The organism is Serratia sp. A07 (assembly GCF_058725505.1).
On sequence record NZ_JBZXDO010000001.1, the window covers coordinates 339,949 to 384,076 of the forward strand.

36 protein-coding genes and 1 pseudogene (1 of these 37 cut by a window edge) are annotated in these 44,128 nt (G+C 60.8%); 12 read left to right on the forward strand and 25 right to left on the reverse strand.

The features are described from left to right. Both AC4PR2_RS01710 and AC4PR2_RS01715 read left to right on the forward strand, forming a co-directional pair. Positions 1–448, forward strand: the 3' portion of a protein-coding gene (locus tag AC4PR2_RS01710; protein WP_060439647.1) for a glutathione S-transferase family protein. 170 nt of this gene lie to the left of the window's left edge; the window shows 448 of its 618 coding nt (coding positions 171–618); its start codon lies beyond the left edge, outside the window; the stop codon is at positions 446–448. A gap of 4 nt (positions 449–452) precedes the next feature. Then, positions 453–1,367 (forward strand): pyridoxamine 5'-phosphate oxidase family protein, encoded by a 915-nt coding sequence (locus AC4PR2_RS01715; protein WP_060439645.1) that lies wholly within the window; start codon positions 453–455, stop codon positions 1,365–1,367. A 38-nt stretch (positions 1,368–1,405) separates the two neighbouring features. Here the strand turns inward: AC4PR2_RS01715 and AC4PR2_RS01720 are convergent, their stop codons facing one another. After that, the gene (locus AC4PR2_RS01720; protein ID WP_049201387.1) at positions 1,406–1,621 is read right to left on the reverse strand and encodes a glycogen synthesis protein; all 216 of its coding nucleotides are present in this window, start codon (positions 1,619–1,621) and stop codon (positions 1,406–1,408) included. Positions 1,622–1,832: 211 nt separating this feature from the next. On the opposite strand from AC4PR2_RS01720, the gene gabD reads away from it, so the two are divergent. From gabD to AC4PR2_RS01735, 3 genes are all read left to right on the forward strand, one after another. Beyond that, on the forward strand, positions 1,833–3,308 hold the full coding sequence (gene gabD / locus AC4PR2_RS01725) for an NADP-dependent succinate-semialdehyde dehydrogenase (RefSeq protein ID WP_492174845.1): 1,476 nt from the start codon (positions 1,833–1,835) through the stop codon (positions 3,306–3,308). A gap of 101 nt (positions 3,309–3,409) precedes the next feature. Continuing rightward, positions 3,410–3,823, forward strand: coding sequence for a GyrI-like domain-containing protein (locus AC4PR2_RS01730; protein WP_060422399.1), 414 nt, complete (start codon positions 3,410–3,412; stop codon positions 3,821–3,823). A gap of 22 nt (positions 3,824–3,845) precedes the next feature. Next, the gene (locus tag AC4PR2_RS01735) at positions 3,846–4,214 is read left to right on the forward strand and encodes a glyoxalase superfamily protein (protein WP_165384357.1); all 369 of its coding nucleotides are present in this window, start codon (positions 3,846–3,848) and stop codon (positions 4,212–4,214) included. Between the two features lie 6 nt (positions 4,215–4,220). Here AC4PR2_RS01735 and AC4PR2_RS01740 read toward each other — a convergent pair whose 3' ends face one another. Next, positions 4,221–4,616: a (R)-mandelonitrile lyase gene (locus AC4PR2_RS01740; protein ID WP_346420309.1), complete on the reverse strand. Its 396-nt coding sequence runs from the start codon at positions 4,614–4,616 to the stop codon at positions 4,221–4,223. Between the two features lie 173 nt (positions 4,617–4,789). On the opposite strand from AC4PR2_RS01740, the gene AC4PR2_RS01745 reads away from it, so the two are divergent. Continuing rightward, on the forward strand, positions 4,790–5,683 hold the full coding sequence (locus AC4PR2_RS01745) for a LysR family transcriptional regulator (RefSeq protein WP_041038040.1): 894 nt from the start codon (positions 4,790–4,792) through the stop codon (positions 5,681–5,683). On the opposite strand, the gene AC4PR2_RS01750 is transcribed toward AC4PR2_RS01745, so the two are convergent. From AC4PR2_RS01750 to AC4PR2_RS01760, 3 genes and pseudogenes are all read right to left on the reverse strand, one after another. Then, complete coding sequence (locus AC4PR2_RS01750) at positions 5,680–6,669, reverse strand: aldo/keto reductase (protein WP_346420308.1); 990 nt, start codon at positions 6,667–6,669, stop codon at positions 5,680–5,682. The two genes, AC4PR2_RS01745 and AC4PR2_RS01750, sit on opposite strands and share 4 nt — an antisense overlap. Positions 6,670–6,799: 130 nt before the next feature. Continuing rightward, a complete protein-coding gene (locus AC4PR2_RS01755; RefSeq protein ID WP_492174858.1) occupies positions 6,800–8,032 on the reverse strand; it encodes a thioesterase domain-containing protein in 1,233 nt (410 codons plus the stop codon). Between the two features lie 132 nt (positions 8,033–8,164). Continuing rightward, positions 8,165–16,816: pseudogene (locus tag AC4PR2_RS01760) on the reverse strand (non-ribosomal peptide synthetase); the annotation flags it as partial. Positions 16,817–17,343: 527 nt separating this feature from the next. Between AC4PR2_RS01760 and pqqU the strand changes: the two are divergent. The 4 genes from pqqU to AC4PR2_RS01780 all read left to right on the forward strand — a co-directional run bounded on the left by pqqU (position 17,344) and on the right by AC4PR2_RS01780 (position 22,599). After that, positions 17,344–19,488 carry a TonB-dependent receptor PqqU gene (gene pqqU / locus AC4PR2_RS01765; protein ID WP_492174846.1) on the forward strand — a complete coding sequence of 715 codons (2,145 nt, stop codon included), beginning with the start codon at positions 17,344–17,346 and terminating at the stop codon, positions 19,486–19,488. A 147-nt stretch (positions 19,489–19,635) separates the two neighbouring features. Then, positions 19,636–22,008, forward strand: a complete 2,373-nt coding sequence (locus tag AC4PR2_RS01770; RefSeq protein WP_492174847.1) for a glucose/quinate/shikimate family membrane-bound PQQ-dependent dehydrogenase — start codon at positions 19,636–19,638, stop codon at positions 22,006–22,008. 229 nt (positions 22,009–22,237) lie between these two features. Continuing rightward, complete coding sequence (locus AC4PR2_RS01775; RefSeq protein ID WP_038872209.1) at positions 22,238–22,423, forward strand: hypothetical protein; 186 nt, start codon at positions 22,238–22,240, stop codon at positions 22,421–22,423. After that, positions 22,420–22,599: a hypothetical protein gene (locus AC4PR2_RS01780; protein WP_164268045.1), complete on the forward strand. Its 180-nt coding sequence runs from the start codon at positions 22,420–22,422 to the stop codon at positions 22,597–22,599. The genes AC4PR2_RS01775 and AC4PR2_RS01780 overlap by 4 nt, the downstream gene beginning before the upstream one ends. A 44-nt stretch (positions 22,600–22,643) precedes the next feature. On the opposite strand, the gene AC4PR2_RS01785 is transcribed toward AC4PR2_RS01780, so the two are convergent. The 10 genes from AC4PR2_RS01785 to AC4PR2_RS01830 form a co-directional block, all read right to left on the reverse strand. Then, a complete protein-coding gene (locus AC4PR2_RS01785; protein WP_084827590.1) occupies positions 22,644–23,249 on the reverse strand; it encodes a helix-turn-helix transcriptional regulator in 606 nt (201 codons plus the stop codon). Positions 23,250–23,370: 121 nt separating this feature from the next. Next, positions 23,371–24,213 (reverse strand): MrpH family fimbial adhesin, encoded by an 843-nt coding sequence (locus AC4PR2_RS01790; protein ID WP_492174848.1) that lies wholly within the window; start codon positions 24,211–24,213, stop codon positions 23,371–23,373. A 39-nt stretch (positions 24,214–24,252) separates the two neighbouring features. After that, positions 24,253–24,807: a fimbrial protein gene (locus AC4PR2_RS01795; RefSeq protein WP_492174849.1), complete on the reverse strand. Its 555-nt coding sequence runs from the start codon at positions 24,805–24,807 to the stop codon at positions 24,253–24,255. 14 nt (positions 24,808–24,821) lie between these two features. Then, the gene (locus tag AC4PR2_RS01800; protein ID WP_443014412.1) at positions 24,822–25,313 is read right to left on the reverse strand and encodes a fimbrial protein; all 492 of its coding nucleotides are present in this window, start codon (positions 25,311–25,313) and stop codon (positions 24,822–24,824) included. Positions 25,314–25,328: 15 nt separating this feature from the next. Next, the gene (locus tag AC4PR2_RS01805) at positions 25,329–25,808 is read right to left on the reverse strand and encodes a fimbrial protein (RefSeq protein WP_337046622.1); all 480 of its coding nucleotides are present in this window, start codon (positions 25,806–25,808) and stop codon (positions 25,329–25,331) included. Between the two features lie 9 nt (positions 25,809–25,817). After that, positions 25,818–26,426, reverse strand: a complete 609-nt coding sequence (locus AC4PR2_RS01810) for a fimbrial protein (protein ID WP_060420492.1) — start codon at positions 26,424–26,426, stop codon at positions 25,818–25,820. Positions 26,427–26,456: 30 nt separating this feature from the next. Then, entirely contained in the window at positions 26,457–27,215 is a 759-nt protein-coding gene (locus AC4PR2_RS01815) for a fimbria/pilus periplasmic chaperone (protein WP_141959637.1), read from the reverse strand. A gap of 33 nt (positions 27,216–27,248) precedes the next feature. Continuing rightward, positions 27,249–29,789: an outer membrane usher protein gene (locus AC4PR2_RS01820; RefSeq protein WP_492174850.1), complete on the reverse strand. Its 2,541-nt coding sequence runs from the start codon at positions 29,787–29,789 to the stop codon at positions 27,249–27,251. 56 nt (positions 29,790–29,845) lie between these two features. After that, positions 29,846–30,349 carry a fimbrial protein gene (locus AC4PR2_RS01825; RefSeq protein WP_100396941.1) on the reverse strand — a complete coding sequence of 168 codons (504 nt, stop codon included), beginning with the start codon at positions 30,347–30,349 and terminating at the stop codon, positions 29,846–29,848. A 128-nt stretch (positions 30,350–30,477) separates the two neighbouring features. Next, entirely contained in the window at positions 30,478–31,002 is a 525-nt protein-coding gene (locus AC4PR2_RS01830) for a fimbrial protein (RefSeq protein ID WP_060420481.1), read from the reverse strand. Between the two features lie 773 nt (positions 31,003–31,775). On the opposite strand from AC4PR2_RS01830, the gene AC4PR2_RS01835 reads away from it, so the two are divergent. After that, positions 31,776–32,039 carry a FaeA/PapI family transcriptional regulator gene (locus AC4PR2_RS01835; RefSeq protein WP_060420478.1) on the forward strand — a complete coding sequence of 88 codons (264 nt, stop codon included), beginning with the start codon at positions 31,776–31,778 and terminating at the stop codon, positions 32,037–32,039. A gap of 56 nt (positions 32,040–32,095) precedes the next feature. Here the strand turns inward: AC4PR2_RS01835 and AC4PR2_RS01840 are convergent, their stop codons facing one another. The 10 genes from AC4PR2_RS01840 to AC4PR2_RS01885 all read right to left on the reverse strand — a co-directional run bounded on the left by AC4PR2_RS01840 (position 32,096) and on the right by AC4PR2_RS01885 (position 43,297). Further along, positions 32,096–33,529: an EmmdR/YeeO family multidrug/toxin efflux MATE transporter gene (locus tag AC4PR2_RS01840; protein WP_492174851.1), complete on the reverse strand. Its 1,434-nt coding sequence runs from the start codon at positions 33,527–33,529 to the stop codon at positions 32,096–32,098. Positions 33,530–33,643: 114 nt separating this feature from the next. Beyond that, positions 33,644–34,042: a type II secretion system pilot lipoprotein GspS gene (gspS, locus tag AC4PR2_RS01845; RefSeq protein WP_060420474.1), complete on the reverse strand. Its 399-nt coding sequence runs from the start codon at positions 34,040–34,042 to the stop codon at positions 33,644–33,646. Positions 34,043–34,128: 86 nt separating this feature from the next. Beyond that, the gene (locus tag AC4PR2_RS01850; protein ID WP_016927170.1) at positions 34,129–34,329 is read right to left on the reverse strand and encodes a hypothetical protein; all 201 of its coding nucleotides are present in this window, start codon (positions 34,327–34,329) and stop codon (positions 34,129–34,131) included. Between the two features lie 95 nt (positions 34,330–34,424). After that, positions 34,425–36,542 (reverse strand): ABC transporter transmembrane domain-containing protein, encoded by a 2,118-nt coding sequence (locus AC4PR2_RS01855; protein WP_197802945.1) that lies wholly within the window; start codon positions 36,540–36,542, stop codon positions 34,425–34,427. Continuing rightward, positions 36,529–37,824: an HlyD family secretion protein gene (locus tag AC4PR2_RS01860; RefSeq protein WP_492174859.1), complete on the reverse strand. Its 1,296-nt coding sequence runs from the start codon at positions 37,822–37,824 to the stop codon at positions 36,529–36,531. The genes AC4PR2_RS01855 and AC4PR2_RS01860 overlap by 14 nt, the downstream gene beginning before the upstream one ends. A 73-nt stretch (positions 37,825–37,897) precedes the next feature. Next, positions 37,898–38,257, reverse strand: coding sequence for a hypothetical protein (locus tag AC4PR2_RS01865; RefSeq protein WP_492174852.1), 360 nt, complete (start codon positions 38,255–38,257; stop codon positions 37,898–37,900). Positions 38,258–38,393: 136 nt separating this feature from the next. Beyond that, positions 38,394–39,335 carry a fimbrial protein gene (locus tag AC4PR2_RS01870; protein ID WP_060420468.1) on the reverse strand — a complete coding sequence of 314 codons (942 nt, stop codon included), beginning with the start codon at positions 39,333–39,335 and terminating at the stop codon, positions 38,394–38,396. Between the two features lie 43 nt (positions 39,336–39,378). Further along, positions 39,379–41,961, reverse strand: coding sequence for a fimbria/pilus outer membrane usher protein (locus AC4PR2_RS01875; protein ID WP_197802947.1), 2,583 nt, complete (start codon positions 41,959–41,961; stop codon positions 39,379–39,381). A 56-nt stretch (positions 41,962–42,017) separates the two neighbouring features. Continuing rightward, the gene (locus tag AC4PR2_RS01880) at positions 42,018–42,701 is read right to left on the reverse strand and encodes a fimbrial biogenesis chaperone (protein ID WP_084827581.1); all 684 of its coding nucleotides are present in this window, start codon (positions 42,699–42,701) and stop codon (positions 42,018–42,020) included. 56 nt (positions 42,702–42,757) lie between these two features. Continuing rightward, complete coding sequence (locus AC4PR2_RS01885; RefSeq protein ID WP_038872246.1) at positions 42,758–43,297, reverse strand: fimbrial protein; 540 nt, start codon at positions 43,295–43,297, stop codon at positions 42,758–42,760. Between the two features lie 132 nt (positions 43,298–43,429). Between AC4PR2_RS01885 and istA the strand changes: the two genes are divergently transcribed. Next, positions 43,430–44,128 (forward strand): IS21 family transposase (istA, locus tag AC4PR2_RS01890; protein ID WP_492174860.1); only part of this gene is annotated, 699 nt, incomplete at its 3' end.

The following is a 44,128-nucleotide window of genomic DNA, read 5'->3' on the forward strand; positions in this document are numbered from 1 at the left end:
GGACGGCGATCTGACGCTGGCCGACAGCAACGCCATTCTGGTTTATCTGGCGAAACGCTATGCGCCGGACAGCCACTGGCTGCCGGAACAGCCGGCGGCGGCGGCGCGGGTGCAGGCCTGGCTTTCCAAAGCCGCCGGCGAAGTCCGCTACGGCCCGGCCTCCTGCCGATTGATCGCCCAGTTCGCGGTGCCGGAGGATTACCAGGCGGCGCGGGCAATCAGCGATCGCTTTCTGCCGCAGATGGAACAGCACCTGAGCGAGCGCGGCTATCTGGCTAGTGAACAGGCGACCATCGCCGATTTGGCCTGCTACAGCTATGTGGCGGTCGCGGCCGAAGGCGGCATTTCGCTGGCGCCTTACCCCGCCATACGGCGTTGGGTGGCGAGCATCGCGGCGCTTCCTGGCTTCTTCGCCATGCCGGCCCTGCCGGCACCGGCGGCGAGCTGACGCCATGATCCCGCAACGGTTCCACCCCGATGAGCTGCGCGCGCAGACGCTGGCCGGTTTCGATCGCGTAGGCGGAGGCATCTACCCCGCGATGCCAGATCAGCACCGTGCGTTTTTTGCCGCACTGCCCTACCTGTTCGTCGCCACGCTGGACGACCAGGGCTGGCCCATCGCCACCCTGTTCAGCGGCCCGCCCGGATTTTTACGCACGCCGGACGACACGCACCTGCGCATCAGCGCGCCACGCCGCAGCGACGATCCCGCCCAGGCGCTGTTGCTGCCCGGCAAACCGGTCGGCGCGCTCGGGCTCGACTTCAGCAACCGGCGGCGCAACCGCGCCAACGGCACCGTCGGCCGCACCGACAAAAATCGGGTGGAGATCGTCGTTCACCAAAGCTTCGGCAACTGCCCGCAGTACATTCAGCGCCGCGAACTCTACCCGGTGGAGAGCCGGCCACAGCCGGTTGAGCATTTAGCGTCGCTCGATGCCGCGGCGCAGGCGCTGATCCGCACCGCAGACACCAGCTTCGTCGCCAGCGGTGCGCACCTGGAACTGACGCAGGGCGGCGTCGATATTTCCCATCGCGGCGGGCGCCCCGGCTTTATCCATCTGGAAGGCGACACGCTGTGGATGCCGGACTTTCGCGGCAACCGCTATATGAATACGTTGGGCAACCTGCTGGCCGAACCGCGGGCGGCGCTGCTGTTCATCGATTTCGATCGCGGCGACGTGCTGCACCTGCAAGGAAAAACGCAGATCCTCTGGCAGGCGCAAGGGGATCCCGGCGTTGAAGGGGCGGAACGCTATTGGCGGTTTGACGTTCACCGCGCCTGGCGTTTTGCGGCGGCGCTGCCGTGGCGGGGACGCGATCTGGAGTATTCACCGGCGACGCTGGCGACCGGAGTGTGGCATCGCTGAAATGAAAAGCCCCGCTGCGGCGGGGCTGAATCGGGAAATTACAGGCTGTGTTCGGCCGCCGCTGCGGCCTGATAAAGCTGACGAAAATAACTCAACCGCGCAAAGAACAGGCGGCTTTGCTGTTCCGACATATTGCCGGCCACCTGCCCGGCGTCAATCTGCCGCCCTTGCCATTCCATCAGGGCGATACTCGACGCCAAAAAATCCATTTCGCTGCCGTAGGCCGCGAGATGTCTGTCCACTGATTTCATCATTCGCACACTCCTTTTAATCACATCGAAAAGGGTCATATGCCTGCTCTTTCAGTATCGACCCGACGGCGGATATTTTTTGTACAGAAGGTGCGCATAAAGAAAACGCTCATCTTGTCGCCACGCTGGCAAACGGCGACGGCAAAGTTTGCTAGGGTAAAGGGTAGCCGTATGGGATAGACCATTCTGTTGAACTCAGCAAAGGAAGAGACCAATGAGCACCAGCATCAGCGCTACCCTCAAGGACCCCACGCTGTTCCGCGAGGCCAATTACATCGACGGGCAATGGTTGCCGGCCAAAGCAGGCCACGCGATCGCCATCCATAACCCCGCCTACGGCGAGCTGGTTGGCCATGTGCCGGCCTTCGGCGCCGAGGAAACCGCACGCGCCATCGCCGCCGCCAAAAAAGCGCTGCCCGCCTGGCGTGCGCTGACTGCCAAAGAGCGCGCCGGCAAACTGCGGCGGCTGTTTGAGCTGATGATGGAAAATCAGGAGGATCTGGCGCGCATCATGACGGCGGAACAGGGCAAACCGCTGGCCGAAAGCCGCGGTGAGATCGCCTATGCCGCCTCCTTTATCGAATGGTTCGCCGAGGAAGGCAAGCGGGTCTACGGCGACACCATTCCGCAGCCCCAGACGGGCCGCCGCATCATCGTGCAGAAAGAGCCGATCGGCGTGTTCGCCGCCATCACTCCGTGGAACTTCCCGGCGGCGATGATCACCCGCAAAGCCGGCCCCGGCTGGGCGGCGGGCTGTACCGGGGTGATCCGTCCCGCCAGCCAGACCCCGTTCTCGGCGCTGGCGATCGCCGTGCTGGCGGAGCGCGCCGGGCTGCCCGCCGGGGTGTGCAACGTGATCACCGGCCCCAGTAAAGGCATCGGCGGCGAGCTCACCGCCAACCCGGACGTGCGTAAACTCTCCTTCACCGGCAGCACCGAAGTCGGCGCGCAGCTGCTGGCCCAGTGTGCGCCCACCATCAAGAAAACCAGTATGGAGCTGGGCGGCAACGCGCCGTTTATCGTGTTCGACGACGCCGATCTGGACGCCGCCGTGGCCGGCGCGGTCGCCTCGAAATACCGCAACGCCGGCCAGACCTGCGTCTGCACCAACCGTTTTCTGGTGCAGGACGGCGTGTACGACGCCTTCGCCGCCAAACTGAAAGCCGCCGTCGCCAAGCTGAAAGTCGGCAACGGCCTGGATGACGGCGTCACCATCGGCCCCTTGATTAACCCGGACGCGGTGGAGAAAGTGCGCGAGCATATCGCCGACGCCGTCGAGCACGGTGCCTCGGTGCTGCTGGGCGGCAAGCCTGACGCGCTGGGCGGCAATTTCTTCACCCCGACCATCCTGACCGACGTACCGCGCACGGCGAAAATCTTCCGCGAGGAGACGTTCGGCCCGGTGGCGCCCCTGATCCGCTTCAACCAGGAAGCGGAAGCCATCGAACTGGCCAACGACACGCCGTTCGGCCTGGCCGCTTACTTCTACAGCCGCGACATCGGCCGGGTGATGCGCGTGGCCGAAGCGCTGGAGTACGGCATCGTCGGCATCAACGAAGGGCTGATTTCCACCGAGGTGGCGCCGTTCGGCGGCATGAAGCACTCCGGTTTGGGCCGCGAAGGCTCAAAATACGGCATCGAGGACTATCTCGAGATCAAATACCTGTGCCTTGGCGGTTTGGGCGCTTGATGCGATCGGCCTCCGCGTCTGCGGGGGCCCTGTCTGGCGGATCCGGAAAGCCTTTGCTACCTTTAGGCCTCTCGTTCGAACGGTTAAAAGGAATTTCCAGTATGCAACCTCTCGTGGTACAGCTGCCCGGCTTTTACGTCGCCGGCCAAACGGTCAGAACCACCAATCAGGACGAAACCCGGCCCGAGACGGCAAAAATCCCGGCGCTGTGGTCAGACTTTTTCGCCACCTCGCCCGCCACGCCGGTCTATGGGGTCTACTCCAACTACGCCTCCGACGCCGGCGGGCCGTTTGACGTCACCGCCGGCAGCGCGGCAGAGAGCGGTTTGCACATCCAACCCGGCCGCTATCTGGTGTTCCAGGCCCGTGGCGCCATGCCGGAGGCGGTTATCGCAGGCTGGCAAGCCATCTGGGCCTACTTCGAGCAACACCCGGAAATCGAACGCCGCTTCCTGACCGACTTCGAAGCCTATACCGGCCCCGAGGCGGTCGATATCCATATCGGCTGCCGCTAACGTAACAGTGAGATCGACGATGATCACCTTCTCCCCCGCCATTCCGATCCTGCGCATTTTTGCGGTCGACAAGGCCAAAGAGTTTTATCTGGACTTTCTCGGCTTCACGCTGGAGTGGGAGCACCGTTTCAGCGAAGATCTGCCGCTGTACATGCAGGTGACCCGCGCCGGATTGACGCTGCACCTGAGCGAACACTATGGCGACAGCACGCCCGGCGCCGCTATTTTCATCCCGGTGCACGATATCGACGCGCTGCACCGGGAGCTCACGGCCAAAAACTACCGCTATGCTCGGCCGGGGTTGGAGGTTGTCGACTGGGGCAAAGAGCTGAACCTGACCGATCCGTTCGGCAACCGCCTGCGGTTTTGCGAGCAGAGCCACGAGGCCTGAGCGGCCTTATTGCCGGTACTCCGCCTCGCTGACCGCCTCCAGCCAGGTCACCGGGCTGCCGTCCACCGCTTCGGCGATGGCGATATGGCTCATGGCGGTATCCGGCGTCGAGCCGTGCCAGTGTTTGACGCCTGCCGGGATCCAGACGATATCGCCGGGGTGCATTTCCTGCGTGGTCTCGCCCCACATTTGGATCCACCCGCGCCCCTGGGTGACGATCAGCGTCTGGCCGAGCGGATGGGTATGCCAGGCCGTGCGGGCGCCGGGTTCAAAGGTGACGGTCGCGCCGCCCACCCTGGCCGGCGCGTCACCGGCGAACGGCGCGTCGATGCGTACCTGCCCGGTAAAATATTCTGCCGAACCGCGCTGTGATGGGATCGAACCGCTGCGTTGTATTTTCATCTTTCGTGTCCTCCGCGCCGGCTCTCACCGCCGGCGCTGATCGTCATGAGTCAGTGATGCCAAGATAGCGCCATGCTTTTCCGGCGACTAGCGGGTAAAATGCGCAAGGAGCTATGAGCTCAATTCATAAATCTACGCGCGACAGTGCGCTCACCTTCCTCTTCGGTGCCGGTATGTTGAAAGAAAACTTTAACGATCTGATCGCTTTCCTGATGGTGGCCAGGGAGCGCAGCTTCACCAAAGCGGCGGCGCAGCTTGGGGTTTCCCAATCGGCGCTCAGCCACGCCATTCGTGGGCTGGAAGAGCGCCTGGCGCTGCGCTTGCTCACGCGCACCACCCGCAGCGTCGCCCCCACCGAAGCCGGTGAGCGGCTGCTCAACAGCATTGGCCCGCGCTTGGCGGAGATTGAAAGCGAGCTGAACGCGCTGGGTGAAATGCGCGATCGGCCCGCCGGCAACATCCGCATCACCGCCGGCGAACACGCGGTGGATGCGGTGCTGTGGCCGGTGCTGCGCACTTTTCTCGTCGATTACCCGGATATCAACGTGGAAATCACCGTCGACAACAGCCTGACCGACATCGTCGCCGGGCGTTTCGACGCCGGCATCCGGCTGGGAGAACAGGTGGCGAAGGACATGGTCGCGGTGCGCATCGGGCCGGACATGCGCATGGTGCCCGTCGCCTCCCCTGACTATTTCGCCCGTTACGGCCTCCCTGCCACGCCGCAAGCGCTGCAAAACCATCGCTGCATCAATATGCGGCTCCCCACCCTCGGCGGGCTGTATGCCTGGGAATTTGCCCGCGATGGCCGGGAGATCAAAGTGCGGGTGGAGGGGCAACTGACCTTCAACAGCCTGCGCCAGCGGATCGACGCCGCGCAGCTCGGCCTCGGCATCGCCTTCGTGCCGGAAGATACCGTCGCCGAGCCGCTGGCCGACGGCCGGCTGCAGATGGCGCTGGACGACTGGTGCCCGCCGTTTCCCGGCTATTACCTCTATTATCCGAGCCGCAGGCAGCACACCACCGCCTTTGCGCTGCTGATTGAGGCGCTGCGGCGCGGGGCTTAACGCCCGACGTTTTTCTGCAGATGCGCCGGGTAGCGATCGCCGATCACGTCGATCGCGCAGAGCGCGCGCTCAATCTCGCCCAGTTCGTCCGCCGCCAACGCGACCGCCGCCGCCGCGAGGTTTTCTTCCAGCCGGTGACGCTTGGTGGTTCCCGGGATCGGCACGATCCACGGCTGCTGCGCCAGCAGCCAGGCCAGAGCGATCTGCGCCGGCGTCACGCCCTTGCGCTGCGCTATCTGCCCCAGCACATCCACCAGCGCCTGGTTGGCCCGGCGCGCCTCGGCGCTGAAGCGCGGCACCACGTTGCGAAAATCGCCGCTGTCGAAAGTGGTGTTCTCGGTAATGGCGCCGGTGAGAAAGCCCTTGCCGAGCGGGCTGAACGGCACCAGACCGATGCCCAGCTCTGCCAGCGTCGGCAAGATTTCACGCTCCGGCTCGCGCCACCACAGCGAATATTCGCTTTGCAGCGCCGTGACCGGCTGCACCGCGTGAGCTCGCCGAATGGTTTGCGCACCGGCTTCCGACAGGCCGAAATACTTTACTTTCCCTTCGCGAATCAGTTGCTGCACCGTACCGGCCACCTCCTCGATAGGCACCTCGGGATCGACGCGGTGCTGATACAACAAATCGATCGTCTCTATCCGCAAGCGCTTCAGCGAACCCTCCACCGCCCGGCGAATATGCTCCGGACGGCTGTTCAACACCTGTTGCCCCGCCGGCTGCGGCAGATCGAAACCGAATTTGGTGGCGATGACGACCCGATCGCGCACCGGCGCCAGCGCTTCGCCCAGCAGCTCCTCGTTCGTGAACGGACCATAAATCTCGGCGGTATCGAAGAGCGTCACCCCCTCGTCAACCGCGGCGTGGATCAGTTCGATCGCCTGCCGTTTGTCGGTAGCCGGGCCATAGCCAAAACTCAGCCCCATGCAGCCCAACCCCAACGCCGATACTTCCAGCCCTTCGCGCCCCAACTTGCGTGTTTGCATCTTCACTCTCCCGCTGATTGATACCGGCCCCGCCTGGCGCGAAGCCGCTCCGGTGTGATGACTGTAAAACGCAACCGCCGCCATGACTATGGGGCGAAATACGCTTGGGCTTATGAGCCAGGCTCATGAATCAGAGACTCTCGTTAAGCGCTTGCCCGATCTCCGCCTCACACAGCAGGATGTTGTGGTGATGACAAGCCAGCGGGATAACCTGCAGCCGCTCGCAGGCGGCGCCAAGCCCATTATCTTCCACCGCCAGCAGCGGCGCCGTGACCGCTTCCGGCAACTGCGGGTTACCCTCCATCGCCTTGAACAACGTCACCTTCGTGGTTTGCAGCCTGCGGCTCAGACTCCCCTCAGACAGCCGTCGCTCCGCCTGCCCTGCGGCCATGGCGCGTGTCGCCGCCTCGCCCTCGATGCCCAACGCCGGCAACAGCTGCTCCAAAGGCAACTCCGCCGTGGCCTGCCGGTAGAAGCTGTCCAGCAGATACAGTTGCACGTTACGGCAGCCGCGCGCCTCCAGCCGGGCGGCAATCTCCAGCGCGATGATGCCCCCCAGCGACCAACCGAGAATGCGCACCGGCCCGGCGCCTTGCAGCAGGCCGGCGGCGATCATGTCGTTCAGATACCGTTCGGCCAGATCGCCGAGCGAGTCGATGGCCGGTTGATGGTAAAGGTTATGGTTGTCGACGCCGTAACAGTTGAATCGCCCCTGCAACGGCTGAGCGAAAGCGTGAAACGCTTCCGCCCCCACCAGCGCCGGGTGGATCATCCATACGACGGGCGCGCCCTCTGCCCAACGGTTAAGCGGCAAGACCAGGCGGCGTTCGTTGGCGGCCAGCAGGTTTTTCAGGGTGCGGCTTTGCAACAGCTGCACCACCGGCACCGGCGCGGCCATCAGTTCGCCCATGCCGACACACAGGGAAATGGCCTTGATCGAGGTGCCGCCCAGCAGGAAGAAATCGTCCGTCATGCCGACCTGCCCGCACTGCAGCGCCGCCTGCCACAGCGCGCACAGCTGCTGTTCCAGCTCGTTCGCGGGAGCGACATAGGCCTGCGGTTCGCTCGCCGCCGGCGCAGGCAACGCCTTGCGATCCAGTTTGCCGCTGGAGTTATATGGCAGAGCGTCCAGCCGCATCAGCGCCGCAGGCAGCATGTACAACGGCAATTGCCCGCTCATAAAGGCCAGCAGCGCCGATTCATCCAGCGGCGCCTCGCTGACGTAATACAGCGCCAGGCGCTGCCGATGCGCCTCCGACAGCACGACCGCGCAGCAGGATTTGATCGCGCCGAACGCCAGCGCACATTGCTCGACCTCTCCAAGCTCAACGCGGTAGCCGTTGATTTTCACCTGAAAATCCATACGGCCGAGGAACTCCAGGTTGCCGTCCGGCAAATAGCGGCCGGCGTCGCCGGTGCGATAAAGCCGCTCCCCCAGTTCCGGATGGTAGATGAACTTCTCTTCGGTCAGCGACGGATTGCGGTAATAGCCGCGCGCCACGCCGGCCCCACCGATGTATTGCTCTCCCGGCAAGCAAGGCGGCAGTACGCGCTGATGGCGATCCAGCACGTAAAAGCGCTGATGCGCCATCGCCTGGCCGTAAGGCACGCTGGGCGCCAGGATCGGCGTTTCCGGGATGTCGTACAGGATCGACCAAATGGAGCTCTCGGTCGCGCCCCCGGCGCTGACGATCCGGCACCCTGGCCGCCATTGGCGAATACGCGCCGGCAGTTGGCGGGAGATCACCTCGCCCACCAGCACCACATTGCGCAGCTGCGGCCACTACGCCTGCGACGCGGCGGACTCCAACTGCTCCACCAGCAGCGTCATCACTGAAGGCGCGGAATTCCAGAAGGTTACGCCCTGGGTCATCAACAGCCGATGCCAGGCCTCAGGCTGGTAGCGTTCGGTTTCGGACGGCATCACTATGGCGCCCCCCACCGACAGCAGGCCGAAAATATCGAACACCGAAATGTCGAAACTCAACGCGCTGAGCGCCAACCCGCGATCGTCCGCGCCGAGTTCCAGCTGGTGCAACGTATCGATGATGCTGTTCACCGCGCCGCGATGTTCTATCGCCACCCCTTTCGGCGCGCCGGTAGAGCCGGAGGTGAAGATCACATAGGCCAGCGCGGAAGGTGCCGGCAAAACAGCCTCGCCCGGCGGAGCCGGCGGCAACTCCATGACGGCTCCCTGCGGATCGATCGTCAACAGCCTGGCCTCGCCGCTGGCCCCCCACTCCCGGCTGCTCAAAATCACCCGGGTCTGCGACTGCGCGACGATATCGAGGCGGCGGCGTTCCGGCCAGGCGCCGTCCAGCGGCAAATAGGCCTTGCCGGCCATCAGAATCGCCAGCACCGCAATGATCTGCGCCCGCCCTTTGTCCACCATCACTGCGATGGTCTCGGCGCGCATGTCCGCGTGCTCACGCAGCTGCAACGACAGCGTCAGCGCCCGCCGATACAGCTCACCGTAGCTCAGCTCGCCCCATTCATCGACGATTGCCACCCGCTGCGGATCGCGCTCAGCCTGGCGGATGAAGTCATGATGGATGGCGCGTTCGAAATCGTAGGCCGGCGGACAGGATTGATGGAAGGCGCGCTGCCGCGCCATTTCACTCTCCGAGATCAGCGCCAACTGGCTGACGCGCTGCTCCCCGTGATTGACGATCTGCGTGAGGATCGTCAGATAATACTCCCCCAGCAGCGCCAGCGTAGCCGGTGCAAACAAGGCGGTGGCATAGTTGAAGATCGCCCGCCCGCCCTGCGGCGCCGACTGGATGCTCAGCGTCAAATCGAATTTGGCCGCCAGGTAGTGCGCCAGCAGATCCTGCGGCGCCAGCCAGGCCGGCGCGGCCCCCGCCTCCTCCAGCGCGAACAGCGCCTGGAACAGCGGATGGCGCGACAGATCGCGCGGCACCTGCAGCAGTTCGATCAGCTGATCCAACGGCAAATTCTGATACCGCTGCGCCTGCAGCACGCCGTCAAAGACGCGATGCACATAATCGTTCAGCGACGCCGCATCGTCTATTTGCGAGCGCAGCGGCAGCGTGTTGACGAAGAATCCGATCGCTGAGCGGGTCTCTGCCGCCGGTCGGTTGGCAACCGGCGTACCGACCAGAATGTCTTGCTGGCCGCTGAAGTAACCGAGCAGCAAATTAAAGGCCGCAAGATACAGCGCAAACGGCGTGACGCCCTGCTGCCGGGCGAACTGCGCCGCCTGCACCACCAGCGCCTCCGGCAGCGCGATGACGTGGTTGGCGCCACGATGATCGAAGCGAGCCGGCCGCACGAAATCGAGCGGCATTTCCAGCGCCTGCCACCCCGCCAGGGCTTGGCGCCAATAGGCTTTCGCCTCATCCGCCTGAACGGAATCCAGCCAGCGCCGCTGCCAGACGGCATAGTCGCCATAGTGCAACGGCAACGCCGCCAGCCCGGCCTCTCGCCCTTGCCGCTGCGCCTGATACAGCACGTCCAGCTCCTGCAGCAGCACCGGCTGCGACCAGCCGTCAAACGCCAGGTGATGCACCAGAATCAGGCTGTAATTCACCCACCCGCCATCCGGCTGCGCCACCCGGTAAACGGCCGCCCTGATCGGCAATTCCGCCCCCAGCGCGAACGGCCGGTCGATATCCTGCCGCAGCCTGTCCGGCCAGTGCGCCGCCTCCAACGTCACGCGCTCCAGCGAAAGCGTCAGTTCACAGGCTCGGGATACGGCGCTTTGGGATGGCATCTGGACAATCAGGCTGTGTAAAACCTGATGCCGGGCGACGACCGCCTGTAAACTGCGCTCGTAAGCCGCCAGACACACCTCGTCGCCGAGACGGAACAGCATCGGCACATGGTAAAGATTGCCGCCGCCGTTCAGATTCTCGATAAACCACAGCTGCAGCTGTGAAGAAGAGAGCGGATACTCGCGTTGCCGCAGCGGCGGGATCGACACCGGCGCGGCGCCCTGCTCCTGTTGCTGCAACGCGCGACACAGCGAACGGATCGTCGGGAACCGCCCCAACTCGCTCAGCGTTACCTCACGCGCCAGCCGCCGGCCGATCTGATAACAGGCCTGAATAGCCAGAAGAGAGTTGCCCCCCAGCGAGAAGAAGTTGTCCTCCACGCCGATATCCTGCCGCTGCAGCAAATCGCGCCACACCGCCAGACAGGCGTTCTCCCATTCGCCCTGCGCCGCGACGAACTCACGCACCGCCCTTTCCGGCTGCGGCAAGGCCTGTCGGGCTATCTTGCCGTTTTCGGTCAGCGGCAGCTGCGCCAGCTGCATCAGCGCCTGCGGCACCATGTACGGAGGCAGTTGGCTGCTCAAGTGCTGAGCCAGCGCCTGGGGGGCGATCGTCTCATCGGCAACGTAGTACGCGGCCAGGCAGGGCTGCGGTTGCGTGACGAGCACGCAGCAACAGGCGGTCACGCCCGGATAGGTGAGCACCGCATGTTCTATCTCCCCCAGCTCGATGCGATAGCCGTTCAGCTTGATCTGCTGATCGAGGCGCCCCATGAACTCCACGTTGCCATCCTCCAGCCATCGGCCCGCGTCGCCGGTGCGGTACACCCGCTCCTGCAGCTCGTCATGCCAGAAAAAACTCTCGGCGGTGCGTTGCGGATCGCCGTAATACCCGCGCGCCAGGCCCTCACCCGCCAGATAGATTTCCCCTCGCACCCCCGGCGCGGCGGGCCGTCGCCCGGCGTCCAGGATATAGCAACGCTGGTGCGGCAACGGTTTGCCGTAAGGAATGCTGACCGACCGAATGTTCTGACCGCGCGGGACCTCGTACAGCATGGTGAAGATCGCCGCCTCCGTCGCGCCGCCGGCGCTGCAAAAACGGCCGTGCGGCGCCCAGGCCAGGCAGCGTTCCGGCAGCGAGGTGGCGATCCAATCGCCCCCCACCATCACCGCCCGCAGCGCCGGTGCCGGCCCTGCCGTTAACCCCGCGCCGTTCACGTAATCCAGCAACAGCTCCATCAGCGCCGGTGCGCTCAGCCATTGCGTCACCCGATGGGCCATCATCAATTGATACCAGGCCTGCGGATTGCTCCTGTCCCGCTCGGCCGGCATCACGACCGCACCGCCGGCGCTCAGCGGGCTGAAAATGTCGAAGATCGCCAGATCGAAGCTCAACGCGCTGAGGGCCAGGCTGCGATCCCGCTCGTTGAGGCCGAAATACCGCCGCACGCCCTCCAGCATGTTCACCGCGCTGCGATGTTCGATCGCCACGCCCTTCGGTGTGCCGGTCGATCCTGAGGTGAAAATGATATAGGCCAGGCTGTCAGGCCCGGCATCCAGCGCCGGCAGGCGCTGTTCCGGCAGCGGCAGCTGCGCCGCCAGCCCTGCGGCATTCAGTTCGATCAGGTTGATCTCGGCGCAGGCCCAGGGCGCATCGCTGAGCAGCGTATTGATGCCGGCCTGCGCCATCACTTTCAGCCGCCGCTGCGGTGGCCATGCCGCCTCCATCGGCAAGAACGCCTTACCGCACATCAGCGCCGCCAGCAGGGCTACCGGCTGCCGGCGCCCTTTGTCGGCGATGACGGCGATGGCGTCGCCGGTCACCCGTCCTTGCACGCGCAGCTGAGTGGCCAGCGTCAACGCCGCCTCGTGCAGCTCACCGTAAGTCATCTCCCCCTGCTCGTCGACAACCGCCACCGCCTGCGGACTGCGCCGCGCATGCTGCACGAAATCCTGTTGCAGGCTGCGTTCAAACGCATAGCCGAAGGGGGATCCGGCCGGTAGCGCCTGGCTTTGCGGTTGCAAGCGGATGTTTTCCAGCGGCCAGTCGTCGTGGTGAGCCATCTGCTGCAATACGGCGAGATAGTAACCGGCCAGCCGATCCATCGACGCCTTGCTGAACAACGCCGAAGCGAAGTTGAAGCGCGCACGCATCTGCTCGCCCTGCGGCGTCAGCGTGAGCGTCAGGTCGAACTTGGCGGTGCGCTCATAAGCGCTCAGATCGACCACCGACAGCCAGTCCGGGCGCGCCTGCGCGCCGCCCTCGCTCTCCAGCGCGAACATGACCTGGAACAGCGGATGGCGAGAAAAATCGCGCGGCAGCGCCAGATCGTCCACCAGCGCTTCCAGCGACAGCGTCTGATGCTGCTGCGCCTGCAGCGTCGTGGCCGCCACCTGCCGCACAAACTCGGCGACGCGATGACGCGGATCGAGCCGCCGGCGTAAAGGCAGCGTATTGACGAAGAACCCAATCAGATTCTCCAGTTCGGGGCGGTTGCGGTTCGCCAGCGGCGTACCGACCATGACATCGTTCTGGCCGCTGTAGCGGGACAACAGCAGCATGAACCCCGCCAGCATCACCGCATGCAGCGTCACCCCCTCTCTGCGTGCCAGCGCATCCAGCGCCTTCACCAGCGCCGCCGGCAACGGTACTTCGCTGTTGTCACCGCGCTCGTCGAAGACCGCCGGCCGCAAAAAGTCCAACGGCAGATCGAGTTGCTGGCAACCTGCCAGCGCTTGCCGCCAAAAGGCCAATTCGTCCGCCCGGCGCTGCACATTTTCCGGCGCTTGTTGCCAGCACGCATAGTCGAGGTATTGCAACGCCGGCTCTGTCGCCTCACGCCACGTCCCGCGATAGCGCGCGTCCAATTCCTGCAGCAGCACCTCAAGCGACCAGCCGTCAAAGACGATGTGATGGAACACCAACAGGCAAACGGTCGTTTCCCGCTCCGCCGCATCGCGGTAACGGTAGCGCGTGGCGCGCAGCGGCAGCTCGCGCGTCAAATCCATCGGCTGGCTGCAGGCTTGCGCCAGCGCAGCGTCAAATTCATCGGCACTCAGCGTCAGCAAAGGTACCGGCAGCACGGTGTCGCTGACCCACTGACTGGCTTCGCCCCGGTCATTCTGGCGGATCAGGCTGCGCAAGATCTGGTGGCGCTCGACGATCGCCTGCAGACACGCCGCAAAGCGTTCGTCATCGACATCCGGCGGCAGCCGCAGCAGCACCGGCGACAGATAATGCGTGGCATTCACCGACAGTTGCTGAACAAACCACAGCCGCGACTGCTGAAGCGACAGCGGCGCCTCCCGCAGCCCGCCGGAGAGGATCGGCAGCTCATCCGGCGGCGCCTGCCGTTGGGCGGCGATGTGCTCGCTCAATGCGGCCACCGTCGGATGCTGATTCAACGTCAGTACCGAGATCTTTGCCCCCGGCAGTTTATTCACTTCGTGGCACAGCCTGATGGCCATAATGGAGTTGCCGCCGAGGCGGAAGAAGTTGTCGTCCACGCCAACATCGCCCCCCAGCAGCCGGTTGAACAGCGCCGACAGACGGGTCTCCAGCGGCGTGCCCGGCCGGCGAAACGCCGTTTGCGGCTCGACCGGCAGCGGTTCCGGCAATGCCCGGTAATCGATCTTGCGGCTCACCGTCAGCGGCAGCGCCGCCAGCGCCCGCATCGCCGAAGGCAACATGTAGTGCGGCAGCTGCGCCGCCAGGCGTTGCAAGATGTCGCCGGCCTCCGGCTCCGCGCCAGCTTGCGGCACATACCAAGCCGCCAGCTGGTCCGTAGTGCCGGGACGCAGACTCACCACCGCCTCGGCCACCTCAGGCAGCGCACGCAGCTGCATTTCTATTTCGCCCAATTCGATGCGATAGCCGTTGATCTTGATTTGCTGATCGTGCCGCCCGAGATACTCCAGACCGCCGTCGGCCAAGCGCCGCACTCTGTCACCGGTGCGATACAGGCGCCGGTACGGTTCCCGCAGTTCAAATGGGTTGGCGACGAACGTGGACGCCGTCAGCGCCGGCAGGTTCAGGTATCCCCGCGCCAACCCCACGCCGGCCAGGCACAGCTCGCCTTCTACGCCCAACGGTAACAAATTATCTTTCTCGTCAATCACATAACAACGCATATTGGCGATAGCGTGGCCGATATTGCGCGCGCCGTTGCGGCGATAGATGTTCAGGCTAGCGCTGACCGAGGCTTCGGTCGGGCCATACATGTTGGCGACCTGCATGCCGCTGGCCAGGTAATGGTCGAGCGCTTCCTGCGCGGTCGCCTCACCGCCGGTCGCGAGATAGCGCACCGAAGCCGGTAGTTCAGGGAAGGTGCCAAGCAGCGCCGGCGGCAGGAAGCAGGCCTCGATGCCCCAGGCCGCCATCTGTTCGCACAACTGCGCCGGATCCCGTCGCTGCGCTTCGCTCGCGATGAACAGCCGGTAGCCGTTGTCCAGGGCCACGAACACTTCGAAGACGTGCGCGTCAAATGCCAGCGACGCGAACTGCAGGCAGTTGAGCGCATCCGGCTCATTGCGCAGCAAACGCTGCGTGTGGCCCCGCACCATATTGGCCGCGCCCCGGTGTTCGCACAGCGTGCCTTTTGGCCGCCCGGAAGTGCCGGAGGTGTAAATCACGTAGGCCAACTGCCGGGCGTCCACACTCGGCAAGGCTGCGGCATCCACGTCGGCGAGCGGTTCATCCGCCGACAGGCAAAAACCGCCCGGCGCCAATCGCTGCGCCGCAGCCTGCAACGCGTTTTCGGTCAAGACGATCGGGCTGTTGACCTCTTGCAGGATATAATCCAGCCGCTGCGCCGGCGCGGCGGGATCCAGCGGCACATAGGCACCGCCTGCCTTCATGATGGCCAGCATCGCCACCACCGCCTCCGCGCTGCGCTGCAGATACAGCGGGATCAGCGTCTCCGGCGGCATGGCCACGCCGCACAGCCGTTGATACTCCGCCCGCAGCCGCCGCGCCAGACGATCGCTGCGCTGCGCCAGCTGGCGGTAGCTGAGCGATCCTTTGGCATCGGTCACGGCGACGCGATCCGGGTGACGGTGCGCCTGTCTGGCCACGCCCTCGAGCAGCGTCGCTTCCGCATCGGCCGTTACCGGCCCGCTCTCCCAGCCGTCGCGGCAGCGTAAAACCTGCTGCGCCGTCAGCTGCGGCCAAGCGGCAATCGGCGCGTCCGGTTCGGTTAACGCGCGCTGCAACAGCCAGAGATACTGCTCCGCCATCTCCGTCATTTGGGTCGCGTCGAACAGATCGGGGCGGTAGCGCAGGCGAAACTCAAAGGCCTGCTCGGTAGGCTGGTACTCCAGCAGCAGTTCCGAACCGGCCAGATCGACGTTGAAGCGATGATTGACGCCGATGCGACAACCGTCGAGCGCCAGCGGCGCATCTTTCAGGTAAGCCTGGGTAAAGTTGACGTTCAGCTGACGCACCGGGCTGAGGCTCAGCATGTCATAAACCGGCAACTGGCTGTGCCGCAGCTTGCCTGCCGCCTTGAGCGCTTTGCTGTAGGCCAGCGTCGCGCGGTACAGCTGATTGAACGTGGCCCCCGGGGCGAGGGTCAAGGGGAACACGGCGGTATTGACCTGTGCGCCGAAGCACAGCGCCTCGCCGCCCTCCGGCGCGACGGGATAACCGATATGCACCGTTTCCTGCGCGGATTGCCGGGCGATCAGCAACGCCCACAGCGTTTTGAATATCAGGAAAGGATTGGCATACCTGACGCCGGATTTCAGCGCCTGCCACTCGGCGAACGGTAACCTAAAGCGCACTTCACCGGCGCCAGGCGCTTCGGGGGCTGCGCCGGGAAGATAAGGCAACGCCACGCGCGGAGCGCATTCAGCCAGCAGGTTACCCCAGAATGACGCAGAGCCGAACTCGTGCTTCAACGTCGCGACATCCGCCTCATAACGCTCGTACAATGTGCAGATGTCCGTTTCATCCGCCTGCAGCGGCGCCACCGCCGCGCCGCGATTGTAATAGGCGGAAACGGCGCTGTAGAACTCCTGCCCCGACAGGCCGTCGATCAGGATGTGATGAACGACAATGATCAGGTTATAGCGCTGAGGGGCCAGCTCAATCAGGTAGAAGCGGCACAGCGGCCCTTCCCGGAGATCGAACGGCGTGTTGATTAACTTACCGATATCACAATCGGCATCGAGCGTTTCCAACGCAATTTTTTTCGCCGTCTTTACCCAGCGCAGTGGCGAGGAACTGTCATCCAAAACGTGGTGAAACAGAATATAGTCCCGGCAAACCCCGTCGATCGCCGCGCGCAATCGTCCGACGTCCAGCTCTCCCTCAATCGTCTGATCCAGCACCAGGTTGTACTCGCAGGAGTGTGGATTGAGCACGTACTCATTCCAAAACGTGTGGGTATAGGGTGAAGCGATGAGCACGTTCATAAAGCAATTCCCTTTTAATATATTCCAAAAATATATCAACCACTACTTATGCATTAAATAAATAGCGTGGCCGTTATGCGATTGAGCTGTTAGCTGAAAAACTAAAAACATAAGTGCGAATATTATTTTATTTTTATAAAAAATAAAGCCACAAAAATACAAATAAATAAAAATCATAAAAAACAATTAATTAGGATTGATTTTGATTTTCCATCAATGGATTAACCACATTGCATTCATTAATAAAATAAATGAAATAAACAAATTAAAAAAACAAATAGGATTATATTTAAGATAAGTAAGGGTAATTTAAAAACGCCCGGCAAATCACTATTGAATAGAGAATTTTCTTAATTAAAAACACACCTCTTTCTGCTGCGCTATTCCAAAGCGCACGATGTCGGAATATCCTATACTCTTTGCAGGATGCAGTTTCCTTCCCATTGAATGCCAGTACAGGGAGTCAAAAATGGCTATTTTCGCCCCTTTGCGGGCAACTCTTTCAGCATTATTGGCAGAATTATCTGATGAATAAAAAACGTCCCGCCTTGACCCCGGCAACCCTGTTATTGCTGCAGCCGATCTGTATCGGCTCGGCCCTGGCGGCGGAGCAAAAAGACAGCGACACCCTGGTGGTGATGGCGCAACCCACCGGATTGACCGAGCTGGGGTCGCCGGTCTCCGTTAGCGTGATCGACGGCGAAACCCTGCGCAACGCCGCGCCGCAGATTAACCTGTCGGAAAACCTCGGCAGCGTGCCGGGCCTGCAGATCCAAAATCGGCAAAACTATGCGCAGGATCTGCAGATGTCGATACGCGGGTTCGGCAGCCGTTCGATGTTCGGCGTGCGCGGGGTGCGCATGTACGTCGACGGCATTCCCGCCACCATGCCCGACGGCCAGGGGCAAACCTCCAATATCGACATCAATTCCGTCGAACGCATCGAGGTGCTGCGCGGCCCTTATTCCGCGCTGTACGGCAACGCCTCGGGCGGGGTTATCAATGTTGATACGATAACCGGCACCCAGCCGCCGACGCTGGAAGCCGGCGGCTATTTCGGCAGTGACAACACATGGCGCTACGGGGTGAAAGCGACCGGCGCCACCGGCGACGGTACCCAGGCCGGCGACGTCAACTACGCCATCTCCGGCACCCGCTTTACCACCCAGGGCTACCGCGATCACAGCGCCGCGCTGAAAAACCTCGGCAACGGCAAGCTCGGCGTGCGGCTGGACGACGTCAGCACCCTGACGCTGATGTTCAACAGCGTCTCGATTGACGCCGGCGATCCGGGCGGCCTGACCGAGGCGGAATGGAAGGCCAACCCGCGCCAGGCGCCGCGCGCGGATCAATACAACACCCGCAAATCGCTCGACCAGACCCAGGCCGGCCTGCGCTATCAACGCCAGATGAGCGAGCGCGATGAACTGACCCTGACCGCCTACCACGGCGAGCGCCACACCACGCAATACCAATCAATCCCGATGGGGCCGCAGCTCAACCCCACCCACGCCGGCGGGGTGATCGTGCTGGAAAGAAAATATCAGGGCATTGACACTCGCTGGAAGCATGAGGATACTCTCGCATCGTTACCGGTAACACTGATCGGTGGTCTGGATTATGAAACCATGACCGAACGCCGCCAGGGGTTCGAAAACTTTATTCTGCGAGACGGCACAGTGGACTACGGCGAGAAAGGCGACCAGCGGCGCAACGAGAAGAACCGCATCTGGAACCTGGATCCTTACCTGCAAACCTCCTGGCAACTGACGCCGCACTGGACGCTGGACGCCGGCCTGCGCTACAGCACGGTCAGCTTCGACTCGACCGACTACTACATCACGCCGCGCAACGGCGACGACAGCGGCAGCAAACGCTACCACCAGTGGCTGCCGATGGGCTCGCTCAACTACAAGATCAATCCGGCGTGGAACGTTTATCTCTCCGCCGGCCGCGGCTTTGAAACCCCCACCATCAACGAGCTCTCCTACCGTCCCGACGGCCAGTCAGGCCTCAACATCGGCCTACAGCCTTCCACCAGCGATACCGTCGAACTGGGCAGCAAACTGCGCCTCGGCAACGGCCTGGTGAGCGCGGCCCTGTTCCAGACCGATACCGATAACGAGCTGGTGGTGGCGGAAAGCAGCGGCGGACGCACCAGCTATGCCAACGCCGGCAAAACCCGGCGGCGCGGCCTGGAGCTGGCGCTGGATCAAGAGTTTGCGCTGGACTGGCGCCTGCATATGGCCTGGACGCTGCTGGACGCCACCTACCGCAGCGATATGTGCGGCAAAGCCGTTTGTACCCCGGCCCAGACCATTCCCGCCGGCAATCGCCTGCCGGGCATCGCGCGCAACATGGGCTACGCTTCGCTGGCCTTTGCGCCGCCGGAAGGCTGGCACGCCGGCGCGGAGCTGCGCTACATGAGCGACATTCAGGCCAACGACGCCAACAGCGCGCAGGCCCCCTCTTACACCGTGGCCGGCGTAAACGCCGGCTATCGCTTTACCTGGAACCGCTGGGCGCTGGACGTGTTCAGCCGGGTAGATAACGTGTTCGATCGCCGTTACGTCGGTTCGGTGATCGTCAACGAAGGCAACGGCCGCTATTTCGAGCCGGCGCCGGGTCGCAACTGGGGTGGCGGCGCCACCTTGTCTTACCGCTTTGAATAAGGCAAAGCACCTTAAGGTTAAAAGACGGGATGGGTTTTACGTCACCCTAGCGGCTTCCCGCTGAAATATTAGGGAGAAACCGCGTGTTTTTACCGATTTGGCTTAATCTCTAAATCGGGGACTTTCATTTTTGGTAAGGGTATTGCTATGCAAAATAAAGCGTCACTATCGCCGCTTATCGTCATAACGGCGCTGTTTGCCGCCCTGAGCGGGCTTTATCTGCTCGGCGGCGGCATTTGGCTGGCCAAGTTGGGCGGTTCGCTGTATTACATCATCGCCGGGCTGGTGCTGCTGGCGACCTCTTGGCTGCTGTTCCGCCGCCGCGCCACTGCGCTGCTGCTGTATGCCGTGTTCCTGTTGGGCACCACCGTTTGGGCCTTGTGGGAAGTCGGCCCGGACTTCTGGGCGTTGACGCCGCGTCTGGACGTCACCTTCTTCTTCGGCCTGTGGCTGGTATTGCCGTTTATCTACCGTAAGCTGGTGGCCAACGGCAAGTTCGCCTACGGTGCGCTGAGCGCAGCGCTGGTCATCACCGTCATTGCGCTGGCCTATGCCGTGTTCAACGATCCGCAAGAGATCAACGGCACCCTCGACGCCGCGCAGGTACAGCCTAAAGACACCACCGGCGCCGACTGGCCGGCCTATGGCCGCACCCAGGAAGGCACCCGTTACTCGCCGCTGAGCCAGATCAACGACAAAAACGTTGGCCAGCTGCAAGAGGTTTGGCGTTTCCAGACCGGCGATCTGAAGACCGCCAACGATCCGGGTGAAATCACCAACGAAGTCACGCCGATCAAGATCCGCGATACCCTTTACATGTGTACGCCGCACCAGAAGCTGTTTGCGCTGGATGCCGCCACCGGTAAAGAAAAATGGAAGTTTGATCCGCAGCTGAAGTACAACCCGACCTTCCAGCACATCACCTGCCGTGGCGTGTCTTACCACGAAACCGCTGCCGCCGCAGACGCTGCCGGCAACGCAGCACCGGCGATGTGCGCACGCCGCATCATTCTGCCGGTCAACGACGGCCGCCTGTTCGCGCTGGACGCCGAAACCGGCAAACCGTGCCCGGACTTCGCCAACAACGGCGAACTGAACCTGCAGAGCAACATGCCGTATGCGACGCCGGGCCACTACGAGCCGACTTCGCCGCCGGTGATCACCGATATAGTGATCGTCGTCGCCGGCGCCGTGACCGACAACTACTCCACCCGCGAGCCTTCCGGCGTGATCCGCGGCTTCGACGTCAACAGCGGCAAGCTGCTGTGGGCCTTCGATCCGGGCGCGAAAGATCCGAACGCCATTCCGGCGGACGAGCATCACTTCGTGCCGAACTCGCCGAACTCCTGGGCACCGGCCGCCTATGACGCCAAGCTGGATATCGTCTATCTGCCGATGGGCGTCGCCACGCCGGACATCTGGGGCGGCAACCGCACCCCGGAAATGGAGCGCTACGCCAGCGGCCTGTTGGCGCTGAACGCCTCCACCGGCAAGCTGGCCTGGTTCTATCAGACGGTCCACCATGACCTGTGGGACATGGACGTGCCGGCGCAGCCGACCCTGGCGGACATTACCGACAAGAGCGGTAAAAAAGTGCCGGTCATCTATGTGCCGACCAAAACCGGCAACATCTTCGTGCTGAACCGCACCAACGGCGAACTGGTGGTGCCGGCGCCGGAGAAACCGGTACCGCAGGGGCCGGCCAAAGGCGATCGCCTGTCACCGACCCAGCCGTTCTCCGAGCTGACCTTCCGCCCTGAGAAGAAACTGACCGGTGCAGACATGTGGGGCGCGACCATCTATGACCAGCTGGTCTGCCGCGTGATGTTCCACAGCCTGCGTTATGAAGGCACCTTCACCCCGCCTTCCGAGCAGGGCACGCTGGTGTTCCCGGGTAACCTCGGCATGTTCGAGTGGGGCGGCCTGGCCGTCGATACCGATCGCGAAATCGCCATCGCCAACCCAATCGCGCTGCCGTTCGTGTCCAAACTGATCCCGCGCGGCCCAGGCAACCCGATTGAGCCGCCGGAAGGCGACAAGGGCGGCAGCGGTACCGAAACCGGTATCCAGCCGCAGTATGGCGTGCCGTTCGGCGTCACGCTGAATCCGTTCCTGTCACCGTTCGGCCTGCCGTGCAAACAGCCGGCCTGGGGTTACATTTCCGCCGTTGATCTGAAAACCAACGACATCGTGTGGAAAAAACGCATCGGCACCGTGCGCGACAGCTCCCCGCTGCCACTGCCGTTCAAAATGGGCATGCCGATGCTGGGCGGCCCGGTGACCACCGCCGGTAACGTGTTCTTCATCGGCGCCACCGCAGACAACTACCTGCGCGCCTTCAGCGTGACCAACGGTGAGAAACTGTGGGAAGCACGCTTGCCGGCCGGCGGCCAGGCGACGCCGATGACCTATGAGGTCAACGGTAAGCAGTACGTCCTGATCTTCGCCGGCGGCCACGGTTCCTTCGGCACCAAGCTGGGCGACTATGTGGTCGCTTACGCGCTGCCCGATCAGAAGTAACCGCCACCGGTAATACCCTGCAAAGCACGCCGCAAGGCGTGCTTTTTCTTTTTACGCCCCGCCTGATGCGCCGCCCGCAATACCCTTAATTTTTTCATTTTCATTATTGATAATAATTATCATTCGCAATATTATGAATGCGTGGCCCCGGCAGTGGCCCGCAATCCTTCTCCACCTTAATGGGCAATATGGCAGTTGGCCGCCTGCGGGCGGCCCTATTCGGAGGCGCATGGTCGACCACACGCAAAGACACCAAAAGAAGATCCTGCAAGCGGCGGTGAAGACGCGGCGCGCCGGCCTGCCGTTCGAGCCGGCTCCCCCCGTCCATTCGCCCTTTGTCGGGCTTCCCCATCAAACAGAGGCCGTGCTGGTGCACCTGATCGGCCAAGATGACCCACAGGAGCCGCCGGAATGAATGTGCAGCCTTTTACCGCCATGCTGATGTTTGCCTACGTGCTGCTGATGGTGCCGCTGCTCTACGTCATCGACAGCCGTCTGAGCGCCGGCAAGCTGGTGCGCAAAGCCACCCAGAACGTCATCATCATCGTGTTGACGCTGTTGTTCTTCAGCGCGATGACCCTGCTGTATTGACGCCGCAGCGGCTCAGGCGTAGGTCTGGCGCCTGAGCCGCGCCGTCACCCTCGCGGCCGCTCTACGGTTTTCAACCCGCCCATTCGCAGCCAGTGGTAGAGATCCGCGTTGCGTTTGAAACCCAGTTTTCTCATCGCCGCCTGTTTGTGGTTGCTAACGGTTTTCACGCTCAGGTGCAGGTTGCGCGCAATGGTGGTCTGCGGCAATTCACAGGCCAGATAGCGCATCACGTCCTGCTCGCGGCGGGTAATGCGCTGCCGTTCGCACCAATGGCAGCGGTGCGCTGCCCCGCTTTGCGCCCGCGCCGCCAGCGCCAGGTCCAGCTGTCTGACTACGCTGTCCGGCGAGTCATTGCGGAAGATCACCCCCGTTTCGCTGATGCAACGCGGCTTATCGCGCCAGCGAATATCGCCCGGCTCACGCAGCGCAAAGTTGATCGGTCGGCTGCCGCTCACTGAACGCAGGCAGAAACGCGCCTGCCAGTCTCGCTCCACGGACTGGAACACCATATCCGCCCGATGCGCCTGTGCGGCGTCCAGCAGCTGAACCCGCATGCCGCAGCGCGAGAAATACGCCAGCAGCAGCCGCTGCAATCCTTCAATAAAGAAACGGTCATTATCGATAAACGCCAGAGTGATGGTGCTTTCCATCGGCACGCTCCCTTTGAAATAATCCTTCCCGGCCGCCGCCGAGCGTGAGTCATCCCCCCGATGGCGGGCGGCTCAACGACATAACGCGGTATCGCGACGGCGCGCGGCGCGGGTAATGCGGCTACGGCAGCGCCAGAATGGCGACCGATTGGCCCGAGTAATCGCCGGCCTTGACCGTTCCGGTCACGCCGAGCGTGGAAGTGATTGGCACCGTAACCCCGCGCGTATCCGCAGTGAACTGGTAACCCAGGTTGCCCAGAGCGCCATTGATGCGTAGCGTGCTGTAAACGCCGGAGTTCCCCAGATCCAGGCGGCCATTGCTGCCGACGCGGATATACATGACGATGTTCATCTTCTGCGAGCAAACCACGCGCAGGCTGCCACGCGCCGTGTTGCCCACCAGTTCGGTATCCGGCAACACCCCGTGGTTCAGATCGAGCTGTTGCTCATCGATGCCGCACACCCCGACCGGCGGTGGCACGATGCCGCAAACGCTGCTCGGCATCAATCTCGCACTGGCCCCCTGAACAACGGAAGAGGAACTGGTGGTATAAAACAGCCCGACACACTCCTGAGTGATAGCGTCCCCCACATGAGAAGTCGCGCCGACAATCGGCAACGGATAGATGTTTTGGTAGAAGCGGCTGAGTTCGCCCATCGTCCTCAATTGGGTGATCTGTGGGTAGCGCCCTGAGCCGACGATAGAGGTCGACGGTGTCACCGCCGTACTGCCGCCGGTATTGGCACTGGTGTGGCGGTGGTTGATCCCCACCGCGCACATACTTTGCTGGTAACAGGGATTGGGCGACGAATCGTCCGTATCCCAGCTTTCGAGCACAAATTCATAGGACGCGTTGCTGGGGGAGCCGGTGCTCTTGGTCACGTACGAGTATATTTGCGCCGAGCACAGCCCCGGCAGCAGGCCAAGCAGTAAGTACATCCATCTGAAGTGAACACGCTGCATCGCGTCATATCCTTATTCTGTGGTGCCGGAGCCCGGCGCTCATTGGTAATCCAGACTGAAAGTCGCAATGGCGCTGAAAGCGCCGCGACCGATGGTTCGCTTCGCGATCGCTTCCGGTTCGCCGCGCACATAAGCCTGCACGCCGATATCCGTGCTGCCGTTCTGCAACGGGTACTTGCCGCCGGCGCTGTTGAGCGGTAACGGCTGCCCCTGCGGCGTCTCCATGCCGATGGCGATCCCGCGCGCCTGGCTGCTCGCCGCCAGTGCCAGAAGCCCCGGCAGCTGCGCATTCTCCGTGCCTTTGAAGGTGATCGAGACCGTCTTGCCCAGGCTGAGATCGCACTCCGTCAGCCGCAGCTCGAACGGTTGCCCCTGCGTGCGCTGGTTCAGGTACAGGTATTTGTCGACCAGCGTGCCGAAATCCAGCTCGATATCTTCGTCGCCCGGCAGGATGACGCAAGGCTCCGCCACCAGCGCTCCGTGCATGCGCAGGTTGTCCACCGCGTGCGCTGCGCCGTTCACGCCCAGCGTCAGCAACAGCAGGCCGATGGCTCCGTGGCCGCCTGGCCGGCGGCGGGCTTGTATTGTCTTCACGCGCGCCTCCTTGTTCATTGGTAGTCGGCCCGCAGCGTCGCCGCGGCCTCGAATGTGCCTTCCGTCAAAGCTTCGCCCGGTTTGCCGACCGGCACCGCTTCCAGCAACGGCGGTTTGGCGGGATCGACGGGCAGTGCGCTGCCCACTTTGAACGGTTGGGCGTTCTGGTAAATGCGGATCCCCAGAGCGCGCCGATTGGTTTGCACCGCCGCTTCGTCGAACGTCGCGGCGGTGCCGGTCAGGCTCAGCAACATGTCCCATTTGCCGATCCCCGGTTCGCAGCGAATGCGGTAGCCGATGGTTTGTCGGTAGTTCACGCCATCAACCTTGTTGATGCCGACGCGATCGCCGAAGTCCACGTCGATGATCCCGTCGTCGTTAAGGGTGCAGGGCGGCGGCGCGATCAGCGTGCCGCGAAACTGCATGTCGACCGTTTTTTCCGCCCAGGCGAAAGGGCACGCCATCGCGGCGCACAGCAGCACGCTCGCCGTAAAACGTTGTTTCATGCTCTCGCTCCCGCGTTACTGGTAATCCACCTTCATGGTGGCGCCGGCGGTGAACTCGCCCGCCGTCAGCCTGGCGGAAGCCGATTTCACCGGCACCGCCTCAAGCGTCGGCGCGGCCGGATAGGTAAAGCTCAGCCATTGATTGACCGGCCAGCGGCGGCCGCCGTTCAGCAGCGCAATGCCTAGCCCGTCCTTGCTGGTGCGCAGCAGCTGGCCGTCGAAACCGCTCGCCGCCCCCTGCACCTGCAGCTTGAGCCCGTTGCTGCTCTGCCCGCTGCACGTCAGCGTGTAATTCACCGCCCGCCGATAATTGGCGCCGTCGATGCGGGTGGTCATCACCTCATCGCCAAAGTCCACCTCAATCGGGCGCCCGCCGTTGATGATGCAGGGGGGCGAAAGCACGGTGACCCGCACGTTCACCGTGGTCGCCTGCGCCGGCAGTTGGCCCAGCGCCAGCATCCCCGCCAGCCAGAACGCTGTTATCTTCTGTGCCATCGCCTCGCCTCAGTCATAACTCAGCCTAAAATCCACCGTCGCCCGATACGCGCCGGCCATCAGCGGCGCCGCGGTTCGCTCCGGCGTCACGCTGTAGCTCAATGCATCTTGCCCCGGCGTCAACAGCAGCGGTTGCCCGCGGCTGCCCAGACGAACGTCGCGGCCGCGGCCGTCCAGCAGGCGCAGCCCCAGCCCGGTGGTACCCTGCGCTTTCACCAGCTGCGGGTTGTCGCTGTCCGCCGTCGAGCCGAAGCTGACCGTCACCGCCGGCTGATTCGGCGCCCAGGTCAACGCGCCGGTGCGCGCATCACGCTGGCCGCCCGGGGTGCGCAGACAATCCTGCAAGCGCAGTTCGAACGCCACCGGCTGCCCGCGATCGCCGACCTGCCGCAACCGTGCGGTGCCGGTCTCACCCAGCCAGATGTCCTGCCGCGCGCTGGTCATCTCCAACCGGCAGGCGCTCTCCGTCAGCGCGCCATACACCTGCAGCACGCCATTGGCGCCCTCTACCTGCCAGTTGTCCACCTCGTCGGCCTGCGCCGGCGGCATCGCTATCACGCCCAGACTGAGCGCCAGCAGCAACGCGCCTGCGCCGATTTTTTTCCGTTCTCGTTTCATCCTTTACCCCTGAATGGCTCACAGCGCGGGTTATGAAGCCGTCCGTTTCTCCGGCACCACCTTGCAGCTCGTGCCGCTGCAGTTGAAGATCAGCTGCGGCCGGCCACCGTAATCGTTGATGTAGGTCAGCACCGGGCTGCCGCCCAGCGCCGCTGCGCCGACGGTCAGGCTCGCCTGGCTTTTCGGCGCGATCATGAAAGGCTCAAACCCCTTCACGCCCTCGCCGCCCTTTTTGCTGCCCGCATCGACGATGGTGATGTAGTACGGCGTCGGGTTATTGACCTGGTAACGCTCTCCTTGCCGCGTCAGCGTCAGCTGCTCCTGCCACGGCGTCGCCATGTCGGTACGGCTCGGCACGATAGCCGCCGGGCGGTAGAACAGCTTGATGCGCGTCTGCAGCGCGATCTGCAGCGTATTGGGCTTGTTGCTCTTCGGCGGGATCTCGCGCAGGTTGAAGTAGTACAGCGTCTCGCGGTCCTGCGGCAGCTGTTTGGCCGCCGGCAGCGCCTGGATCTTGATCTGGCTCGGTTTGCCCGGCTCGATGCGCTGCACCGGCGGCAACACCACCAGCGGGCTCTGGATCTTGTTGCCCTGCTCGTCCTCCAGCCAGCCCTGCGCCAGGTACGGCAGCTGTTTGTTCTGGTTGCTGAGATTGAGGCTGACCGAGTTCTGGCCGCCGTCGAAGATCACCCGGGTGCGGTCGAGCGCGATCGCCGCCTGCGCGTGCTGCGACACCGTGGCGCCCAGCAGCACGAGCGCCGCCGTGGTTTTCAGAGAAAAAGTTTGCATGTTGTCGATAACTCCAAATTCAGGATGATGAATTTATTCAACCGGCTCCGCCGGCGCCGCGGCGATCGGCCGGCAAGGCAGCAGCAGCGTACGCGTGAGCATGTCGGCCGGCAGCGTGGCAGGCAGCTGCACCTGACACTGCGCCGCGCCGCTCCAGTGAAGCGTCATGATCTCGCCGGCGTTGATGCCGCTCAGGTAGACGCTGCCGCCGTCGTTGACGATGCCGGTTTCTTGTTTACGGGCGTTCAGCACCGTGGCGCCGAACGGCGGCGTGCTGCCGTCCGCCAGTTTGACGATCGCCATTGCCTTCTCGCCGGCGATGACGTCAAACTGACGGTAGCCGATCGCGCCTTCGGTCAGGGTGGCCTGTACCACCGAGCGGGTGGCTTCGGCGTTGTCGCCCAGCTTGTCCAGATCGATGCTGGCCTTGTTGCGGTAGTAGCTGTTGACGTCCGCCACCACCGCCTTGCCGAAGCGGTTGGTGCTGACGGTGCTGCCGTAGCCGCGCACCGGCACCCCGGCCACGCCGTTGGTGTCCAGCAGCAGGCGCGTGCCGCCAATCATGCCGACGCGGTGCAACGCGCCGCCTTCCGGCGTCAGCGTCATGCCGCCCTGCGCGGACAGCCCCACGGCGCTGTAGCGTCCTTCCTGATAGCTGGCGTTGGCGCTCAGGCGCGCCGCATCGCCCTCGTGGTTGTAGTAGCCGCTCAGGTTGGCGCCGCGGCGCGAGCTGCCGGCACTCAGCTGATAGTTGTTGTGCTCATCGACTCGCTGGTAGTACCCCACCCGGTTCGTGTTGTCGTTGCGGTTCACCGTGCTGTTGTAGCTGAGCGTGGCGCCGTTGCCCCACGGCATCGACAGCGACAGGTACACGCCGTCGTCGTTGGTTTCGTTGTAGCGGTTGCGGTAGGCCGACAGCGACAGATTCAGGTTTTTTATCTCGCCGAGATCGAAATAGCGCGACAGCGTCAGGTTGTAACGATCGTTGGACGGACGATCCCAATAGGTCTGGTGGCTGTAGTTGAGATAGCTGCTCAGCCCCCAGTCGCGGAACTGCTTGTTGAAGGTGATGGTGTACATCTCCTTGTTGTTGCCGACCCGGCTGCCGTAATAGCGCGCATCGAGGTATTCGCCCATGCTCATGAAGTCCTCCTCCGAGAAGCGATAGCCTGCGAAGGTGACCTGACTGTCCAGCTCGTCGAAGGTTTTCGAATAACTCACGCGATAAGAGCCGCCGCTCAGCGTTTCATCCCGCTGCGGCAACCGCGCCCGCGACTGGGTGGCGTCGAACGACAGCGCACCGAACATCATCAGATCGCGGCCTATCCCCAGCGACAGCGCGTTATAGTCGCCGCCCAGCAGCGCCCCGCCATACAGCGACCACCCGTTGCTGACGCCCCAGGAGAACTCGCCGGTGCCGAACAGCGGCCCGCGCGAATGGTGCTGCCAGTCCGAAGGTTTGCCGGCGGCCAGCTTGAAGCGCCACGAGCCGGGGCGCGTCAGGTACGGAATACTGGCGGTGTTGACCTTGAACGCCTGCACGCTGCCATCCTGCTCCTCCACCCGCACGTCCAGTTCGCCGCTGATGGCGTCGTTGATGTCCTGAATGCGAAACGGCCCCGCCGCCACCTGAGTTTCATAGATCACCCGCCCCTGTTGGCTGATCGTCACCTTGGCGTTGGTTTTGGCGACCCCGACCACCTCAGGCGCATAGCCGCGCAGGTTAGGCGGCAGCATGTTGTCGTCCGACACCAGGCTCACGCCGGAGAAGCGGAAGCTGTCGAAAATGCCCGAATCCAGATAATCCTCACCCAACGTCAGGCGCGAGCGCAGCGCGGAAACGGCCCTATAGGCGTAGTAACGGCTCCAGTCCAACCGTTTGTCGGTCGATTGCCCGCTGCCGGTCTGATGGTTCACCTGCCCCTGCCAGTCGGCGCGCAGGCGCCAGGCGCCGAGGTTGGCGCCGGCGGTGCCGTTGCCGCTGACGCTGTACCCCCGCGTGCCGCCCTGCTGCTGCTGCCGGCTCTGGGCGTTGACGTTGTAATCGAACAGCAGGCCCGGAATGCCTTCATCCCAACGCGACGGCGGATCCCAGTCTTCCGAGCTGTATTCCAGGTAGGCCTGCGGCACGCTTAAATACAGCGCACCCGTCGCCAGATCGCCGCGCGACACCATCCCTTTCAGGCTGGACTCATCCAGACACTCTCCCTGATGCCACCAGGTGAGCGTTTGCATCGCCGCCGATTTCAGCCCCAGCTGATCGACCAGCGCTTTGCCGACGCAGGCGCGGCTGCCGTCAGGTTCGTTGTCCGGCGGATATAAAGGGATTTTCTGCTCGGGTAACTCGCTTTTATTGAGATGAACCACCATGCTGTAACTTCCCGGCATAATGTATCCACTGCGGGAAAATTGGCTTAGGTCGATATTTTTGCGATCGTTCACGTCCAAAATGTCGGCATTAAACTGAATACCGTCTTCGGCATATACCCACGTTGATGAACTTCCCAGCGCCAGCGTGATACATAACCCCAGCACCTGAAAACGAAATAGCTTCCCAGCAGGCGACAACATCATATCCCTAACCTTATATCGTATAATTCTGGCGTTGCGGCTCGCCGCAATCGCAGCGCTCAGTAATAATCCAGCTTAAAACGCACGGCGGAAAAATAATTCCCTGCACGCATCGGTTGATTATTGGCAACCAGCTTTATGGAATAATTAAGCGACATGCTGCCTGGCGTTATATCGCCAAGCGGCAACGGCCGACCTGGCGCGGCAATATTCCCCAGGCCATCGGATATTTGCAGCGCGATGCCTTTCGCTTCGCCGTGCACGCCGAATAAATCGCCCTCGGCATCACCGTCGAAAACCACCTGAAACTGCCGCCAGTCCGGTAAATTCGGCTTCGGGCGCTCAAGCGTGCAGTTGATTAATTCAATGGTGAAGGCATGTGTATTGCCCAAACCGTCACGCATCATATTTCCCGTCGGCATTACGGCCATATCGATAGTCTGTTCGCGGCTGCCGGCGGCGATCGCGCAAGCGGTATCAATAATGGCTCCTTGCATATTTACGCGCCCCCAGCCTTGAGAGCTGGGCGCCGCCGACACGGCCGGGCTCATCAGCGTGGCCATCAATATGCAAGGAGACACTAAAGGGTGAATAAATCGGCGCACTGAACCTCCTGACAACTGCCCTTCCATCTTGGAAAAATGCATGCGGGGAACCCCCGCATGCAAAAAGTCACGCCAATGGCGCAGGCTTACTGGTAAGCCAGCTTGAAGTCGGCTACGGCGGTGAAATCACCCGGAACCACGCTGGCGGAAGCGCCGTCGCCCTGCAGGTAAGCCGCAAAGCGCAGCGTGTTGGTACCGGCACCCAGGTTATGCGGAGCCGTGGCGGTGCCCAGCTTGATCGGATTGCTGGCGGTGTCGGTGATGGCGATGCTGGCGCCGCTGGCGGTGCCGACGATGCCCAGCAGATCCTTGTTGGCGGCAGAGGCTTTGCCTTCGAAGGTGGTCGTGACGGTTTTCAGCGTCGAGTTGTCGCACTGTTCCAGTTTGATATCGAACTGGCGTGGCGCCGATTTGCCGCCATTTTTCAACGCAACGTTGGAAACCTGGCCCATATCCACGGTCTGGTCCACGGTCTCAGGAGAAATGGAGCAAGGCGCATCAATAATGGAACCGGTAAACGTCACTTTGCCATGCCCCTGATCGCCGGCATGCGCCAGAGAAGAAACGCCAAACGCCAGAGCCGCTGCCAGCATGATTTTGTTCAGTTTCATAATTCACTTATTCCTTTAATTTATGTAAAAGCGCAGGATCGCTCCCGTTCCTTTAACAGTTATTTATATAATCCAGAATGAAAACGGTATTATCCGCAGACAAAGCAAACCCTCACGATAATTAAATCGCGTATTTTATTTCATCATTACCCATTTTAGGTATTCAGCAAAACTCACGCTGACGAGAAAGAAAAAAATCAAATCTTTAAATTTCCACAAAATTTACTACCCATCATGAAAATTACACTAAGATTTAACTTATTCGCTTGTCTTGGCCCGAATATTGTTACAAAAACCGCGACAATTTGAAAAGTCATTTCCGGCAAAAGCAATAAATACGAGATATAAGCCCAAAAACCACAGGGCAAATATATTTTTGCGAAACAACAGATCGTAAAATTAACAACGCCAGTCAATTATCTCGTAAAATATATATCACGCGACATTATTGATCGCCTTTTTTCTATTTGCGTTATAATGATCCGGAAAAGGAAAGGGAGGCTTATCAATTCGGTCCGGTAAAAACCGGCACCGGGCAGTAAATAATGGAGAAAAGATATGAATTACAGCCATTACATACAGCAGGCTGAGCATTTAGCCACCCCGTTACCCCTTCTGATCGGTGAGTGCCGCGGGATTATCGCAACGGAAATATCGGGTTCAGGCAGGCGTTCGCGACCGGTTCAAGAAGGGTATTGCCGGAACAGAGCATTATTGTCCGGGAGACGCTTACCGTTATATCAAAACTCGGCTGAGGCTTAAGGGAGGCTGACATGATAAAACGCACGCCAAAACAACAAGAATTACAAAACCTGCAGCAGCATTTATTAACCACGCTGCACCGCCTCTGCCCTGTGGCCAACGGTGCGGCCCCCCCGCCCCCCGGCGAGTGGCCCACCACTCGCCAGCTGGCCGAGTCTAACGACATCACCATCTATCAGGCGCGCAACCTGCTGTTGAATCTGGCCGGCCGGGGCAAAGTGTTGGTCACGCCGGGGCCGGTCAATAAGTCGTTGCGCTGGTACCCTTCCCTCTGAACGCGTTTTTCCTGCCGGTGTCCCCCAGGCTACCGGCAGGCTTCGCACGGACGAGACTATCCGGCGTCCGTGCGCCTGACCCGCGGATATTTCCACAGCCAGCGCCCGCTGACCATGCGCCAGTAAAACAAAGCGCCGCGCACCGCCCAATCGAGAAACATCCCCAGCCAGACGCCCACCACGCCCATGCCCAGTTCAATGCCCAGCACATAGCCGGCCACCACGCGGCAGCCCCACATGCCCAGCATCGTCACCCACATGGCGAAGCGGGCGTCGCGCGCGCCTTTCAGCCCGGCGGGCAACACCCAGGAAGCAGCCCAGATCGGCATAAAGGCGGCGTTGAGCCAGATGAGGGTTTTCACTACCGTTTTTACGTCATCCTGCGAGGTATAGAACGCGGCAAAGACACCGGCCAGCGGCGCCGTGCCCCAGGCGATGGCGGTCAGCCCGAGGGTCGACAGCCAGAAAATATGGCGCAGCTGCCGCTCCGCCTGGCCGATCTCGCCTTTGCCGAGCCGCCGCCCCACGATGATGGTCGAGGCAGAGCCCAGCGCGTTGCCCGGCAAGTTGATCAGCGAAGCGATAGAAAAAGCGATGAAGTTGCCGGCGATCACGTTGGTGCCCATGCCGGCGACGAACATCTGCGTCAGCAGCTTGCCGCCGTTGAACAGCACCGATTCGACGCTGGCGGGAATGCCGATCCCCAGCACTTCCCACAGGATGCTCATCTTCAGCGGCGTGAAATAGCTTTTCAGCGTGATGTGCAGCGCCGGGTTAAAACCGATCGCCAGCACATAGAGAATGGCGATGGCACCGATATAGCGGGAAATCGTCAGCCCCAGCCCGGCGCCGACGAAGCCCAGCCCGTGCCAGCCGAGCCCGCCGTAAATCAGAATGCTGCTGATGATGATATTGAGGATATTCATGCCGCCGTTGATCAGCAGCGGGATCTTGGTGTTGCCCGCGCCGCGCAATGCGCCGCTGCCAATCAGCGCAATCGCCGCCGCCGGGTAGCTCCACACCGTGGTCTGCAGGTAAGAGAGCGCCAGCGCCTTCACCTCCGGCGAGGCCGCCCCGGCGATCACATCGATGATCGGTTCGCCCGCCAGATGGATGCCTGCCGCCAACAGCAGCGCCACGCCGGTCATCAAGACCAGGGACTGACGCGCCGCCGCGCGCGCCCGCCGACGATCGCGCTTGCCGAGGCTGAAGGCCACCACCACGGTGGTGCCGAGATCTACCGCGGCGAAAAAGGCGATGATCACCATGTTGAAGCTGTCCGCCAGCCCCACCCCGGCCATCGCCTCTTTACCGAGCCAGCTCACCAGAAAGGTGCTCAGCACCCCCATCAACAGAACGCAGGCGTTCTCCAGAAAAATGGGCACCGCCAGCGGCGTGATTTCGCGCCAGAACAGCACGCGGTAGCTTTTCCGTTTGGCGTACCAGGGCGTATTTTCCACGCGCTGACTCAGGGCGGCATACAGGTTCAAGGTGGGCTCGATGGATAAAAGTGAAACATCATTTCAAATGATGAGCGATAAATCGTTATCCTGCAAAGAATTTTTGGGCGCCCGCGACGAGCGCCCGAAAGGCACACCGTCGCGCTACTCCATGTAGTCTTCCTGATCGGCCTGCGCCGCCGCGATAAAGCGTGCGGTGCTGCGGCTGAGCGTGGTGCATTTGTCCGTCAGCAGCTGATTGTCCTGCTGCAGAGTCAGGTAGCGCGCCTGGGTGAGCGCCGGCAGCTGCCGATACCCTGCCGCCTGCGTATCCCAGCCGCGATGCTGCGCCGCTCGCATCGCGGTGCGTTGCAATTTGACATCGTCCGGCACATCGCTGCGCCCGCAGTCCACGCGCAGGAAGTGCCCGCCGGCCAGCATCGAAGCGATGTGATCCAACTGCGCCTGCAGCGGCGGCGTCGGTTTATGCGCCGTTTGCTGACAGCCTGCCAGCAGCAGCAACGCCACCGCGCCGCAAAGAGAAGTGCGAAACAGAGTAGACATGGGAGCTCCCGGAAAACCTGTGGGTGATGCAATGATCTTAGGTGAGCGGATGCCGGGCGGCAAGGCGAGCAGCACGCGCTGAACGCTTAACGCCGACCGCTGCTGACCTTGGTGGCGCGGGCGGGGTTGCCGGCGACGAACTCCAGCGTGGGGGAATAGTAAAACGGCAGCCAGGCGTTATAGCCGCTCTCCCACTCCCATTTGACCGGGCAGGGCCACAGCATGTCTTCATGCAGGATGTAATAGATCCACCGCCCGGGCGGACGGCGCGGTTTGCGCATTTTCATAGCGAGTACGGCGGCCTGATGGCGTGCGATAAGGTCAACTGCTGCATTTTACCGCGATTTTGGCCGCGGGGACAGCCTGGGTTGCCGGGCGAGCGTTAGCCGCCGCTCGCGGCCCCCAGCGCCACCACCCTATCCGCCGAGTCGATCGTCGATTTTCTGTGGGCGACAATCACGCGCGTGATATTCAGCGAAGATATCGCCCGATTGATCGCCAATTCATTCTCAACGTCCAGATGGCTGGTCGCTTCATCCATAAACAGCACGCTTGGTCGCCGGTAGAGGGCGCGTGCAATAAACAGACGTTGCTTTTGCCCGCCGGAGATGCCGTTGCCCAACTCGCCGATCAGGGTTTCGTAGCCCATCGGCATCTGCATGATTTCATCGTGGATATTGCTGTGTATCGCGCAGGCCATGATCAGCTCTTTATTGGCATTGACCTCAAACCCGCTGATGTTTTCCGCAATGGACCCGGAGAACAGCCGGTCGTCCTGCAGCACGCAGGCGATCGCGTTACGGTAGTTATTCACCCCTACTTTATGGATATCCATCGCGTCGGCCAAAACCTGGCCGGAAGTGGGGCTGAGCAAACCGCACATCACCTTCAGCAAGGTGGTCTTGCCCGCGCCGGAGGCGCCCACGACGGCCACGCTTTCGCCGGCCGCAATGCGCATATTCAGGTCTTTGAAGATCGGCCGCGACAGCGCGTCATATTGATACGTAAGATTTTTTACCTCAATGGCAATCCCCGTGCCCGAGGGGAAAACCTGTCGCGGCGCGGACTCCGCCTCCGCATCGGTAAAGACGATGTCAGATATCCTCTCATTGTGCAGCGACAGCATGCGCAGGCCGATCGCCAGATCGATCAGGCTGGAAGCCCGCTGCGAGAACTGGCCGCGATAGGCGTTGAACGCCATGAACATGCCGAGCGTCATAGAATTGTCGATGACCATCATGGCGCCGAGCCAAAGTATCGCCACCTGATCGAGCGTGGTGATAAAGGTATTGATCCCGCCGAACATCATATTGAAACGGGTGATTTTGATATTGGTATTGGCGGCATCGACATTCAAATTGAGCCAATAGCTGGAGCGCGTTTCCTTGATGCCCAGCGCTTTGACCGTGGAAATACCGTACAGCGTCTCCATGAAGTGCGAGTTCGCCTTGGCCGCCTTGACGATTTGTTCCTCCGAGAATTGGCGGTAGGTGCGGTAGGTCATCATCCTGATGAGGATGTAGACCAGGGTGAAGCCTGACACCACCCAGACCAGCCAGCCGCCATAGACCATCATCATCACGAACAAGCCGACTGTCATGATGCCGTCGATGATCCCGCCGACGATATTATTGGTAAAGGTGGTTCTGATCGCATCCAATGAGGAAAACCGCGATTGGATATCCCCCAGGTGCCGTTTCTCGAAAAAGTCCAGCGGCAGCTTCAGCAAATGTTCGAACAGCGTCGTCTTCCACTGGATATCGGTCAGCGTCCCCAGCACGATGGAAATCCAGGCCCTGGCGATGCTGACCACGGCGCGAAACAGGGTGAAGAAGATCAACCCCAAACAGATGACCGTCAGCAAGCTGTAGTCATGCGCCTGAATGACATGGTCGGTCACGAGCTGGGTCCCCACGGGCAGCAGCAGGTTGACCGACTCGATGACGAGCGATAAGGCAAAAATCTTGAGCAGCGTTCCCGGCAGCCCCTCGATATTTTTCATCAAATCCAGCAGGCGTAAACGGGTCTTTAAGGTCTCTTGCTGAAAAGCCTTGTCGGGCCACAGCTCCAGCGCAATGCCGGTAAAATGGTTCGACATCTCTTGCAGGCCAATCACTCGGCGCCCGAAGGCAGGGTCGTGAATCACAAAGCCCGCGCGCTGAACCTTAACCAGCACCACGAAATGGTTCATGTTCCAATGCAATACGCAGGGCGTTTTCAGCTGATTGATTTCATCGATGTCCAGCGACAAGGCCCGCGTCTTCAGCTGAATTTGCGCCGCGATTTGTGACAGGGTGCCCAGGGTCGCGCCCTGGGTGGAAATGCCGAATCGCTGCCGCAGGCTCAGCATATCCACATTAAATCCGTAATAAGAAGAGATCATCGCGAGGCAGGCCAGGCCGCACTCCGACGACTCCGACTGCAAGATGCTCGGCACCCGTTTACGCAGAGAGAACGTTAACTTTTCGTTGATCCGTTCAAAAAGATTATGATCCTTCATCGACTCTCCCCACTACGCTGTTTTTTATGTCATACAAAGGCGCGACCGCCCATTGATAAAGCGGTTTCTTATCCAGGAACACAATCACCCTGGCCTGCAGCCCACTGCTGATCTCCAGATATTTCCCTTTGTCGCTGAATTGCGTGTCGCTGATGGACGCCAACACTTTGTAGTAGGCGTTTCGCTCCCTTTTATTGCCGCTGCTGTATTCCGCCATCTCCTGCGGAGAAGCCGGAACCGAAGAGATGGATTCAATGCGCCCCGGAAACTGGCCGAACTTGTCCGAGGGAAAAGCCTCGTAGCGAATGTTGATGCCATCGCCGATTTTCACGTAGGGCAAACTGTTATTCGGCAGCCACAACACCAGATAATATTTGATGTTCTCAATCGGCTTGATCTGTGCCAGGCTGCTGCCGCTCTCGACCACCTGCCCGGCGGTCACGCTCAGCGACTCGATTTTCCCCTTCAGCGGCGCCTTGATAATCACCTGGTCGCCGGCGTTGGATTCCGCCAATTGGCGTTGCAGCTCGCTGCGTTGCGATTCGCTTTGCGATATTTGATTGTCGTAATCGGCGGCGCGAATCAGCAGATCGCTGCGCAGCTGCGACAGCTGGATATTCTGCTGAATCTTTTGGCTGTTGAGCGCCTGATAGGAACTCTGCTGTTGCTGAAAGAGCGAACGCTGATAATTCAGCTGATCCTTGGTAATCAGCCCTTTCGTCAGGTAATGCTCATAGTTTTTCAAACTCTCCCTCATTTTTTCCATGCCGTCTCTGGCACTGAGGTTAAGTTTTTCCGTTTCTTTATACGCTATCTCATAGCTGTCGATCTGTTTTCTCAGGTTCTCCAGCATCGCGTCTTTGTTTTTTTTCAGCTTGCTGATGATCGAATCCAGATTGCCGATCTGCTTGTTGATTTCACCCGCGGCAATATGGCTGACATTACCCGAGGCCGTGCTTCTGGAAACATCGATGATATACAGCGGCTCGTCTTTTTCCACCACATCACCGGCCTGGTGGAAAGACCGATTCACATAGCCATATTGGGAAGAAAAAACGTTCGTCGAATGCGGAATGCTGATCACCTCCCCCTCGACATCCACCCTGCGCGTATATTCACAAAAATAGAGCGCGCTCGCCAAAATAAGAATAAAACCGAGGCACGTCACGGCAATCACAGAGCTGGACGCGCCGGAAATCAGCAGCGCTCTGCCGGTCCATCTTTGACGTTGATAATTGACCGCCTCCTGGCGGAAAATATTTCTGCTCTTATTATCACTCATAGGAAGACCTGCGCATGCCTGACCGAGAGACAGCCGCAGCGCGAGCGCTGCGGCCTTGGACAGCAATATTGATTTAGCTGATGGTGCCGTTATTCAGCCCATCGAGGCCTTTTTTGGAGTATTCCAGGGTGGTATCCCAGCCAACAACGGCCGCGGCCACGCCGCTGGCCACGCCACCCAGAATACCCGCAGCGACCATGCCAACGCCCTGGCCAATGGAGCCGACGCCCAGCAGACCACCGCCGTCGCCGCCGTGCTTACCGCCGATGACGGCGCCCGCCATGCTGCCGACCGCGGCGCCCAAAGCAACGGACGAAACGGCTTCCGCGGCATTGGTGACGGCGCTGCCAATCAGGCCGGCCAGCCCATTGCTCATATCCCAGGAATAGGCGCCTGACACTTCATTCATTTCGATAACAGACAGTTCTTTCATTGGTTAATCTCCATATTTAAACGGACAAACACAGCCATACATGCGTGTTGTCATTGCATTGGCATCGGCCTGCAGCGCCGGATGCCACCAATAATGCCGCGGGAAAAGACGGCATTATATTTTTGATGCGGCTCCCTTAATTCTGCGTAATGGTGAATGTCATGACGGCATCGGCCTGCCCGGGGCTAATGTCCCCCGTCTGCTTATAACGCGCCATTAAGGGAATTCTGATCTCTTTTTCGGCAGCGGTGTGATAGTTAATCGGCCGGGAAAACGTGAGCGGATTACGGTTCTCGTCCAGGACCTCCACGGCAACGCCCTTTGCCGCATCAGAACCGTCGGCAATAGCGATCATGCCTACGCCCGGCGAATTTCCGGCCGCTTCAAACGTCACCTGTACCGGAATATTGTCTTCCTGGCATTGCAGGACCACGAAGAAGTTACGTTCGGAAGACACCGCGCTGCTGCCGACCCCATTAAATTCGCTGCGTTTTGGGCTACCTAAGTCCACCGTTTGATTTTTATAATTCAAATCCACCAGGCAGCTTTTCTGAATGACCTTCATGCCGGAAATGCTCAAGTCCAATACCGAGGTCGAGTCCAGATAATATCTGGCGATAATCTTCCCCCCCATATCACCGCCGGTTTTAATCGGGCCGGTTTTGATAAACGTCAGCCTGACATCATTGCGGTTGATCCACGGCGTCAGCAGGTTGGGCGAAATCGCCGTATTGAAAGGCACGTTCTTATTGCTCTGCCACAGGTCCGAAATCGTCACGCCTACGCCGTCGATGCCCGTTTCAAACACGCCGGGCAGCGCACTCGGCGTCAGCGGCGACAGGGAGCGATAGGCCACCGAGCCCGAGCAAAGAAAAGAAAACGTCGTGCCGCTGATGCTGTTTTCCGTACGGACAGCCAACTGTTCGCCGATTTCAATACGCGGATCCACGGCCAGCGTCAGCAACCCCATGCGGATGGTTTTCGCGTTGGTGGTACAGGTGCCGGCATACGCCACCGTCGTTAGCGTCGCCAGCCATAGCAGAGCGCCGTAACCGAATATCCTGATAAAAACGTTCATTTTCACTCTCACTTAACAAGTCATGATGGATACGGAGCGAGATCTATTGGCAAACGCCATCGAGGGTTTGGATCCCTGCTGCGGGTTTCTCCGCCGGCAGTTGATAGCTGATGCGGCACTGATGCTCGGCATTTCGCCCCCACTGCACGATGAGCCGGCCTTGTTCCGTCATGCCGGACAGATAAACCAACCCATCCCCACCAATCAGGAACGGCTGCGCCGAATGATCCGCATCGCGGACGCTGGCCCCCAGAGGGAGAGGCACCCCATGTGGATCCGTGACTCTCATCAGGATCCTTTTACCGACGTGCGCCTTGAAATTCGCCCGGCTTACCGCGCCGCGGGTAGGCGTGACCGACTGGTTGGTCAGCGCGAGATCGACATCATCCGGCAAACTCTCCACATCAAGACGAATCGAGTTGTTGCGATAAGGGGTGGCATAAGGAACGATGGCATAGCCGCGCCAGTCGGTTTTCACCCCGACCTGGTTGCCGACCGCCACATCGCTGGCGCCGGCCGCCGTCACCAGGGCGGCCGTCTCGCCAAAGGGCTGGCCGAAGGTGACGCCGTCTTCGTGGGCAATCACGCCCCCTTTCACGCCATAGTTGACGCGCTGTTGGCTGCGATCGTAAGCGTATCCCGCGACGAGTTCGCCGTAGGTGGCGCGCCAGTCAAGGTTGGCATTGCCGCTGTTGCCCTGGCCCTGATTGCCATACCCTTCCTGTACGCTCCAGTTGAGGTTGTTGCCGGCCAGCGCCGTGCCGTTGAGCCCCGCCGTATGGCTGGTATTGCCTTTTTGGCTGGTATTGAGGCTATAGGTGGCGTAGGTGTTGCTCAGCCATTTCTCTAATGGCACGCTGATATTGAAGGCAAACAGTTGGTCGCGATCGTAAATACGCCGTTGTCCCCGGTCTGAGTCACCGTAAATCGCCTGTGAATTACGGTTGTAGCTGTAGTTAAAACCGTAACTGATGCCATTCCAGCTATTGTTGTAACCCGCGCTCAGCGATTGCATGTTGCGCTCGGAATTCCAGTAATCTTCGCTGACCGCGCTGAGGGAAAGCGACCCCGCCCCCTCCCATAAATTCTGGTTGAGCGTAATCTCGGCGCGGTTTTTACGGCGGTCTGTCAGGGCGTAGCGGTTGCCGCTGCGGTAGGTGTCCAGCACTTCCTGTAGCCCATAATAGCCGCTGGTCGAATAGCGGTAGCCGGCAATGGCGAAGTTCGTGCCGGTCGCTACGATGTTTTTGCTGTAGCGCACGCGCCACGACTGGCCGTCGCTTTTCGGCTGATGTTCCTGTTTCGCCCAGGCCTGAGTCGCGTCCACCGACAGGGCGCCGAACTCGCCCAGGTTTTTACCCACCCCCAAGGCCAAGGATTGATACGGGCCGGCGAATTGCCCGCCGCCATAGAGGGTAAAGCCGGCCGGCAAGCCGTAAATCAGGCTGCCCTGCGAGAAAACCTTTTTCTCCACGCTGTGATCGTAAGTGCGGTATTGGCCGGACGTCAGCGCGTATTTCAGGCGCCCTTCGCGTTGCAATACCGGCAAGCTGGCAAAAGGCACGGTCATATGCTGTTCGCTGCCGTCCGCCTCTTTGATCGTCACGTCCAAATCGCCGCTGCCGCCGGTCGGATACATGTCAGAAATCTCGAATGCGCCCGGCGCGACATAACTCTGGTAGATGACATAACCGTTTTGGCGAATGACCACCTGCGCGTTGCTGCGCGCAATGCCGCGCACCACCGGCGCATAGCCGCGCAGGCTTTCCGGCAACATGTCGTCATCGGAGGCCAGCTGCGCGCCGCGAAACGACACGCTGTCAAACACATCGGACGGAGTGCTGCTTTCACCGAGCGTGAGCAAGCTCTTCAGGCTGATGATATTGCGCTGGGCGTAGGTATAGACGGTGTCCCAGCGATCTTCCGACTGCCGCCCGCCACCGCCGCTGTTGTAGCTCCAGGTGGTGTAATTCCGCACCCGCCAGGCCCCCAGATTGAAACCCGGCCGCAGGTTGAGGTAGTAACTGCTCGCGCTCTGGGTAAAACGATCGCGCCCCTTGCTGTTGCTGCCGGTGAAACCGTAGTTAAGCAGCATCGCCGGCATCCCTTCGTCCCACAGTTCGGGCGGTACATAGCCACGCACCCGATTTTCCAACGCCGCCTGGGGAATGCTCAGCACCAGCCGCTGGCGGTTAAATTGAAATTGCGCCGAGGCCTGCGGGATGGCGGCCAAATTCGCGCACTCTTCCGCGCGGTTCAATGCGGGAAACCGCTCGATCTTCACGCCGAGCCGTTGTAAATCCTCCCCCGTCAGGCAAGGCTGCAGGCCGGCTTTATCGTCGCCGCCGGGCTTGATGACAAACCGAACATCACGCGTCTCCATCAGCATGTCATTCACCCAAATATCCACCCGATACTTGCCGGGCACCTGGTTGCCGTTTTCAAACACCGACAGGTCAACAGGCTGTTGGCCCGAACGCCCCGTTTCCAGCAACGCTGGATTGAAATAGTCACGGGAAAAGGCAGGGTTGGCCATGTTGCCGCATACCGCCGTGGTTGCCGTGAATAAGACGATGCGCTTCAGCCAAGCATCCCGCTTCGCTGCTCTACGCTGACGAGTTATCATTCATTAGCTCCATTATTGAATTCGTTATTCCCTTCTGCCGCCCATCCCCTGGCGGGTTAAATACCTGACTGATGCTCCTTGCCCGTGCCGCCGTAGTCGTTAATTAATTTCCAACTGACCGACGACGCGCCAGAAACCGGCAATGAAAACATTTCACTGCTCATCGGCGCGATATAAGTCACCTCTTTCATTTCGCGCCCGCCGATGCGAACATAATGAAAATTCATATAATACGGCGTGGGGTTGGTGAGTTTTAATTCCTTGCCGACGCGCTGCCACGTCAACCGTTGAGTCACATCCTCGGGAACCTGTTTGAGCAGCGCCGCAGGGCGATAAATCAGTTTGAGGCGCGTTTTTACCGCGATTTGCAACGTGTTCGACTTACCCGTGTGTTCTGTCGAAGGAATGGACTTTATATTCATCCAATACAGGCTCTCTTTATCCTTCGGCAAGTCATCGCCGACGCGGACGATGCGCAGCATATTCTCCTGATGCCCATCCAGACGAAATAAAGGCGGCGTAATGATAAAGGCTATCTTATCCACGCCGCTCTGTTGATTATCCAGCCAGGACTGGATTAAATATGGCTCGTTGTCCGGGTTGTCGACGCTGATTGAGGCTTCTTTTTTTTCACCGTTAAAAATTACTCGCGTTCCACCGACAACCACACCGGCCTGCGCCGTAGAAAAAAATAATAATAAGATGAATCCCATTAGGGCACTGCAGCAATTAAACCGCATAATATTATCTCCGAGGCAATACGGCCCGCTGGAAACCAGCGGGCAAGAAAATATTATCAGTTGTAATTCAGCGTGAAGGTCGCGACGCTATTGGCTTTACCGGCAGTCACATCTGCAAGCGTGGAAATATAACGCGCGGTAAAATCAAGATTGTTTTTCACGCCGCTGCCGGAAGCCAGCGGATAGGCCGTTGAGGCCGTGTAAAGCGGAAGAACATTATTAGAAATATCAGACAGCTGGATGCCAACGCCCGTGGCGACATCCGTTTCCTGGGTCAGCTGCAATACGTTGTTGTCACCATTATCGGCCGCGCCGTCGAACTTAACGGTGGCGCTTTTTACCGTATCCGGACAATCCGTCACTTCCAGCGTAAATTTAGTCGCCGAGGAAGTGGATCCCTTGCCCCCCGCAAATGCCGTTCGGGCCACATCGCCCAGAACAACATTTAATGGATTACTCAAGTCATTTGTGACCTTGCACGCGGCATCAACAATATTCCCGGTAAAATTAACCTGCCCGTCTGCCGCCAGGGCCGGCAAAGCACTCGAAAAACTCGCCGCAACCAATGCCAACATAATCACTTTTTTTTCCATCATGGGTACTTTATCTGACGACAATTAATCTGGCCGGTTCGCGACAATTATTTTGGCCGGTTTGTAATCTGAGATCACAACCTACTCAATCGTGGAGATGTTGTGGCTCTTACCGACAAACAGGTCATTCTCTATATGAAAAATCGGAATAAAGGGGCGACTCAAGAAGTCGCCGCTGCCAGGAGCGGAGTCTCTGTTCGCTCAGCCCGACGGATCGACAAAGGTCAGCACCAACCTGTTGGCCAGCACCACTGGCGAACACGCAAAGATCCACTCGAGCCCGTTTGGCAAAACGAGATACAGCCGATGCTTGAACAGCAACCTGCTCTGACGCCGATCACTGTGCTTGAGCACCTGCAGGATTCACATCCAGGCCAATACCCCGATTCGATTCTGCGTACATTGCAACGTCGCATCAAAACCTGGAAGAGTCAGCACGGGGGTGAGAAAGAAGTCATGTTTATCCAGGAACATCAGCCTGGAGCACAGGCCTTCGTTGACTTCACCGAACTTAAAAGTATTGCCATCACCATCGCCGGCCAGCCGTTTCCCCATCGGCTGTTCCACCTCCGCCTGCCCTGGAGTCACTGGAGTTGGATGAGCGTTGTTCTCGGCGGTGAAAGCTACAGTGCGCTGGTTGAAGGAATGCAGAATGCCCTGCATCAACTGGGCGGTGTACCCGCAGAGATCCGCACCGACAGTTTGTCAGCGGCCTGGCGTCCACTGTCAGAGGGGGAACGAGCGCAACAGACGGCTCGCTATGCCGCCTTTTGCGAACACTATGGCGTATTGGCTTCGCATAATAATCCGGGAAAAGGCCACGAGAATGGCGCG

Coding starts and splice junctions, on each gene's coding strand:
- AC4PR2_RS01715 (WP_060439645.1), top strand. CDS start 453: ATGATCCCGCAACGGTTCCACCCCGATGAGCTGCGCGCGCAGACGCTG.
- AC4PR2_RS01720 (WP_049201387.1), bottom strand. CDS start 1,621: ATGATGAAATCAGTGGACAGACATCTCGCGGCCTACGGCAGCGAAATG.
- gabD (WP_492174845.1), top strand. CDS start 1,833: ATGAGCACCAGCATCAGCGCTACCCTCAAGGACCCCACGCTGTTCCGC.
- AC4PR2_RS01730 (WP_060422399.1), top strand. CDS start 3,410: ATGCAACCTCTCGTGGTACAGCTGCCCGGCTTTTACGTCGCCGGCCAA.
- AC4PR2_RS01740 (WP_346420309.1), bottom strand. CDS start 4,616: ATGAAAATACAACGCAGCGGTTCGATCCCATCACAGCGCGGTTCGGCA.
- AC4PR2_RS01745 (WP_041038040.1), top strand. CDS start 4,790: ATGTTGAAAGAAAACTTTAACGATCTGATCGCTTTCCTGATGGTGGCC.
- AC4PR2_RS01750 (WP_346420308.1), bottom strand. CDS start 6,669: ATGCAAACACGCAAGTTGGGGCGCGAAGGGCTGGAAGTATCGGCGTTG.
- AC4PR2_RS01755 (WP_492174858.1), bottom strand. CDS start 8,032: ATGGATTTTCAGGTGAAAATCAACGGCTACCGCGTTGAGCTTGGAGAG.
- pqqU (WP_492174846.1), top strand. CDS start 17,344: ATGAATAAAAAACGTCCCGCCTTGACCCCGGCAACCCTGTTATTGCTG.
- AC4PR2_RS01770 (WP_492174847.1), top strand. CDS start 19,636: ATGCAAAATAAAGCGTCACTATCGCCGCTTATCGTCATAACGGCGCTG.
- AC4PR2_RS01775 (WP_038872209.1), top strand. CDS start 22,238: ATGGTCGACCACACGCAAAGACACCAAAAGAAGATCCTGCAAGCGGCG.
- AC4PR2_RS01780 (WP_164268045.1), top strand. CDS start 22,420: ATGAATGTGCAGCCTTTTACCGCCATGCTGATGTTTGCCTACGTGCTG.
- AC4PR2_RS01785 (WP_084827590.1), bottom strand. CDS start 23,249: ATGGAAAGCACCATCACTCTGGCGTTTATCGATAATGACCGTTTCTTT.
- AC4PR2_RS01790 (WP_492174848.1), bottom strand. CDS start 24,213: ATGCAGCGTGTTCACTTCAGATGGATGTACTTACTGCTTGGCCTGCTG.
- AC4PR2_RS01800 (WP_443014412.1), bottom strand. CDS start 25,313: ATGAAACAACGTTTTACGGCGAGCGTGCTGCTGTGCGCCGCGATGGCG.
- AC4PR2_RS01805 (WP_337046622.1), bottom strand. CDS start 25,808: ATGGCACAGAAGATAACAGCGTTCTGGCTGGCGGGGATGCTGGCGCTG.
- AC4PR2_RS01810 (WP_060420492.1), bottom strand. CDS start 26,426: ATGAAACGAGAACGGAAAAAAATCGGCGCAGGCGCGTTGCTGCTGGCG.
- AC4PR2_RS01815 (WP_141959637.1), bottom strand. CDS start 27,215: ATGCAAACTTTTTCTCTGAAAACCACGGCGGCGCTCGTGCTGCTGGGC.
- AC4PR2_RS01820 (WP_492174850.1), bottom strand. CDS start 29,789: ATGATGTTGTCGCCTGCTGGGAAGCTATTTCGTTTTCAGGTGCTGGGG.
- AC4PR2_RS01825 (WP_100396941.1), bottom strand. CDS start 30,349: ATGGCCACGCTGATGAGCCCGGCCGTGTCGGCGGCGCCCAGCTCTCAA.
- AC4PR2_RS01830 (WP_060420481.1), bottom strand. CDS start 31,002: ATGAAACTGAACAAAATCATGCTGGCAGCGGCTCTGGCGTTTGGCGTT.
- AC4PR2_RS01835 (WP_060420478.1), top strand. CDS start 31,776: ATGATAAAACGCACGCCAAAACAACAAGAATTACAAAACCTGCAGCAG.
- gspS (WP_060420474.1), bottom strand. CDS start 34,042: ATGTCTACTCTGTTTCGCACTTCTCTTTGCGGCGCGGTGGCGTTGCTG.
- AC4PR2_RS01850 (WP_016927170.1), bottom strand. CDS start 34,329: ATGAAAATGCGCAAACCGCGCCGTCCGCCCGGGCGGTGGATCTATTAC.
- AC4PR2_RS01855 (WP_197802945.1), bottom strand. CDS start 36,542: ATGAAGGATCATAATCTTTTTGAACGGATCAACGAAAAGTTAACGTTC.
- AC4PR2_RS01860 (WP_492174859.1), bottom strand. CDS start 37,824: ATGAGTGATAATAAGAGCAGAAATATTTTCCGCCAGGAGGCGGTCAAT.
- AC4PR2_RS01865 (WP_492174852.1), bottom strand. CDS start 38,257: ATGAAAGAACTGTCTGTTATCGAAATGAATGAAGTGTCAGGCGCCTAT.
- AC4PR2_RS01870 (WP_060420468.1), bottom strand. CDS start 39,335: ATGAACGTTTTTATCAGGATATTCGGTTACGGCGCTCTGCTATGGCTG.
- AC4PR2_RS01875 (WP_197802947.1), bottom strand. CDS start 41,961: ATGATAACTCGTCAGCGTAGAGCAGCGAAGCGGGATGCTTGGCTGAAG.
- AC4PR2_RS01880 (WP_084827581.1), bottom strand. CDS start 42,701: ATGCGGTTTAATTGCTGCAGTGCCCTAATGGGATTCATCTTATTATTA.
- AC4PR2_RS01885 (WP_038872246.1), bottom strand. CDS start 43,297: ATGATGGAAAAAAAAGTGATTATGTTGGCATTGGTTGCGGCGAGTTTT.